Annotated in this window: 51 protein-coding genes and 1 other annotated feature (1 of these 52 only partly in view); of the genes, 26 read left to right on the top strand and 25 right to left on the bottom strand. The window is 64.6% G+C overall.

The window, feature by feature from the left end:
- Positions 1-400: 400 nt before the first annotated feature.
- Complete coding sequence (locus C2868_RS11900) at positions 401-691, bottom strand: hypothetical protein (protein WP_232711341.1); 291 nt, start codon at positions 689-691, stop codon at positions 401-403.
- A gap of 126 nt (positions 692-817) precedes the next feature.
- On the opposite strand from C2868_RS11900, the gene C2868_RS17245 reads away from it, so the two are divergent.
- Positions 818-946 (top strand): ParA family protein, encoded by a 129-nt coding sequence (locus C2868_RS17245; protein WP_198517666.1) that lies wholly within the window; start codon positions 818-820, stop codon positions 944-946.
- A 137-nt stretch (positions 947-1,083) separates the two neighbouring features.
- On the opposite strand, the gene panB is transcribed toward C2868_RS17245, so the two are convergent.
- The 8 genes from panB to C2868_RS11860 all read right to left on the bottom strand — a co-directional run bounded on the left by panB (position 1,084) and on the right by C2868_RS11860 (position 7,214).
- Positions 1,084-1,989 (bottom strand): 3-methyl-2-oxobutanoate hydroxymethyltransferase, encoded by a 906-nt coding sequence (panB, locus tag C2868_RS11895; RefSeq protein ID WP_036297745.1) that lies wholly within the window; start codon positions 1,987-1,989, stop codon positions 1,084-1,086.
- The gene (gene panD, locus C2868_RS11890) at positions 1,986-2,369 is read right to left on the bottom strand and encodes an aspartate 1-decarboxylase (RefSeq protein WP_306342095.1); all 384 of its coding nucleotides are present in this window, start codon (positions 2,367-2,369) and stop codon (positions 1,986-1,988) included. Before panD ends, panB begins: the two co-directional genes overlap by 4 nt.
- 11 nt (positions 2,370-2,380) lie before the next feature.
- On the bottom strand, positions 2,381-3,232 hold the full coding sequence (panC, locus tag C2868_RS11885; RefSeq protein WP_036297741.1) for a pantoate--beta-alanine ligase: 852 nt from the start codon (positions 3,230-3,232) through the stop codon (positions 2,381-2,383).
- A complete protein-coding gene (locus C2868_RS11880) occupies positions 3,229-3,957 on the bottom strand; it encodes a DUF2520 domain-containing protein (protein ID WP_232711340.1) in 729 nt (242 codons plus the stop codon). Before C2868_RS11880 ends, panC begins: the two co-directional genes overlap by 4 nt.
- A 109-nt stretch (positions 3,958-4,066) precedes the next feature.
- Positions 4,067-5,017 (bottom strand): type I pantothenate kinase, encoded by a 951-nt coding sequence (coaA, locus tag C2868_RS11875; protein ID WP_051513293.1) that lies wholly within the window; start codon positions 5,015-5,017, stop codon positions 4,067-4,069.
- Between the two features lie 40 nt (positions 5,018-5,057).
- Positions 5,058-6,302, bottom strand: coding sequence for a bifunctional phosphopantothenoylcysteine decarboxylase/phosphopantothenate--cysteine ligase CoaBC (gene coaBC, locus C2868_RS11870; RefSeq protein ID WP_036297740.1), 1,245 nt, complete (start codon positions 6,300-6,302; stop codon positions 5,058-5,060).
- A 110-nt stretch (positions 6,303-6,412) separates the two neighbouring features.
- Positions 6,413-6,631: a hypothetical protein gene (locus C2868_RS11865; RefSeq protein ID WP_146048055.1), complete on the bottom strand. Its 219-nt coding sequence runs from the start codon at positions 6,629-6,631 to the stop codon at positions 6,413-6,415.
- Positions 6,624-7,214 (bottom strand): hypothetical protein, encoded by a 591-nt coding sequence (locus C2868_RS11860; protein WP_232711339.1) that lies wholly within the window; start codon positions 7,212-7,214, stop codon positions 6,624-6,626. Before C2868_RS11860 ends, C2868_RS11865 begins: the two co-directional genes overlap by 8 nt.
- A gap of 114 nt (positions 7,215-7,328) precedes the next feature.
- Between C2868_RS11860 and C2868_RS11855 the strand changes: the two genes are divergently transcribed.
- The 5 genes from C2868_RS11855 to C2868_RS11835 all read left to right on the top strand — a co-directional run bounded on the left by C2868_RS11855 (position 7,329) and on the right by C2868_RS11835 (position 10,263).
- Entirely contained in the window at positions 7,329-7,988 is a 660-nt protein-coding gene (locus tag C2868_RS11855; RefSeq protein WP_081766232.1) for a ParA family protein, read from the top strand.
- 2 nt (positions 7,989-7,990) lie between these two features.
- On the top strand, positions 7,991-8,521 hold the full coding sequence (locus C2868_RS17465; RefSeq protein WP_181003461.1) for a hypothetical protein: 531 nt from the start codon (positions 7,991-7,993) through the stop codon (positions 8,519-8,521).
- A 4-nt stretch (positions 8,522-8,525) separates the two neighbouring features.
- A complete protein-coding gene (locus tag C2868_RS11845; RefSeq protein WP_144238006.1) occupies positions 8,526-9,422 on the top strand; it encodes a hypothetical protein in 897 nt (298 codons plus the stop codon).
- Positions 9,419-9,706 carry a hypothetical protein gene (locus C2868_RS11840; protein WP_036297733.1) on the top strand — a complete coding sequence of 96 codons (288 nt, stop codon included), beginning with the start codon at positions 9,419-9,421 and terminating at the stop codon, positions 9,704-9,706. The genes C2868_RS11845 and C2868_RS11840 overlap by 4 nt, the downstream gene beginning before the upstream one ends.
- Before the next feature lie 236 nt (positions 9,707-9,942).
- A complete protein-coding gene (locus C2868_RS11835; RefSeq protein WP_036297731.1) occupies positions 9,943-10,263 on the top strand; it encodes a hypothetical protein in 321 nt (106 codons plus the stop codon).
- On the opposite strand, the gene C2868_RS11830 is transcribed toward C2868_RS11835, so the two are convergent.
- From C2868_RS11830 to C2868_RS11815, 3 genes are all read right to left on the bottom strand, one after another.
- The gene (locus tag C2868_RS11830; RefSeq protein ID WP_100813238.1) at positions 10,260-10,814 is read right to left on the bottom strand and encodes a recombinase family protein; all 555 of its coding nucleotides are present in this window, start codon (positions 10,812-10,814) and stop codon (positions 10,260-10,262) included. The genes C2868_RS11835 and C2868_RS11830 overlap by 4 nt on opposite strands.
- A 17-nt stretch (positions 10,815-10,831) precedes the next feature.
- On the bottom strand, positions 10,832-11,845 hold the full coding sequence (locus C2868_RS11825; RefSeq protein ID WP_036297729.1) for a zeta toxin family protein: 1,014 nt from the start codon (positions 11,843-11,845) through the stop codon (positions 10,832-10,834).
- Between the two features lie 371 nt (positions 11,846-12,216).
- Entirely contained in the window at positions 12,217-13,395 is a 1,179-nt protein-coding gene (locus C2868_RS11815; protein ID WP_157811203.1) for a DNA adenine methylase, read from the bottom strand.
- Between the two features lie 91 nt (positions 13,396-13,486).
- Here C2868_RS11815 and C2868_RS11810 point away from each other — a divergent pair, with 91 nt between their 5' ends.
- From C2868_RS11810 to C2868_RS11785, 5 genes are all read left to right on the top strand, one after another.
- A complete protein-coding gene (locus tag C2868_RS11810; RefSeq protein WP_181003460.1) occupies positions 13,487-14,281 on the top strand; it encodes a metallophosphoesterase in 795 nt (264 codons plus the stop codon).
- 60 nt (positions 14,282-14,341) lie between these two features.
- Positions 14,342-15,606, top strand: a protein-coding gene (locus C2868_RS11805) for an IS3 family transposase (RefSeq protein ID WP_100813234.1) whose coding sequence is annotated in 2 segments (ribosomal slippage) — positions 14,342-14,693 and positions 14,693-15,606 — 1,266 coding nt in all. Because the reading frame shifts where the segments join, the coding sequence is not laid out codon by codon here.
- A 538-nt stretch (positions 15,607-16,144) separates the two neighbouring features.
- The gene (locus C2868_RS11795) at positions 16,145-18,001 is read left to right on the top strand and encodes a hypothetical protein (RefSeq protein WP_144238005.1); all 1,857 of its coding nucleotides are present in this window, start codon (positions 16,145-16,147) and stop codon (positions 17,999-18,001) included.
- 6 nt (positions 18,002-18,007) lie between these two features.
- Positions 18,008-19,003, top strand: coding sequence for a hypothetical protein (locus C2868_RS11790; protein ID WP_100812328.1), 996 nt, complete (start codon positions 18,008-18,010; stop codon positions 19,001-19,003).
- 536 nt (positions 19,004-19,539) lie between these two features.
- Positions 19,540-22,524: an AAA family ATPase gene (locus tag C2868_RS11785; protein ID WP_103663406.1), complete on the top strand. Its 2,985-nt coding sequence runs from the start codon at positions 19,540-19,542 to the stop codon at positions 22,522-22,524.
- On the opposite strand, the gene C2868_RS11780 is transcribed toward C2868_RS11785, so the two are convergent.
- Both C2868_RS11780 and C2868_RS11775 read right to left on the bottom strand, forming a co-directional pair.
- Positions 22,488-23,773 (bottom strand): IS3 family transposase gene (locus C2868_RS11780; protein WP_103663393.1). Its coding sequence is split into 2 segments (ribosomal slippage): positions 22,488-23,500 and positions 23,500-23,773, totalling 1,287 coding nucleotides; the frame shifts between segments, so codons are not numbered across the junction. The two genes, C2868_RS11785 and C2868_RS11780, sit on opposite strands and share 37 nt — an antisense overlap.
- 552 nt (positions 23,774-24,325) lie before the next feature.
- Positions 24,326-24,886 (bottom strand): YceI family protein, encoded by a 561-nt coding sequence (locus tag C2868_RS11775; protein WP_036299422.1) that lies wholly within the window; start codon positions 24,884-24,886, stop codon positions 24,326-24,328.
- 924 nt (positions 24,887-25,810) lie between these two features.
- On the opposite strand from C2868_RS11775, the gene C2868_RS11770 reads away from it, so the two are divergent.
- On the top strand, positions 25,811-27,082 hold the full coding sequence (locus C2868_RS11770) for a sulfonamide monooxygenase SulX (protein ID WP_103663397.1): 1,272 nt from the start codon (positions 25,811-25,813) through the stop codon (positions 27,080-27,082).
- A gap of 728 nt (positions 27,083-27,810) precedes the next feature.
- On the top strand, positions 27,811-29,010 hold the full coding sequence (locus C2868_RS11765) for an acyl-CoA dehydrogenase family protein (protein WP_103663396.1): 1,200 nt from the start codon (positions 27,811-27,813) through the stop codon (positions 29,008-29,010).
- 323 nt (positions 29,011-29,333) lie between these two features.
- Here C2868_RS11765 and C2868_RS17830 read toward each other — a convergent pair whose 3' ends face one another.
- Positions 29,334-29,660 (bottom strand): hypothetical protein, encoded by a 327-nt coding sequence (locus C2868_RS17830; RefSeq protein ID WP_036299416.1) that lies wholly within the window; start codon positions 29,658-29,660, stop codon positions 29,334-29,336.
- Positions 29,661-29,841: 181 nt separating this feature from the next.
- On the opposite strand from C2868_RS17830, the gene C2868_RS17460 reads away from it, so the two are divergent.
- Together C2868_RS17460 and C2868_RS11750 are read left to right on the top strand one after the other, a co-directional pair.
- Positions 29,842-30,048: a hypothetical protein gene (locus C2868_RS17460; protein ID WP_036299415.1), complete on the top strand. Its 207-nt coding sequence runs from the start codon at positions 29,842-29,844 to the stop codon at positions 30,046-30,048.
- Between the two features lie 718 nt (positions 30,049-30,766).
- Complete coding sequence (locus C2868_RS11750; RefSeq protein WP_373457229.1) at positions 30,767-31,363, top strand: flavin reductase family protein; 597 nt, start codon at positions 30,767-30,769, stop codon at positions 31,361-31,363.
- Positions 31,364-31,436: 73 nt separating this feature from the next.
- Here the strand turns inward: C2868_RS11750 and C2868_RS11745 are convergent, their stop codons facing one another.
- Complete coding sequence (locus tag C2868_RS11745) at positions 31,437-32,120, bottom strand: enoyl-CoA hydratase/isomerase family protein (protein WP_069696851.1); 684 nt, start codon at positions 32,118-32,120, stop codon at positions 31,437-31,439.
- 181 nt (positions 32,121-32,301) lie between these two features.
- Here C2868_RS11745 and C2868_RS11740 point away from each other — a divergent pair, with 181 nt between their 5' ends.
- From C2868_RS11740 to lpdA, 10 genes are all read left to right on the top strand, one after another.
- The gene (locus C2868_RS11740) at positions 32,302-32,637 is read left to right on the top strand and encodes a transposase (protein ID WP_081766483.1); all 336 of its coding nucleotides are present in this window, start codon (positions 32,302-32,304) and stop codon (positions 32,635-32,637) included.
- Positions 32,596-32,723: a sequence feature (AL1L pseudoknot), on the top strand. It overlaps the preceding gene by 42 nt.
- Positions 32,631-33,371, top strand: coding sequence for an IS3 family transposase (locus tag C2868_RS11735; RefSeq protein WP_100813226.1), 741 nt, complete (start codon positions 32,631-32,633; stop codon positions 33,369-33,371). It overlaps the preceding feature by 93 nt. The genes C2868_RS11740 and C2868_RS11735 overlap by 7 nt, the downstream gene beginning before the upstream one ends.
- A gap of 198 nt (positions 33,372-33,569) precedes the next feature.
- On the top strand, positions 33,570-34,712 hold the full coding sequence (locus tag C2868_RS11730) for a transposase (RefSeq protein ID WP_219811478.1): 1,143 nt from the start codon (positions 33,570-33,572) through the stop codon (positions 34,710-34,712).
- Positions 34,709-34,900: an integrase core domain-containing protein gene (locus tag C2868_RS11725; RefSeq protein ID WP_157811269.1), complete on the top strand. Its 192-nt coding sequence runs from the start codon at positions 34,709-34,711 to the stop codon at positions 34,898-34,900. Before C2868_RS11730 ends, C2868_RS11725 begins: the two co-directional genes overlap by 4 nt.
- Positions 34,901-35,024: 124 nt before the next feature.
- Positions 35,025-35,717 carry a helix-turn-helix domain-containing protein gene (locus tag C2868_RS11720; protein WP_051513791.1) on the top strand — a complete coding sequence of 231 codons (693 nt, stop codon included), beginning with the start codon at positions 35,025-35,027 and terminating at the stop codon, positions 35,715-35,717.
- 125 nt (positions 35,718-35,842) lie between these two features.
- Positions 35,843-36,229 (top strand): RidA family protein, encoded by a 387-nt coding sequence (locus C2868_RS11715; RefSeq protein ID WP_051513789.1) that lies wholly within the window; start codon positions 35,843-35,845, stop codon positions 36,227-36,229.
- On the top strand, positions 36,229-37,611 hold the full coding sequence (locus C2868_RS11710) for a Xaa-Pro peptidase family protein (protein ID WP_036300216.1): 1,383 nt from the start codon (positions 36,229-36,231) through the stop codon (positions 37,609-37,611). The genes C2868_RS11715 and C2868_RS11710 overlap by 1 nt, the downstream gene beginning before the upstream one ends.
- Positions 37,608-38,471 (top strand): NAD(P)-dependent oxidoreductase, encoded by an 864-nt coding sequence (locus C2868_RS11705; RefSeq protein WP_036300214.1) that lies wholly within the window; start codon positions 37,608-37,610, stop codon positions 38,469-38,471. Before C2868_RS11710 ends, C2868_RS11705 begins: the two co-directional genes overlap by 4 nt.
- Positions 38,472-38,540: 69 nt before the next feature.
- Entirely contained in the window at positions 38,541-39,245 is a 705-nt protein-coding gene (locus C2868_RS11700) for an SDR family NAD(P)-dependent oxidoreductase (protein ID WP_036300211.1), read from the top strand.
- A gap of 64 nt (positions 39,246-39,309) precedes the next feature.
- Positions 39,310-40,707: a dihydrolipoyl dehydrogenase gene (gene lpdA / locus C2868_RS11695; RefSeq protein WP_056216905.1), complete on the top strand. Its 1,398-nt coding sequence runs from the start codon at positions 39,310-39,312 to the stop codon at positions 40,705-40,707.
- A 299-nt stretch (positions 40,708-41,006) separates the two neighbouring features.
- Here lpdA and C2868_RS11690 read toward each other — a convergent pair whose 3' ends face one another.
- The 6 genes from C2868_RS11690 to C2868_RS11665 are packed head-to-tail and all read right to left on the bottom strand — an operon-like array spanning position 41,007 to position 45,770.
- A complete protein-coding gene (locus tag C2868_RS11690; RefSeq protein WP_069696852.1) occupies positions 41,007-41,453 on the bottom strand; it encodes a single-stranded DNA-binding protein in 447 nt (148 codons plus the stop codon).
- Between the two features lie 39 nt (positions 41,454-41,492).
- Positions 41,493-41,969, bottom strand: a complete 477-nt coding sequence (locus C2868_RS11685) for a hypothetical protein (RefSeq protein WP_051513879.1) — start codon at positions 41,967-41,969, stop codon at positions 41,493-41,495.
- A complete protein-coding gene (locus tag C2868_RS11680) occupies positions 41,966-42,361 on the bottom strand; it encodes an HNH endonuclease signature motif containing protein (RefSeq protein WP_036300578.1) in 396 nt (131 codons plus the stop codon). Before C2868_RS11680 ends, C2868_RS11685 begins: the two co-directional genes overlap by 4 nt.
- Complete coding sequence (locus C2868_RS11675; RefSeq protein WP_103663395.1) at positions 42,358-44,172, bottom strand: type IV secretory system conjugative DNA transfer family protein; 1,815 nt, start codon at positions 44,170-44,172, stop codon at positions 42,358-42,360. Before C2868_RS11675 ends, C2868_RS11680 begins: the two co-directional genes overlap by 4 nt.
- Positions 44,173-44,187: 15 nt before the next feature.
- Positions 44,188-45,477 (bottom strand): ParA family protein, encoded by a 1,290-nt coding sequence (locus tag C2868_RS11670; protein ID WP_036300576.1) that lies wholly within the window; start codon positions 45,475-45,477, stop codon positions 44,188-44,190.
- A 2-nt stretch (positions 45,478-45,479) separates the two neighbouring features.
- Positions 45,480-45,770: a hypothetical protein gene (locus tag C2868_RS11665; RefSeq protein WP_103663394.1), complete on the bottom strand. Its 291-nt coding sequence runs from the start codon at positions 45,768-45,770 to the stop codon at positions 45,480-45,482.
- Between C2868_RS11665 and C2868_RS11660 the strand changes: the two genes are divergently transcribed.
- Positions 45,711-46,996, top strand: a protein-coding gene (locus C2868_RS11660; protein WP_103663393.1) for an IS3 family transposase whose coding sequence is annotated in 2 segments (ribosomal slippage) — positions 45,711-45,984 and positions 45,984-46,996 — 1,287 coding nt in all. Because the reading frame shifts where the segments join, the coding sequence is not laid out codon by codon here. The genes C2868_RS11665 and C2868_RS11660 overlap by 60 nt on opposite strands.
- On the opposite strand, the gene C2868_RS11655 is transcribed toward C2868_RS11660, so the two are convergent.
- The 3 genes in view from C2868_RS11655 to C2868_RS11645 are tightly spaced (each overlapping or abutting the next) and all read right to left on the bottom strand, a layout consistent with a single transcriptional unit that may run on beyond the window.
- The gene (locus tag C2868_RS11655; RefSeq protein WP_146048053.1) at positions 46,960-48,459 is read right to left on the bottom strand and encodes a hypothetical protein; all 1,500 of its coding nucleotides are present in this window, start codon (positions 48,457-48,459) and stop codon (positions 46,960-46,962) included. The two genes, C2868_RS11660 and C2868_RS11655, sit on opposite strands and share 37 nt — an antisense overlap.
- Positions 48,459-49,952: an SCO6880 family protein gene (locus C2868_RS11650; RefSeq protein ID WP_036300538.1), complete on the bottom strand. Its 1,494-nt coding sequence runs from the start codon at positions 49,950-49,952 to the stop codon at positions 48,459-48,461. Before C2868_RS11650 ends, C2868_RS11655 begins: the two co-directional genes overlap by 1 nt.
- Positions 49,949-50,211 carry the 3' portion of a hypothetical protein gene (locus C2868_RS11645; RefSeq protein ID WP_036300537.1) on the bottom strand. Its footprint extends 1,189 nt past the window's final position, so only the last 263 of its 1,452 coding nucleotides appear in the window; its start codon lies beyond the right edge, outside the window; the stop codon is at positions 49,949-49,951. Before C2868_RS11645 ends, C2868_RS11650 begins: the two co-directional genes overlap by 4 nt.

The raw sequence follows: 50,211 nt of genomic DNA, 5'->3' as shown, positions 1-50,211 counted from the left end.
ATAGCAGCTGGCTGATGAACGTGCCGAGCATCTCCCGCAGCCGATCTGGATACGCCTGCGCGAGGTGGTCTTCGAGGAAGCGGGCAGGGTCGATATCGTGGGGTGAGACGGTCATCGTCGGGGTCCTTTCGAGATGGATGTGAAGAGTTCTCTCGAAGGATCACGCGGTGACCGTCGCTACGTCCGCAGCGACACGGTCACCCGATCCGTACACCACCTTGCCGGACGCCACCTCCAGCGTCATTGCAGCCTCCTTTGGTCCTCGGTGGAACGCGAGACGGTTTTCCACGACGAGTGGTGCGATCGTCCTGCGAATGCAGGCCCGGTGAAGGCCGCGCAAAGCCCCAGCGCAATCCAGCGGAAGACACGCGAAACACCCACGTCTGGTTGAGGCTTTACATCAGCCACCGGCGGGTCGGCCGACGTTGGACGTCATGCCGATCAGCCAGCCCGCGGCGCGTGCTTTCTGGATCCAGTCTGAGGCGGTGCGCTCCGGGACGTCGAGCTGAAGTGCGATGGTGGTGATGACGTAGCGGCCGCGTTCGGCGAGGTAGTGCGGTTCGAGTGTGGTCTCCACGCCCGCCGTGTCGTCGACGGCTGTTGCGATAGGACCGGGCGCAATGCGCAGTGCGGACCCGACCGGCTGCGTCGCGCGCTGCGCGGACATTGTCTTGCCGTCGAGTGTCTTCACGTCGACCTTCACCCCCTTAGTTCGCCTTACCGCACATGCATTCCGCAGATTGCTTCTGACTGACTATACGACTTAGGAGTGTACTATTGTCAAGGCCCTAACAAGTTCCGCAACAACGAGATGGTCGTGCGAGCGATCGCTGTGGCAAACCAGAAGGACGGCGTCGGCAAGACGACCGTCACGATGCAGTTGGGTGCGGCGCTCTCGCGTCGGACAACTCGGCGATCCCGCAGCCTCGAAGTTGCCCAGGTGTAGAGCCTTGGTCATCGGCGTACGCGCCCCGTGCTCGAGTACTCGCCCCCGCGGCGCCAGCCGCGGCCGGGGGAACCAGCTCAGCTCAAGGCTCTCTGCCAGGCCACGTATGTGGGGCGCGATGCTCCGCATCCCTCGGGCTAGTCGGGATGAATGTGGCTCCGGTCGGTCAGCAGTCGATCCAATCGGGTGGTCTCCGACGCGGTGAGGTTGTACCCGTGCTCGGGCTGCGGGTATGCGAGGCTGCGCACGTCGTCAGCGTATGCGGTCACCGCGGCGATCATCGGGCCGCGCAGTTCGGCGTAGCGCTTTACGAAGCGGGCTGCGTGGCCGTCATAGATGCCAAGAATGTCATGGAAGACGAGCACTTGCCCGTCCGTGTTCGGCCCTGCGCCAATCCCGATGACGGGTATGTCGAGACGTGGCGTGATCGCGTTCGTTACCGCAGTGGGGATCGCTTCGAACACGATTGCGAAGCACCCCGCGTCCTGGAGTTCTCGGGCACTGTCGTGGATGGCGAGGCCTTCCTCGGCGGTGCGCCCCTGCGATCGGTACCCGTCGATCGTGGCGGCGGTCTGGGGGGTGAGTCCGACGTGGCCCATGACGGGGATGCCCGCTCCGATGATGGCGCGGGCGCGGTCGACGGAGGATCCTCCGCGTTCGATCTTGACGGCGTCGCACCCGGTCGATTTGATGAACCGTTGCGCGGTCGCGATGGCCTGCTCGTCGGAACCCTCGTAGGAACCGAAGGGGAGGTCGGCGACCAGGAGTGGGGTCGAGAGGCCACGGCGCACCGCGGCGGTGAGCATGAGCATCTCTTCGACCGTTACCGGCACCGTGCTGTCGTATCCGAGTACGGTCATCGCGGCCGAGTCGCCGACGAGCACGACGTCGGCCCCGGCGGCTTCGGCGATCTGTGCGCTCGGGTAGTCGTAGGCGGTGACCATCACGATCGGCTCACCGGCGGTCTTCTGCGCCGCGAGGCTGGCGATAGTCCGCCGTGCGCGGGCGTTCGACGAACTCACGGGGACCGACTGAGCGCTCATGAGCGCACGGCCGGCGTTCGCAGGACGGCGACCGCGTCGTCGACGTCGATGATGCCGTTGCGGTGATCGACGTGCACCACGATCGGGTCGTGCGAGTCGACCTCGTCCTCGTCGTAGTCGGCGTAGGTCAGTACGATCACGAGGTCGCCGTGGTGGACGAGGCGCGCTGCCGCGCCGTTGATCTGGATCTCACCGCTCCCGGGCGTGCCGGGGAGCGCGTAGGTCTCGAAGCGGGCGCCGTTGTCGATGTCGAGCACCTGCACCTGCTCGTGGACGCGGATGTCGGCCGCATCGAGGAGAAGGGGGTCGATCGTGATCGAACCGACGTAGTTGAGATCGCTGTCCGTGATGGTCGCACGGTGGATCTTCGATTTCAGCATCGTGCGTCGCATTAGCGGGTCGCCTCCAGGATTCGGTTGTCGATCAGGCGTGCTCGTCCGACCTGCGCAGCGACCGCGAGCAGCGCCGAGTCGCCGACGCTGTCGAGGATGCGGAGATCGTCGGGTGAGCGCAGTTCGAGGTATTCCGGGTCGATGTCCGCGGCAGCCAGGACGGAGCGCGCTGCCTGGAGCACCGTATCCGCTCGCGTTTCTCCTTGAGCGACGAGTCTGGCCGCGGCATCCAACGCCCGATTAAGTGCTGTGGCGCGCTCACGCGCGGCGGGATCGAGATAGACGTTGCGTGAGCTCATCGCGAGGCCGTCGCGCTCGCGCACGATCGGGCAGGCCACGATGCGCACGGGAATGTTGAGGTCCCGGACCACCCGGCGGATCACGAGCACCTGCTGCGCGTCCTTCTGCCCGAAGTAGGCCGAGTCGGGTGCGACGATGTGCAGCAGCTTGGTTACGACGGTGGCGACGCCGTCGAAGTGCTCTGGCCCCCGAGCCGCCCCGCATAGCACCTCGGTGATCCCGGAGACGTGCACGGTCGTCGCATATCCGCCCGGGTAGATCTGGTCTGCTGGGGGAGCGAACAGGATGTCGGCGCCTGCCCCGTCGGCGAGTTCCGCGTCGCGGGCTTCATCGCGCGGGTACGCGCCGAGGTCTTCGTTCGCGGCGAATTGGGTCGGGTTGACGAAGAGCGACACGACGACGAGATCAGTCTCGGCGCGAGCCTGACGCACGAGCGACAGATGGCCTTCGTGGAGGGCTCCCATGGTGGGAACCAGTCCAACGTTGCTCCCGCCGTCGCGAGCGTTGCGGAGCGCGTCGCGCACCTCGGCGATGTCGCGGATGATTCTCATGCGGTGGCCCTGCCCTTCTTAGCGAGCCCCCGCGTGCTTTCGCACAAGACGTCGAACAGCGGGAGCACCTCGGGAGATCGTCCGGCGATCGCGTCGCGCTGCCGGGTTACCGTGCGTTCGTCGCCCCGCGACACCGGACCGGTGAGCGCCGCCTCCGGGCCCCGCACTGCCCAGTTTTCGATCGTGCGGCGCACCAATGGGGCGAGGAGCGCACGCGCCTCCGCCGGGGTGAGCCCTGCGCCCGCGGCGACATTTTCGGCCGCAGCCAGGAGGGTGACGGTGAAGTTCGACGCGATCGACGCGGCGGCGTGATACGCGGCCCGCTGGTCGTCGGCGACCGGGAACGCGTGGGCGCCGAGCAGGTCCGCCAGCTGCTGGGCGACCGCGAGGGCATCGACGGACTTCCCGGCGATGGCGCAGCCGATCCCGCGGAACGCGTCAGGTCCTTCGTCGCCGACGAAGGTTTGCAGCGGGTGCCACCCGAAGTCCACGTCAAGCTCGGCAAGGGGGTTCGCTCCAGACACGGAGCCGATGAGAGCCGCCGAGCCGTGAAGCATGTCGGCCGCGCCAGCGATCTCTCCATCGGTCACGCACAGCAGGACGACGTCCGCCGAAGGGACGGTCTCGCCCCTCATCATCGGCCCGTGCACGACCGCTCCCGCAGCACGGAGTGCGCGCGCGAGCGGACGCCCGAGTCGCCCACCGCCGACGACGGTGACAGTCATGGGGGCGGTGCGTGGGTGTGAGGGAAGGGGGATCATGTGTGGATGGCCGAGCGACACAGCTGACCTGTGCTCAGTATCGATGGTTTATGCACCAAGTGCAAAAGCAGGGTCACAGCTTCCTGAGCAGTACTCTCTCCACCGCGTGGTCTGACCCCTTGCGGAGGATGAGTCGTGCCCGCTGTCTCGTCGGCAGTACATTCGCCTGGAGGTTCGGCAGGTTGATGCCGTTCCAAAACCCCTTCGCGGTCTGAATCGCCGCTTCGTCGGTGAGGTCGGCGTACACGGTGAAGTAAGAGTCCGGGTTGCTGAAGGCGCCCTGTCTGAGGGTCATGAATCGGTCGATGTACCAACGGCCGATGTCGTCGGTGTCGGCATCCACGTAGATCGAGAAGTCGAAGAGTTCGCTGATCGATACGCCGTCGGTGTCCCGGGGAGGTTGCAGCACGTTCAGGCCTTCGACGATGACGACATCCGGCCTGCTCACCGTCACCCGTGCGCCATCCACGATGTCGTAGTGAAGGTGGGAGTAGACCGGGGCCTCGACTTCGGGTGCACCGCTCTTGACCTGTCGGAGGAACTGAACGAGCGCGCGGCGGTCATAGGACTCGGGGAATCCCTTCCGCCTCATGAGCCCCCGGCGCGCGAGCTCGGCATTCGGGTAGAGGAAGCCGTCTGTAGTGACGAGTTCGACGCGTGGCGTGTCGGCCCAGCGACTGAGCAGATCCCGCAGCAGCCTGGCGATGGTGGACTTGCCGACCGCCACTGAACCGGCGACGCCGATCACGAACGGAGTGGCGGTGGGAGGTTCCCCCACGAAGGCGCTCGTCCGGGAGTCCAGAGCTCTGGTGGACCGTGCGTAAAGGCTGAGTAGCTTGCTGAGCGGGAGGTAGACGTCGCGCACCTCGTCGATGTCGAGGTGGTCGCCGAGTCCGCGCAGTTGCGAGATCTCCCGCTCGGTCAGGGGCTGCTCCATCCCCGGTGCCAGATCTGCCCACTGGGATCGTTCGATCTTGCGGTACAGCGTCCGTGCGGGCGCGGCAGGATCGACGGAGCTGATCATGGCACCATGGTCTCGAGCGGACCGGTGCTCGGGTTTCAACTCACTCGCGGTCGAGCAGCTCGACCACGCGGTCGAGGATGGCGTCGGCCACGACGCGCTTGCTGCCGGAGACCTCGGCCACGACCGCCCCGGATGCTGCGAAGATGAGTGCCTCGTTGTCATCCGTGCCGAACCCCTTGTCATGCCCGACGGGGTTGGCCACCAGGAGGTCGGCGGGTTTGCGGGAGAGCTTCTCGCGGGCGAGCGTCACGAGCTCGTCGCGATCCGCCGCCGTTTCGGCCGCGAATCCGACCACGACCCGCCCCGGCACCGGATGCGAGACCAGCTCGCCGAGTACGTCCTTTGTGCGGACGAGCGCCAGCTCGAGCGTCTCCCCGTGCGCGTTCTTCTTGATTTTGCGGTCAGAGACCTGCGCTGGGGTGAAGTCGGCGACGGCTGCGGCCATGACCACGACCGATGCGGTGCCCGCCGCGGTGCCGACCTCGCGGGCCAGATCAGCGGCGGTGTGCACGTCGACTGTGTGGAGACCGGAGTTCTTGAGAGCTGCGGCGGGTTCCGCATCCATGTGCGCGGCAATGACTGTCACCTCGGCCCCACGCGCGGCTGCGGCGAGGGCGATCGCGACGCCTTGTTTGCCGCTCGAGCGATTCGCGAGGTACCGCACCGGATCGATCGGCTCGCGGGTGCCGCCCGCGGTCACGAGGACCCGTCGCCCGGTGAGATCGTCGGATGCCGCGCGCGTCACGACAGTCGATGCGGCAGCGATTGTCGCGGACACGATGGCGTCGGGCTCGCTCATTCGCCCCGGCCCGATGTCGTTGCCGGTGAGTCGTCCCGAGTTCGGTCCGACCAGAATCACCCCGCGAGCTCGTAGAGTGGCGATGTTCGCGGCGGTCGCCGGGTGTGTCCACATCTCGGTGTGCATTGCTGGGGCCACCACCAAGGGTGCGTTGCTGGCCAGCACCGTCGTTCCCAGAAGGTTGTCGGCAATGCCGGCGGCGAGCTTTGCGAGGGTGTTGGCCGTCGCCGGAGCGATCACGATGACGTGCGCTTGTTGCCCCAGACTGACGTGACGCACCGCGGCCACATCGTCGAAGATCGACGTGGAGAGCGGGTTCCGGCTGATCGCCTCCCACGTCGGCGCGCCGACAAACCGCAACGCGGACTCGGTCGCGATCACCCGTACGGAATGCCCGGCCAAGACGAGGTCCCGCACCACCTGCACGGTCTTGTAAGCGGCGATGCCACCTGTCACACCTACGACGATGTTTAATGATTGGCTCATGGTTCCTCTATGGCAAGGGTGGACACGCGTCGTCTCATGCGCATCGGTCTGCGATCAATCGCAGACTACTCGACCGCCGAATGCCACAAGCGCGCAGCCCGACGACTGAGCTACACCGTGGGTAGATGTTCGGGATGGGTCGGCAGATGCTCCACGAAGCGTTCCAGTTCGGAGATCAGATACAACGGCTTGGTGCCAGAGAAATGGGGAGCGACGTTGCCGAGGCGCACGTGATGGCGTAGTCGCGAGGGACTCAGCCCGAGGATCGCGGCGGCCGTCGCGTCGTCGACTGCGACGAGGGTCGTGGGGAGTGTGAGGGAATCAACCACCGGCAGGTCGGCCGACATTGGACGTCATGCCGACCAGCCAGCCCGCGGCGCGTGCTTTCTGGATCCAGTCTGAGGCGGTGCGCTCCGGGACATCGAGCTCAAGCGCGATGAGCTTGACGGGCGGCAGATCTGCGAGTGCGGCGATGCCGTACAGGATCTCAATGACCTGCCAGCGCTCGTCCTTCATCCCACGCTTGACGACCGCCTGGGCCATCCACAGCGGGACGATCCGCCGATCGGTGGTCGTGAGGTCCGCGACCGTCGTCCACTTCGCCTGCGCACTGTCATCGAGCAGCAATGCGACACAGTGCGGGATGGCCGCGCGCAGGATCGCCTGTGGGGCGGTGTGCTTCAACCGGTCTTCGCTGAAGTCGGTGGCGATTGCACGGTTGGTGATGGTGGTGATGACGTAGCGGCCTCGTTCGGCGAGGTAGTGCGCCTCGAGTGTCGTCTCTACGCCGGCCGTGTCATCGACAGTGGTTGCGACAAACCCTGGCGCGATACGCAGTGCGGACCCGACCGGCTCTGTCGCGCGCTGCGCGGACATGCTCTTGCCGTCGAGTGTCTTCACGTCGACCTTCACCCCCTTAGTTTGCCGTACCGCACATGCATTCCGCAGATTGCTCTTGACTGACTATACGACTTAGGAGTGTACTGCTGTCAAGACCGTAACGAGTTCCGCAAATAGGAGGTCGCCGTGCGAGTGATCGCTGTTGCAAACCAGAAGGGCGGCGTCGGCAAGACGACTGTCACGATGCAGTTGGGCGCGGCGCTGTCGCGTCGACATCGAGTGTTGGTGGTGGACGTTGACCGGCAGCAGTCGACGGTGTGGTGGTCGGAGAACATCAGGGATCGGTTGCCGTTTGACTTCGCCGGCAACCAGAACCCGAAGGTGCTCACCCGGATGCGTGAGTTGCACGCGGAGTATGACTTCCTCCTGGTCGACACCCCCGGCAGCCTCGAAGACACTCCGGTGTTGGAGACCGTGCTGGACGCGGCCGACTACGCGATCGTGTCGCTGACGCCGGAAGCCCTCGCGGTTGAGCCCACGATGCGGACCATCGCGCGCCTGATCGAGCCGCGCCAGATGCGCCATGCGGTGCTGCTGAACCGTATCGACCCCCGCATCCCTGCGCAGCTGAAGGCGTGGCGAGACCTGCTCGACACGACGTGGGGGATTCCGCGCCTGGACGCCTACCTACGTCAATACAAGACACAGGCTGACGCGCCCGTGCTCGGGCACCTGGTGACCACGGTCCGCGACAACCGCCACACGGCGGGCGCCATCGCCGACATCACGCGGGTCGGGCTCGAGGTGTCCGAACAAGTCGCCCTCACGGGCATCGGGCGGTGGTGACCATGGGCAAGATCGAACTCGGCCAACGCCTGAGTGACGTGCGCGCCCGGATGCAGACAGAGCTGCCGGTCGAGGAACGCGGACTGGCGAAGTTTGCGCGACTGGTGCGTAAGGACGCGCGCCTGCGGGCCGACCAGGATGCCGCACTCTCCACTCTCACCAAAACGGTGATGCGGCGCCGACGCGTCAAAACGGAACGCATCACAGAGAACACGCTGATCCGCGTCGCGATCGATCTACTCCTGGCTCACGCGGACACATTGCGCGGGTCTACGGAAGACGAGCTCCGCCGCTCCGTGATCACCGCACTTCCGAACTCCCGCACTCCGGCAGTCCCGGACTCCGGCAGTGCCCATGTCCGGGACTCGCAAACCTCCGCGGTGACCGACCACGGAGCATCCCGACAGCCAAGGTCTGCCACATCCGAACGCCCCGCCTTCGATAGCTCCCTGGGTCAGCATGATCATGATTCCCGCGCACACGAGACGTGGATGCCCGTCACCTCCGGTCAGCCCGGCACGGTTGCGCGGTGAGGCCATGTCGGACGACTACTGGAACGACGAAGAACCGATCTCCCCGGACGCCGAGGACCTTCGGTTGCAGATCGCCCAGGCCCGCCGGCGGCTGTATGACCGGGAGAAGGAACGCCGCGACGCCCGCCGCGCGTGGTCCCGTGAGTACTACGCGCAGCACCGCGAGGAGTACCTCGAGTATCAGCGGCAACACCGGGCCGCGATACGGCAGAAGGATCCAGAGGCGTACCGCCAGGCAAAGCGGCAACGCGACCAACGGTGGCGCGACAAGCACAAAGACGAGGTCAACGCGAAGCTGCGCGAGAAATACCGGACGGATCCCGAAAAGCACCGGCAGCGACGCCGTGAGCACTACGCCGCCAATGCCGAGGAACAACGGGCGCGGCGCCGCGAGTACTACGCAAGGAACAAGGAAAGGCAGCTCGCGACCCAGCGGGCATGGCGGGACCGGGAGAAACGGCGCCGCGACGCCGGCCTGCCCCCGCGCCGGCTCCACCGGGTGTCCCGAGACGACCGGATAGCTCACAGGGCGGATGCGGACGCGTTCTTCACCCGCGAATGGACCACGGCGGAGCTATCCGAGGCGCTCCGGTCGGTCGCGACCCCACCCGAGCTTGTGGCGGCGTTCAAACGCGACAGTCTTCGAGCCCGCGCCGCCTATCACCTCGCCGAGCAGAAGGAAGAGCTCGCCCGACTGCACAAGGAACTGGACCGCGCCCGGCCCGGCCCCAAGCCGACCCGCACCCTCCAAGCCGTGGAAGAAGCGCGACTGGACGCAATCGGACGTGAAGTCAACGAACGGCTCCGGCATCGCGAACCCGCCCGGCACCCGCACCACCTGGACCCCGCCGCACCGCACCCCATGCTGCAACCGAATCATCCGATGGGAATGAACCGATGACCCTCACCCCGCACATGAATGAAACAACCCTGGTCGATCAACGCGACACGGAAGTGACCCTGTTCCGCGTCGCGATCTCCGCCTTCCTGTACTACCCCGGCAAGCTCAGCGACGAGCCGGGGTACACGATCGACGAGGACCTCGCCTGGTGCATTGCACCGCTCCGATCCCTCCCCGCACGCCAACTCGCCCACACGACGGACACGATCCGAGCCCTCATCATCGACCCGAGTGCCGACCGCCGTGAGTTCATCGCAACCCTCGCAACGCTCGCCGGGGACTAACAGGGAAGGGGCGATGGGAGCGCCGTGCCGTCGAACGATTCGGCGCGGCCCGCGAGCCCTTCCCGGCGGCCGATCGTAGCTCGCTCCGGCCTGCTCCGTTCCGGCCCTGCGGCATATCCTCCCTCGCTGACGCTCAGTCCGGTAATCCTCGGGCCCGGCACTGCGCGCCCCTCCGCTCGCTCTTAAAGCCACTTGCCGGACAGGCGCTACGAATAGTCAAGAAGCGAGGAACGGCCATGAACACGACAACACCGGGCAACCCCGACTCCATCGTCGCCAGGGATCACCTGGAAGACGTCGTCGACCGCCTTGCCGACGTCGTCGACGGGCTCCTCAAGGGCCACGAAGAAGTCAGCTGCATGCTCGAGTTCGACCAGGCCGAAGCCCTCGCTGAGGTCCTCTACGCCGGCCACCACGCCGACGCCGCCGCTCGGCTCATGCATCGTTGGGTGCTCACCGAACCCGACTGGAACGACGACCCTGAGCAGGCAGCGACCGCCCGAAGCTGGCTCGCGATTTCGGTCGCACCCAGCGAGCTCGATGACCTCGACGGCTAGGGCTGAGATTTAGTTGTGCGCGGGATCGGGGCGAGCGCACGCTGCACCGCGTTCGCACTCACCCCGAGCACGCGCGCGATATGCGTGATCGGCCGGTCGAGATTCCGCAACTCCACCGCCATCGCGATCCGCTCCGGCGTCATCACGGTCGGACGCCCCGGCCGCCGCCCCTCCTCTGCAGCCGTCGCCATCCCCGCGCGCGTCTGCAAGCTCGCCAACCGCCGCCGCAACACCTCCAACGCCAACAGCACTTCGCCCGGATCCACCGACGCACCTACCCCTGCGCACAGCGCCGGCTCGCTCAACGACCGAAACCCCACGCCCCGTCTCCTCAAGCCCGCCACCGTCGCAACGAAGTGCGGAACTGCGGATGACAGGTGCGCCGCGCTCGTCACTACCAGAGTGTCCCCGGGATCGAGGCTGTGAAGACACTCCTCCAAGCCTGGACGGGTGCGAGATTCCGCGGGGCCGTCGTCCGTGAAGATCTGCTCTGCGCCCGCGCGGGTCAGCTCGTCGGTATCCGGGGTGGTGCCGGGCAGTAGCTCACGCATGTAACCGATGGCACGTGTCACCGAGACGGGCCCCCACGCTCGGGACCGCCGGGCACGATCACTGGCGCCGCGGCGTCCGTCTGCTGTGCAGGCTGCATCGAGCGCCGCAGCGCCACTAGGTTCGCCACCGTCTTCTGCTCCATCGCCGTAGCGAACTTCCCGTCTGCGGGAATCCGCAACTCCGGAATCACCTCCCGCAGCGACGTCTCATGTAGGTCCACCAGCAACTCCGTCACCCCTCGCGGTAGATCACGACGCGACCGGGCGAACTGCGTCACATGATGCAGCTCACTCAGCCATTGCGTCGCCGCGAATCGACTCATCGGCGCCGACTGCGCAGCTGCGAGAGCAATGCTTGCGCCTCGGAACGGATCATCCCGATCTGAGCCGCGCGCGTCGAAGACCATATCGCCGTCGCGATCGAGGATCGTCAGGCGATTCACCAACGCTCCATCCTCGACAGCTGCGACAAGTGTTCGTGTCGCGTCGAATCCGCGGTCGTGTGCCTCGCGGCTCGTATATCGCGCCGGACTATCGGCCTGTACTTCCCGCAGGTAGCGTGACACCACGGTCAAGAGGCTCTCCGCGCGACGCGAGGCGACAACCACCAAGCGGGTCTCAAAACCCGCCGCGGCGAAGCGATCGGCTATCGCAGTGGCAACGGCGGAATCATGGAATGTACCCTCAAGCAGCAGCGAACGATGGTTCTCTCGTGCGTAGCGAATACAGTCGCGCACCCAGCCCGCCGACGCCCGGGCAAGGACTCGTGCGCCATCGGCCGAACGCGCAGTAGAGAGCTCGCGGAAGGCTGGATGGAATGCGGGTAGCTCATCGCCGCTAACGGCCGCGAGGGCACCGCCATGCTCAGCGAGGAGGGGCGCAATCGCGCGAGACCGGCCTGCCCCTGGCTGGCCGCTGAGGAGAACGAAAGCCCTGGCCCCGCCTATGGTGTCTTGCGGGAACAACAGCGGGAGTATGTCACGCCGCAGGATTTCGCGGTGCTGGTCCTCGGTGATGTCCCCGTCGGTCATCTGGATGCTCCCGAGAGTTCCCTGACTCGAGCATCGATCTGTGCCGCGAGGGCGTTCACCCGTGCGCGATCGTACCCGTCGATTGTCAGGAGATCGCGGCGGAGCTGTGTGAGTTCCAGTCGCGCGCCGTCTGGCGCTGACACATCGGAAGACGCGGCATAGGTTAGGAGCGCAGTGAGCGTTGACGCCGACTCTCGCAAGAGTTCGTACGCCACGACATCGTTCGCCCGCCACGACGAGATCTCAGTCACCATTGCCTCCGCGCCTATGCTAAGCCCGGCGCGGTAAAGGGTAGGACGGGAGTTTCGGAATGTTCCCGCAGAGTAGAAGTTGCGCGAACCCGCGTGCGTAACCGACTCGGCACCGACTCTTCAGAGGCAGATGACAAGTTGCTCCGTCGCGGCCTTGCTACGTGATCCAGACGAGCCCCCGAGAGTGGAGTGATTGGTAGAGATGGATTCGACCGTGACGGACTCGAAGTAGTCGCGAGCCAGGACGTGGAGATCGCGACCCGCCTGGTTCAGAAGCCCATTCTTGGGGTAGCTGAGAACAATGGGTTTGCTTGAGGCAGCCGAGATTCTGAGTAATTCGCGGATGCTCGTCTCTACTTCGGTCTTCCGTGAAAACCCAGACACAAACGTGTCTGCTCGGACCCGTCCTGATCCGCGCGAAGTCGGAAAATCATACTTGTAGAGGGTTTCGTACAGGTGATAAAACCGACCATATTGATCGCGCGTGTACGGCGGGTCTGCGTAGATGACTGACGCATCGGTGGCTCCGCCGGATCTGAGAAGGGTGAGCGCGTCAACCGTCGTTACTCGCGTCGTCGCTCGCCAACTGGCGAGGCTGTGAGGTTGATTGACGGTGCCGACCTGCCAGAACTTTTCGGTAACGCTCTTGCTCCAGGCTCGCACGACTCGGCCATAGCCGCCGGAAGGGGTTGGTTTAAGAAATTGCGCGGAATGTCCTGGGGAGTTCAAGACGGCCGATATCGACGTTAGCCATTGCGACATGAGGGCGTCGCGCACAGACTGATCCGGGTAGGAATCGATCGCAAAGCGGAGCGCATCGACTTCAATCGCCTGATGCAGACTCAGGTATCCCGCGGAAAAATAGAGCGAAGCCAACTTGTATCTAGCGACGCCAGCGCAGGTTGATGCGTCGACGGCGGCCCGGCGAGCGGTGGCTGAGGTACCCACGTGTTTCGCGCGTCGAACATAGCTTTGCAGCTTGGCGACGTCGCCGTTCAACGCAGCCGTCTCGATCTCGAGTTGAGCAGAGAACTCTTGGGTCAGTCGATCTCGGGACTCTTGCATCGTTGCATCGAAGACTCCGCGATCGAGGGCAGGGGGGGAACTCGTCGGTCCGAAGCGTGCTCGGAGCATTGCACCGACGAACTCGGAAGCATCATTCAGGTAGACGGGGCGCTTTCCAACGAACTCATCTGCCACACTCCCCATCCCAGCAAAGAGATCAAGGATCGGCCCGTCCTCACTGATGCTCTCCACGGCTTCTCGCACGGCGCCGGAAATATGGCGCTTGGTGCCCATATAGCGGATCATCGATGCGATTCCGATTCTGCGACACACTCCCGAGCGGCGCCTTGTCAGCCTTGTGCTCTCAGCACTATACGATGAGCCCGTGCCGGAGAACGACGGCGGGCCGGAAGGCTTGACAGTCCCTGGGGATAGCGAGCCGCTCATCTCGATACTTGTCGTGTCCGACCTTCACGCGAGCAGTAGCGCCCCCGGCGACAAGGCTGGATCGTGGATCACGACAACTACGACGCGGGATGAACGCAATCACCCGATCGTTGGCTTGCGACATGTGCTTGAACGCGAAAAGTTGTTCCCTACGTTGCTTCTCTGCGCTGGTGATATCACCGACAAGGCCGACTCAGCCGCGCTCGTCGACGCGTGGCGAGACGTCAATGACCTTGCCGGGAGTCGTGGGTCGACGCTGATCGCGACAGCAGGAAATCACGACGTGGATTCCCGCGGTGGCACCGAGATAGATCCTCGAGGAGTCTTGTTCGATCTCGCGCCGCTCTTCCCTCACGACGCCGATGCGTCACGAGCGGACTATTGGTCCAGAAATTACTGCATCATTGACGCGGCAGCCCCTGCCGATGACGGGCCGATCCCGTGGCGTGTGGTCGCCGTCAACTCAAGCGCATTCCACGGTCTCAGCTCCAAGCAGGGGGAAGAGCTGGACCACGGACGGGTTTCGAAGCGAACGACCAACAGGCTGGAGAGCGATCTGCAGGGTCGCGCGCCAGCACAGATTCAAATCCTTCTCTTGCACCACCACGTCGAACAGCTGCCTGACGTCGACACTGACGAGCATGGCCAAGTTCGAGAGGCGGAGCACCTTCTGGCCATGTTGGAACGAACGGGGCCATGGCTGGTGGTACACGGACACAAACACGGGCCCTGACCCCAGTTCTTGGACACGCTGAATCCAGCATTTTGCTGGGGAAGCGAGATGATCAGAATCATGGTTAGGAAGAACTACTCCGACGGGTTCCGGCGGCAGGCCGTGGACTTGTACGAGTCCACTCCCGGGGCGACGGTGCGTGGCATCGCCGCTGATCTCGGGATCGAGCGCGGCACGTTGCGGCTGTGGCTGGAGCGGCACGGGACGGGCCGGAAGACGGCTGCGGACGGCACCGCCGCGCGCAGCCCGTTCAAGGCGTCGGCGACCTCGCCGACGGCGGATGCGGGGGCGGATGAGACGCCCGCGCAGCGCATCGCACGCCTGGAGGGGCGGGTCGCGCAGCTGGAGGTCGAGCAGGTCAAGCTCGTCACCGAGCGTGAGATCCTGCGGCAGGCGGCCAAGTATTTCGCGGGGGAGACGAACTGGTGAACCGCTTCCAGTTCGTTGAGGACCTCTCAGCCACCTACCCGGTGAAGCGGTTGTGTCAGCTCGTCGAGATCACGAGGTCCTCGTTCTACGCATGGCGGGCCGGCGCCGCCGCCCGGCGGGCGCGCGCCGCGGAGGACGACGTTCTGGCGGGGCGGATCCGCGCCGTCCACGAAGGCGACAACACGATGGGCGCGCCACGGATCACCGCCGAGCTCAATGACGGCGCCGCGCCGTCCGAGCGGGTCAACCGCAAGCGGGTCGCCCGCGTGATGCGAGACAACGAGATCCACGGGTACCAGCGCAAGCGGCGGGTGCGCACCACCGTCCCCGAGCCGTCGGGACAGGTCGTCCCCGACCTGCTGAAACGGGACTTCACCGCCGAGGCGCCGAACCAGCGGTATGTCGGCGACATCACCTATCTGCCGCTGGCTGACGGGCAGAACCTGTATCTGGCGACCGTGATCGACTGCTGCTCGAGACGGCTGGCCGGGTGGGCGGTCGCGGACCACATGCGCAACGAGCTCGTCGAAGATGCGCTGCGTTCGGCGAGGCTGACCCGCGGCAGGCTGACCGGGTCCGTGTTCCACTCGGACCACGGATCGGTCTACACCTCCAAGGCCTACGCGGGACTGTGCAAGCGGCTCGGCGTGACACAGTCCATGGGCGCGGTGGGCACGAGCGCTGACAATGCCCTCGCGGAGGCGTTCAACGCGACGCTCAAGCGCGAGGTCCTGCAAGACCGGGCCGTGTTCGCCGACGAGGCCTCCTGCCGTCGCGAGGTGTTCCGGTGGCTCGTGCGCTACAACAACACCCGCCGCCACTCCTACCTCGGCTACATCGCGCCCGTCGCATTCGAAGCCGAACTCACCGCCGCTACGCTACCGATAGCGGCATAATCCCACCCCGTGTCCAAGAACCGGGGGCAAGGCCCCACCGCCCATATTTTCAGTACGCCCGCGGCGGAGCCGGCAGCGCGGCTGTGTTCTCGGCCGCGAGTATGGCTGCTTTCGCCTGGGGCCAGACATCCTCCATCGCTAGCAATCAGGTCCATCTGATCACGCTGTGGGATCCCTCCGATCAGGGCGTCCCAACGCTGGGTCTGGCTGCACAGTTCCGTTCGTGGTCATGGCGGCCAAGTATCGGGTGGGCAGAAGCGGAGGGCGCGGCAGGCTGGCCCGGGCGAGGTGGATTCGGATGGCGGATCGATCCCGCCGCTCTCGCCAGGATGATCAAAGCAGCCGGACTCGGACCTGGATTGGCGCTTACGGCTGCGGACCTGAAGATGCGGCACCCAGAGCTCCCATTCCTCGCCCCCAGCGACATCGAGAACCTTGCGCGTCAGCTGGATAATCTCGGGATCGCCGTCGCTCGGGACTCAAGTGGCGAGATAGTGGAACTGAGGGCCAAGATCCCTGATGTGAGCGGAGTGATCGCGTGAGCGTGCGAGGGTTTGTTGGCGCAGACCGATCACTCACGTCATTTAATGCGCGAACGTACTCGGCGCAGCAGGTCGCCGCTTCGTTCGTGCCACCCGAGTCATTCTTTACGCTGGTTAATCCGGTGCACTCGGTGCTCTCGGGTCCGCGAGGTTCAGGCAAGACCACGTTGCTGAAGATGCTCCAGCCGGAGGCGCTCGAGCGATGGCACCATACGCAGGCGGAGTCGATGGTTGGCGCGATCGACTACACCGGTGTGTTCGTTGCAACTGATCGGATCTGGAAACAGCAGCTCGAGCCGGACACGGACGAACTTGATCGGCTCATTCGCGACGTGATCGCGGAGTCTGCGTTCGCGACGCAGGTCGCGCGTGAACTCGTCACGACGATGGCTTGGCGCGCCCATAGCATTCCCGAAAATACGCCGCATCATGCGAGGGCCCGACTCACTCCCGCCGACGAGTTGCTTCTTGTCCGGGAACTATCGTCTCTCTTGAGGCTGCGCGTCGAAGTCCCTCGAATCGAGTCGGTTGTGAGCGCTTTGGTGGCACGGTTCAGGGAACATGGCGAGCTCCTACGTAGCCCTCGTGAGATCGACACTCAGCTGCCCGACTGGCTCATAAGAGACACCCTCAGCACAGCGGAAGCGTGTATTCGGCTCTTCAATACCGCCGCGCAGCAGTCCGATCATCAATGGGCGCTGCTGTTCGACGAGATGGAGCTCGCCCCACCAAGGGTGACTGAATCGGTGCTGGACGCCATGCGGGGGAGTCAGTCTGTGCTCCTGTATAAATTGAGTTTGTCGCCCGTTCAACCGGAGTTCGCTCGGTTGAATATGCCGCTAGCAGGAGTTCACGGGCAGGATTTCGAGCTCATCCGTCTGTCGTCCCAGTACTCGGCGGCACCACGGTTCGCGGAAGACATCATCGAAGCCGAACTCAGAAAACGCTACGTCAATGAGTTGGCCCTCACATCTCGTCGGGTCTTCGGTGCGGGGCGATTCGCGTCGGTTGAGGAGGACGAGGACCCGTACGCAATTGGGTCCTGGCTGTGGAAGCGCTATGACAGCCTGGCGAAGTCGGACGACACCTTTGCTGATTGGCTCGCGAAGAAGGGCGTAGACCTGCACGCACTGCAGGATTTGACGCCCAACGAACGCGCAGCAAAGGTGCGGAAGATCCGAAACATCGTCGTATTGCGCGAGCACTACCGACGCCCCCACCAGACGGGTCGCAAGTCGCACGATCTCTACACGGGAGCGGAGGGGTTGGCGACACTAGTTGATGCGAATCCCCGCCTATTGATGGCGCTGCTCGGGCATGTCTTGCCACGGGACCTACCGCGCACGCTTCCGCTCGACCGCGCGGCCCAAAGCGCGGCCATCGACAGTGTCATTGATCGATTCCTCGCGCTGTTGAGGTCTCAACCAGCAGTACAGGGGGACGACGGACGCCTGTTTCAAGTCGTAGACCTCGTCGAAGCGATTGGAAAGGAACTCGGGCGTCGACTCATTAGCGGACCCTTCGACGACAACCCCGTAACTGCGTTTCGAGTCGATCGACGATCACCTCCGCATGTGATCAGTGCCCTCCAAATCGCGCTTAACGTTGGGGCCATTGTTCACCTTCCGGACGACTCAAATCGGCCGATCCCAGATACGCTCGAAGGGGAGCTCTTCCGCTTGTCTTTCGTGCTCGCGCCTCGCTATCGACTGCCGCTGCGGCTTGGCGAACATCGGGGCCTGCGCTCAATCGTTACAAGGGGTGACGCGCGGGCTTGGTACTTCCCTTCGGGCCGCAGCCGCCGGGATCGAGGAGGTCAGGCATTGTTCGACTTCCCGCCGTCCAGAGAGTAGGCCAACATGACTTCGGCACTGCATGCCCAGGTGGCATCGTTTGCGTCAAGCGAAATTGCGCTGATCGACTATGTGGCGGTCGTCTACTCAGTGGGCTACGAAACGCGGTCAACGTTCATTGCGAGCACGGCTAGCCAGGGCTCGCACCTCGTGGGCTTCACTTTCCCTACTCAGCGTGAGGGGCAATTTCAGAAGAACCGCATCTGGGCGCTCGAGCACGGAGCTGTAGTTGAGGTCGAAGCCGAGGATCAGTTTGCACAGCGGCTTCGGAACACGTTGACTGACGTGATCGCGGCATTTCATGGCGCGACGCCGGATGAAAGACCTCGGTTCTTGGTCGACATCTCGTCCATGACGCGTCAACGAATTGCCGACTCGATCCGGATTCTGCATACCGAGTTGGGCGCGGCGGTGGAAGCGCACTGGGTTTATGCCCCTGCAACCTTCGAAGGTTCCCGTGTGGACGATCAGGTTGTCGTTACCAACGGTGCTGTGAGCGGTTACGAGGGATGGGGAGATCCGAGCCTCCCGGTGACCTGTGTGGTCGGGGCGGGTTTCGAGGGTGACCTCGCACTCGGGGTGATCGATGACATCGAACCCGAGGATGTTTGGGCATTCTTGCCCCGCGGGTATTCCCCCAACCATGACGTCGAACTGGACCAGCTGAATAGCTCACTCTTGCACGTGGTCGAGGCGGGCAAGACACTCGAGTATCGAGTTGATCAACCACTCGAAGCACTGCTGCGACTTGACGCACTATTGGGCGGAGAGATCGCAACCCGCCGGGTCGTCATCATTCCGTTGGGCCCCAAGATCTTCGCCTTGGTCGCTTCACTCGTTGCGCTATCAGCCCCTGAGTCGATCACTCTATGGCGGCTCAGTTCTGAATCGAGGCGACAGGCGATCGATCGTATTCCTGATGGCTCAATTGTTGGCTTGTGTGTGACGTCCCAAGGGCCGGAAGGGGCGGACCCCGCCGGCGGCATTCGAGCCCGTGGGTAGTCAGGGCGCGTAGCTAGTCAGGAACCGCAGGCACGAGTCCGCAGTCCAGGGATCGCACCCGGGATCCGAAACCGTGCATTTGTCAGAGTCATTTCTGCTCTGCTGGCCGCACCCCTCGCTTGGTGACTCTTGTGCTCTGCGTGCCCGTTTGCATCGACCGGAGCGTCCGAGTCGTCGGCAATCGGGAGGTTTGAGTCCATTCGAGAGTTCCTGAATCACCTAGGTCGGCCTGTTGCCATCCCAGCCAGCGATGAAGGCTGCCAGGCTAGCGAGCTGACCGCAGACATCGATGGACCGACCCAACCCGTAGTCAACCCGAACGGCAACCACCACAGTAGTAGTGCGACCCAAGATAGCAATGCACGCAGGCACTTTTTGTGGAACTCGTTTCGAGTTCAGCATAAAAGCGGTACGCTGTTCGGGTGCGAGGAGGTCTCGAGCGCTGGAAGAGAGGTGTCGGATCGCAGGGGGTTCGACAGGCGCTGGGCTATGCGTTGAAGGGCTCGTGTGACTCGCACCTGCGCGCGACCGTTGGTGTGGATGCGCTCGCCGGATACGGGGATGCGGCAGCCGGCGTCCGACGATTCATCGTTACGGCGGGCGTCATTTCGACGGACACGCTTGACGAGATGCAGTTGCGCAGTTGGGTGGATGGGTGCGATCCGGAGTCCGGGGAGCGGCGTGGGCGCGATCTGAGTTCCGCGGATGCGGACCTCATTCTGGATGGCACGATCAACGCACCGAAATCATTCAGCATCGCCGCACTGATCGCCCCGGACCTGGCACGCGAGTTCGAGGCGCTGCAGGATCGGTTGCGGGATCGGATCATCACGACTTGGCAGGCCGAGCTGAACGCGCGCCGCGGCGCGGGTGGCAGGTTCCGTGAGCCCTTGCAGCGGGTCGAGGTTGTCGAGTTGCAGCATCGTCGTTCCAGGGCGTTGGACCCGCACGTTCATCGGCATCTGTGGCTGAGCGTGAAGGTGCAGGGCGAGGACGGGAAGTGGTCCAACGTGGACTCCCGGGTCGCGATGAGGCTGCACACCCTGATCAACGCCGAAGGCGAACTCGCCGCCCGCACCGACCCGCAATGGGTCGCGGCGCTGGCCCGCCACGGATTCACGCTGAACGCCGAGGGCGAGATCGCGGAGCTCGCTCACGCGGTCCGCCCGCTGTCGCGCCGGTCGACGCAGATCGAGGCAAACCGGGCTGTACTGCTGGTTGAGTGGCGAACCGCGCACCCGGGGCAGGAACCAAGCCCAGATCAGATGCACCGGATCGACCGACTGGCGTGGGCGAAAGCCCGACCAAACAAGCCTGGTGATCTCGACGAAGCTGCCTGGGAAGAACTCATCGCAGGCGAACTGGCCGCGATCGACCCGGGGATCCTGCGAGGTCGTGCCCCGGTGCCGGTGCAGGCCGGGACAATCGAGGATCTGGATGTGGCGTTGTTGGCGGCGCGGGCGATTGTGGATGCAGACGCGCGGGCCGCGTCTTGCGGGGGCCGGTTCAGCCTGGTCGACGTGCACGCTGGCGCCACCCGCGCCCTCGCGGCAACCGGGATCGTCGTCCCCCGCGAATCGCTCCAACCCGTGCTCGAGCAGATCATCGAGCGCGCGCTGACGCTGACGGTGGATCTGCTGGCTGCGGAAGAGGAACGGCCCGCGCACGTGAAGCGGCTGATGGCATCGACCACAGCCGCACTCAAGACCGAGCTCGCCGAGCGCTTCGACGCCCTCACTCGGGCGGGCGCCGCGGTTGAGCCCACCCTGATCGTCGCCGCGGCAGAAGCGGTGCTGCGAGAGCACGTCGAACTGGATAGCCGCCAGGTGCAGGCCGCCGCCGCAATCGCCGGGACCGACAGGTTGGTATCGGTGACTGGGCCTGCCGGCGCTGGAAAAACGACCATGCTGCGCGCCGCAAAAGAGGCGCTTTCGCAGCGCGGCGACCGGATGGTGGTGGTCGCACCAACGAAGAAGGCCGCCTCGGTCGCCGGCCGAGAGATCGGCACGTCTGCCTCAAGCCTGCACGCATTGTTGAGCGATCACGGGTTCCGCTGGGGGCGTGACGAGTCGGGTGCCGATGTCTGGACCCGACTCCATCGGGACGAAATCGACCCGACCACCGGGCTTCGCTACGCAGGGCCGCGCCGGTTCCCACTCCGGGCGGGGGATCGAGTCGTGGTCGACGAAGCCGGCATGGTCGACCTACACACCGCGAACGCCCTCGCGATCGTGGCGGCCGAGACCGGGGCCGGGATCGCGATGGTCGGCGACCACCTCCAGGCCCGGCCCGTCGGACACTCCGGTGCGATGGCGACGATGACCCGCCGTGCCACCGCCGTTGTCGAACTCACCGTCGTACATCGATTCCACGACCCGGAGTACGCCGAACTGACCCTGCGCATGCGTGAACCAGGTTCCAAGGATGAGGCGCTCGCGGTCGCGTCCGACCTCGACGCTCGCGGGCTCATCCACTGTGTCGCAGACCAAGCCCAGGCGCGCGAGGTGATGGTGGAGGCGTACTTCCGCGCCTCGGCGGGCCAGCGTCGGATGGCATTGGTGACCAGCACGAACGAGGAAGCGGACGCGATCAATGAAGCCATCCAGCAACGCCGCATCGACCACGGGCAGCTCGCGCTGAGCCGGATCGCGGTGGGACAGGCGGAGCAGCGACTCCTTGAAGGCGACATCGTTCAAACCCGCCGCAACGACCGCCACGCCAACGTCGAGAACAGGGCCCTGTGGGTCATCCGCAAGCTCACCTGCACCGGGATCGAACTGGTCAGCCTCAACGACAGCGCCGACGTCCGCACGGTCACGCGTGAGTACGCAGCCGACCATGTGCATCTCGCGTACGCGTCGACGGTGCACGGCATTCAGGGCGAGACCACGGATGCCGCCGTTGTGGGGCCGGGTGTCGACGCGGCCGGCCTCTACGTTGGAATGACTCGAGGCCGCACTCGCAACGAAGCGCTCGCGATCGCCCCCACCGCTGCCGCGGCCCGCGCGCAGATCGCGGACAGTATGTTCCGCGGCCTCCGTGAAGTCAGCATCAACGACTCCATCCGCGCTGCCCGCATCGAGCTGGGACGCGCCGCCCGCACCCCCCACAACGTTGCCGATACCCCGCCCGACCTGTGGAGCGCTCAACAAAGTCCAAGTCGCGAACTCGAGCGATACCAGTTGGAGCAACTGAATAAGGGGCTCCATGCGACGAAACAGGCGCTGATCGAGCTGGACCGCCGCATTGCGGATGACGACGCCGGCACGCACGGACACCCCGAAGCCGTGTTGACTGCCGCGCCGATAGTCGCGGCGCGGCAGCAGCTTGTGGCACAGTATGTGGCGGGTGTCGGTGAGTATGTCGAGGCCCGTCACGTTCACGAACAGGCGATTCTCGCCGCAAATGACGCGATGAATGGCAGCGGAGCACCCGCCCCGATCGCTCGGCAGAAGGATGAAGCGCTCCAGGTTTTGTGCCGCTCCTATGCGGGTTGCGGCTCTCGGTTGAGGGTCGCGTAATGGGCTTGCTCGAACTCGGCGGGTGGGACGTAGCCGAGGCTCGAGTGAAGCCTACGAGTGTTGTACCAGTTGACCCAGCCGGCGGTCGCGAATTCGACGTCTGCGATGGTCCGATACGGCCCGTCGTGGAACACGGTCGTGCGGATGCACTCGGCCTTGTAGAGCCCGTTGATCGTCTCCATCAGCGCGTTATCGAACGCGTCGCCGACGGACCCGATCGAGGGTGCGATGCCATCGAGCGCCAGCTTCTCGGTGTAGGCCAGCGAGACGTATTGAGACCCGGCGTCCGAATGTGCCCGCAGCTGCTCGGGCTGGACCGGGTGCCCATCACGCGCTCGTTCCCAGAGGGCCATGCGCAGCGGGATCATCACCAGCTCGACGTGCTTGGTGGTCTGTGCGTGCCAGGCCACGATGCGTTGCGAGTAGACATCGACGATGAAGGCGACGTAGACCCAGCCCGCCCAGGTGCGGCAATAGGTGAAGTCCATCACCCAGGTGTGATCCGGCCGGGGCGCGGTGAAGTCGCGGTTCAGCAGGTCGCCGGCACGGACCCCGTCCTTGGCGGGGATCGTAGTGCGGGTGCCCTTGTCGCGACGGATTCCCGACAGCCCGAGCGAGCGCATGGCCCGGTCGACCGCGCCTCGCGACGCGCCGGGGATCGACGTGCGGCGGATCAGCGCGGTCATCTTCCGCCGCCCGTAGAGGCCCTCGGGAGTCAGCACGCGACGCATCGTCCCGTTGCGTTCGACAATGGTCCATGCCGCGGCGCGGACAGCGTCCTGGACCTGCGCGTCCGTGATCGTCCGCACTGCGACGATGCCTTGCCGGTGGGCTCGGTAGGTGCGCGCGGCGATCTTCACGCCCTGCGCTTGCAGGACCCGGATGATCGACTCGACCGCGTGACCTTCGGCTCTCATCGTGTCAATGAAGCCCAGCATCAACGGTTGCGGGGGTCGAGTTCCCCCGCGAAGAAAGTCGTCGCAGCTCTCAGGATCGCGACATCCTCCCGCAGACGACTGTTCTCGGCCTTGAGCCGCTTGATCTCGGCATGCTCGACGCTGGTGATCCCGTCGCGGGTGCCGTCGTCGATATCGGCTTGCAGCACCCACCGGCGCACCGACTCGTGGCCCACGCCGACCTGGCGGGCAACGGCCGCTGACGCGGCCGTCAACGAGGGATACTCCGAACGATGCTCACGCACCAGCCGGACAGCGCGCTCACGCAGGGCAGGATCGATCTTCTTCGGCATGACATACATCCTTCCAACTCAAAAGGATGCGGCATCAAACCTGGGGCGCTTCAGGACACCGAACGACGCCGCGGCGACGCAGACGCGCGTGTCGTGGTTCGGTCAGCATTTGACGGGTCGGACCTCTCGCGCTGACATGGTCGTGGCATCCCCCGCGGTCACTTCTTGGATCGGCCGGATTCGTGACTGAGCGTGCTCAGCCGCATGAAATGGATGTCGATGACCCAACTGAGCTCGTTGGCGCGCATTCGTTTCAGCGGGCTGGACCTTGATGATGAATTGAACCGAGCGGTTCTCCGCGCGTCTCGATCTCGACCCGCTCGACTGGATCATGTCTGGGACCTCAGCCCAGCTGGGCACCGAGTGCCCAACGAGCACCAGGCGTACTGGCTCGACGGAGGCCGCAAGATCATCACACCTGATCGTTGTGTTGGGGGACACCGAAACCACTCGAGCGAATGAATCGAGGTCGTAGCTGGGCACGTCGTCGTAACCCTGGAAGCCAACCTGGCCGGAATGAAATCCGCAGGGTGCGAGCACATCCCACTCAAGTCACTCTTCGGTGAGAAAACCTTCCAACTCCAGGAGAATCGTCACTTCTTTCCCAACCACAAGCCCACCTGTCTCGAGCGTCGCGCTCCAGGTCAGGCCAAAATCCTCTCGATCGATGGTTGTCTTCGCAGAAGCGCCTGCTCGATACACCTTGTCCGTGTCATAGCCAAATCCGCCCAGCTCGACCTGAAATGTAATAGACCGAGTCACATCGCGGATCGTCAATTCGCCATCGACGAGAAACTCATCACCGCTCACTCGAGCGCCGCTTGATACAAATTCCATCGTCGGGAATCGTGCGACGTCGAGAAAGTCGACCGATCGAAGATGGTCGTCGCGGATCTGCAAGTTCGTATTTACGGATGCTGCGTCGACCGTAGCGTGGAGGACGAAATCCAAGGGATTGTCAGACGCAATCAGAGTGGCTGATTTTACACCAAAAGCGCCCCGAACCTTCGAGACCATCATGTGACGAACGTGGAAGCCTACTTCGCTGTGAGTTGGGTCGAGAACCCACTTACCTGCGCGAAAGCCAGGAACCTCGGTGTTGGTCAGCGTCATTGATCTTCCTCTCCATGAAGGGACGGCGGCGCTCACATGAGCCGCTCGGGCAGGCGAGGCAACTACTTCGACTGGGACGAAGCACGTCAGCGTCCAAATTTTGTTTATGTTCGCAGAACACTCTGTTGGTTGTCAAGAACCACTGAACGGTGCGGCTTGCAAGCTATTCCGCATCGAGACACGTCTCCTAACCGCTTCAGCCAGAAAGCGATGGGGCCCGAGAAGAGCGCCCGCAGCGGCAAGTGGGGGCGAGCTTGTCGTAACCGGCCGCGGGTTCGCGCCATCGCCTATCGTCTTCGTTCATCCTCGTTCGACGGTGTTTCGGGCCATGTAGTTGTCGACGTCGTCGTTCACTGGCCGGCCACCCTTCAGTCCGCGGCGTGTGCGGTGTCCGTGCTGAGGAGAGGGTTCGAGGTGTCGGCGATGATGCTGCGCCCATATAGATGCCTACGGATCACGCTCGACGAGTGTGCCTTGTCGCGGCAGACGCGATCCGGCTGTTTGTACGGCCGATCCGGCCGGCGCCTGGCCGCACGGAACTGATCGCTCAGGAGCGAGCAGCGTCGGGAATCGCCGGCTTGAGCAGTGCTGACGCGCACAACAAACGGCAGTCTTGCACAGGTCGGCGATGGACTCTTCGCGCTCAAACCACCGCATGATCGGCCAATCGGGTCATCCGAGGGATCGATACGCAGATCCTCGCAATTCGATTCGGTCGCCCTCCGCGCGTGGTGGATTCGTCGCGCAATTGTGGGGCGGTCGATGGTTAAATTCACACGGACGGCCCACGAGGTCTCGCCGGCGGAGTCCGCGTCGGAAGGAATCCTTCTCGCATCTGGCGCACGTGAAGATGTTCATTTGTCGCCGACATCATTTATAGTGAACGAGATCAATGAGGACTGATGTCGGCGAGGGTGCCGACACATGGTCGTCTATCAAAGGAGAGGGATCCAAATGAAATCTGTCCAATCGGCTACTGCGGCGTCAGATGGTGCGCATTCGTTCGTTCCAGAAATCTCACAGCCGAACCTTGACCTCCTCGGCCGCGCCCAATCGCTCTACTCACTTATCCATGAACATGCCCCAGACAGCGATCGTGACCGCCGTGTCTCCGAAGTGGTGATCGATGGGCTGGAAGAACTTGACCTCTTCCAGGTCTGCACTCCTCGTCGCTATGGCGGATTCCAGAGCAATTTTCGAACGCTGTTCGAGCTCACCGCCGAAATCGCACGGGGAGATGGGGGTACAGCTTGGGCGTTTGCGTTGCTCAACTCAAACGCCTGGGGCGTCGGCACCTACTCACGCGAGGCCCAGGACGACATTTGGGGCGCGAATCCGCGTGCACGCATCACCTGGGTAACGAATCCTGCTGCCGGCCCTACCGCATCGGCGCGCAAGGTTGACGGTGGCTATGTAATCAGCGGCCGTTGGCCGTACGCGTCAGGGTCCCTCCACGCACAATGGGTGAATCTCGGGTTCGACGTCGAGATTGATGGCGCACCGGTACGGATGGCGACTCTCGTTCCGATGGACGAGGTCACGCTTGAAGACACGTGGTATGTCGCAGGAATGCGTGGCTCTGGGAGCAACACAGTCGTCGGCACAGAGGTTTTCGCGCCGGACTACCGCACTCAAAGCTATGACAATCTAGTCGAAGGAAACTACGCGTCCGAGTTCACCGATGAGCTCGAATATCTCACGCCTTTGGGCCCCAACTTCAATCTAGTGCTCGTTGGGGCTCAAATCGGACTTGCTCAGGCAGCTCTGGATTATGCTCTCGAAAAGCTTCCGACGCGCGGCGTCACATACACAAAGTATGCAAAGGGGAGCGACGCGCCGACGAACCAGATTGCGGTCGCCGAGGCTGCGAACGCGATTGACACTGCACGCATGCTTGGGCGGCGAGCTTGTTATGACATCGATGCCGCCGCGGTAACCAATCGTGGTCAAATCGATCGGGCAACGCGCGCACGTATTCGGATGGATTCGGCGACCATAGCGGTGCTATGTCGAGAGTCCATCGATAAAATGCTCACTGCTATCGGTTCGGCCGCCTTTGCCTCGGTGAACCCACTTCAGCAGGTATGGAGGGACTCGGAAACGGCAAGCCGTCATGCGGCGGTGAACGTGGGCGTTTCGAAGGAAACGTACGGGAAGTCGCTGCTCGGCATCGACGAGTTCGTCATGCCGATTTAGCGAAGGCTCAACCGCTGAGGGCATGGACGCCGCTTCGGTCGTCGACGCGGTGGTCGTGCCCTCAGCCATTGAGTTTCTCAGCGGTAGGCCACGCGTCAGACCGAGGGTCCGGTATTGCAGGGGCCAGCAATTGGTCATCACTCCATCTCGATGCATAGCACACATCCTGTTCGAATGGTCACGACAGTCACTTGTGCCGATTGAACAGCAGGGCTTCGCGGTCGAAGCTCCTGTACAGGTTCAGAGAGCGACCCGCGTGACTCCACAGGGGTGTCAGTCGAGGCGATCCGGCCTGGTGAACTGCTGCCGAAATCGCGCCAGACTAACGGCCACTATGCGATGTTGATCGGCGCGAGGACCACCAGGCCGCTCGCTTCGGGAAGCTCGGAGATGAGCTGCCTTGAACCGGCGGCGACTGACCCATGAACGGGGCGGGCTGTAAAGCCGAGTGTTGCTTTCGGAACTTGCACTCGTTTATTGTGACTACACAGGCTGTGAAAACGTCAGGTAGGACTAAAGTGCATCCGTGCGCTGAACCTGACCTCAGGGTTGAGGAAGGAGGCGTCGATGCGCCGACAACGCTGCCCCGATCCTCCTCGGATATCCAGTAGATCGCGGGAGGGCGAACCGAGACCCTGTCCGAACCCGGTGCGAGCTGAACGGTGTTCCACTGCAGTGAGCTACAGAAGACTTCACTAACCATTTCAGAGCGAAAGGAAGACCGTTCCATGGTCGATAGCAGTTTGCCCCCTGACATCTCCGCCCTCCTGGAGAGGATCGATGAGATCCGCCCGCTGATTGAGAAGAACGCAGCGCAAGGCGAAGCAGAACGACGCGTGTCGCAGGAGTCGATCGATGCCCTCGAGGCAATCGGAGCCTTCCGGGTGACGCAGCCAGCCAAGTATGGAGGATATGAAGGTGATTCTCGTGCGCAGGTCGACGCGGGCGCAGCCGTCGGCAAGGGCGACGGCGGGACTGCCTGGGTCGTCGCGCTCACCAACATCGCGAACTGGCTGACCGCGCTTTATCCCGAGAAGGCGCAGGATGATGTGTGGGGTGAGGATCGCAACGCAAAGGTCTCCGTGGTCCTAGCCACAAACGGTAAGACCCAGCGCGTTGATGGTGGGTACCTCGTCAGCGGGGAGTGGAGCTACAACTCGGCATCGTGGCACACGCAGTGGGCGATTCTCGGGGCCGAGCTCGTCGACGAGAATGGTGACTTCGTTGACACCGCGCAACTGCTGATCCCGCGCTCGGATCTCGGCTTCAAGGACATCTGGCATGTGGCCGGCATGCGTTCGAGCGGAAGCAACGCGCTCAGCGCGACTGACGTTTTCGTTCCCGATCACCGTGTGATGCGTGGGGAACCTGCCTTGCGAGGCACCTACCCTGGCACGACCGAGGACACTCCCGCGGTCTACCGGGCGGGGTGGATTCCCGTGCTGAACATCATTCTCGTCGGCCCGCAGCTCGGCATGGGCCGTGCCGTGCTAGAGAGGGTGATCTCGAAGGCAGACTCGAAAGCCATCGCATACACAAGCTTCGAGCGACAGAGTGACTCGATCGCATTCCAACTCGACATCGCCAAGGCCGCGCTGCTGCTGGAAGCTGCGGAAGGGTTCGCCCACCGCGCCACTGACGAGATCGACATCCCCGCTGCTCAGGGCGTCTATCCGGACTACTTGACCCGAGCTCGAAATCGTGCGTACGTGGGCTGGATCGTCGAGCACACCGCTCGCGCCATTGAGATGTTGCTCACCGCGCACGGGTCGGGAGCTTTCGCGGAAGTGAACCCGTTGCAGCGCCTTTGGCGTGACCAGGCAGTCGCGTCACGGCACGCGTTCGTTCTTCCGGCGCTCGGTTACGAGCTTTACGGGAAGGCCCTTCTCGGCCGCGAAGATGGGGATTCCGTTACGCCTCTGGTTTGAGCCCCCGGCTGGTTCGGGATGGGAGCCACTTCGATCCCGAACCAGCCCCTCCCCCAACAATCGGCATTTGGATCCATATGGCCGAACGAGAAGGGAGACGTCCAAAGCAGTAATCGCTTCTCCTCGCCGGACTGGGGTCTCTTCGCCCGCACACTCACCGCATAGCGATCCAGCGAACTCGCATCGCTGGTGAAGGCGGGCCAAACTGCGTGCGCACTGGGTACCGCACGGCATTTTGTCAGGGGCATCCTTCACATCGTGGTGGTACAGCGAACCGAGGTGCATCATCTCGAGTGCTGTCGCGTCCTCGATGACATCGATACTCAACATCGTCCAGCTGCGGTGATGAGCGCCAACGCCGGCCGCACCCGCTTGCCGACGGCTTCATAGAGGTAGCGGCTCGCGGCGTCGGCAATTCGGTCGGTGACGCCCACCTCTTTGACGAGGCGGTCGACGCGCGCGAGGGCCAACAACGTCGCGATCCTCACCGGCGACTCGCTGTTCTCTCGCGCGAACCAGATCATCGCTCGGCAGGGCGAGCGATGAATTCGCGTCCACGACCATGTTTTCGAGCCGTCGAGCAGCTGGAACGCGACCCCGTCCTTCTCCCCAAACACGACGACCGGCCGTTCGAGCTCTGCCGGGCCCATCGCGAAAATCAGACCCGATTGCGCAGCCGCGGCGATGAGCGAACCAGTCTTGTCGGTGAGTACCTTGAGGTAGATGCCATTGACCTCTCGTCCGACCCGGACGAGCCTGGCAAGATGCCGGGCACCGGATAGCGAACTGGTGCGATGACGATGTCCTACCTCCTGCTCGGATAGCGGACGGATGCAGCACCCGTCTCCCTGCTCGCGCGGATCGACGAGGGATCGAGCGCGTCGCCGGGGTGAAGATCCCTCGATTCTCGACGCTGAACTCCTCGAACTGCGCGAGCACGAAGCGACCGGCGCCACGCTCGACCTTGCCGGCTCCTGGTCGTACGAGGCCGTCGCGGCGCTCGAGGCACTTCCCACTGTGTGGTGGGAGTGGCGCTAACGCGCTTCGCGCAAGCGGTCGGCGATCGTTCCAGCTGATCCAGCCTTGCGGGCGCGCGGGGACGGCCTGGCGCAGAAACGGCTTCCGACTCTCCTGGCTTCGGGTGCTTTCCATGCGGCGGCGAACGCAATTGCTTCGCGTGTGGGGTTGACTGCCTCGAGGCGGTCGGGCGCAGCCAAGACGACATCGAGTGTGTCCTGTTCGCGGGAGCGGCCCCGGCTGGTAGGTCTTCGTGGTGTCTATGACGCATCGTCACCCGCAGGGCAGAGGCGCTCGCTATCGGGCGGAGAGTCATGGGGCGCCCCGTTTCACGTCGTCGCCCGACGCTAAGGGACACCCAGGTTCTCCCGTGTGGACGCCGATGATCTGGGCACCGCGGTTCGTGACGGGACCGCCCCTGCGTAGACAGCCGGCCCCAACCGGACTCGCGTCGACAAGCCCCGAGTAATCGTCGCCGACACCATCCTGATCGGTCAGATCAACAGTCCGGCGACTAGCGGGAGGGACGGCCCTCACAGCGACCTGACTCGGTGATTCGTCAAACTCAACCCCGCGCACAAGGCTGGACTTCCGATAAAAAGTAAGTCAGAATAAACACAGGTCGCTGCGACGAGCCGGTCTTGAAATGCTGGCTGGACACAAGGCCCGGATGTGAGAAGTCACAATAAAGTGTTCGCTGCGATGGCACATACGAGAACCGGCTGGACACACACCAAGGATGGTAGAAGTCATGACGTCAGAAAGCCCTACCCCGAAGCACGCGCAGGAGTCGAGCAGTGGGGGTGGCGCTCTGGTCCTGGACACGCTCTCCGCAGACGATTTCCGGGCGATCTTCCGTCGGCATCCTGCTGGCGTGACCGTCGTAACGGCAGACGCAGGAACCGGCCCAGTCGCCCTCACGGCCACATCGGTCGCCTCTATGAGCGCCGATCCGCCGCTGCTAATCTTCTCCGTGTCATCGTCGTCCTCGAGTGCGCGCATCCTGAAAGATGCCAATACTGTCGTCGTCCACTTCATCGGCCCAGACAGCATCGAGATCGCCAAACTTGGCGCGACGAGCGGAATCGACCGATTCGCGGACTCGACCATCTGGTCCCGCCTCCCAACCGGGGAAGTGGTGTTTGATGCGGTTCGCACGTGGATCCGCGCGCGGGTGGTGAATCGGCTGGAGGCGAGCGGATCGACCATCGTGATCGCACAGGCGATCGAGTCGAACTACACGGCGGCAGAACTCGATCAGCAACCGGAGCGCGAAGGACTCGTCTTCATGAACCGAAGCTGGCACCAGGTCGGAGAGCGCTCAGCAATTATCTGAAATCAGGATTGACCGGTAGCACCCACGTTTCAGGCGGTGGACGAAAGCTCGTCCACCGCCTGAAACGTGTGTGCTACTTGGCGTAGGCCGCAGTGATGCTGTGCAGCGCCGCGTCCAGTGCATCGCCATAGGCCATCTCTTCGACCTGATAGACAGACGGGCGCCCGCCGGCAACCGTGGCACCGCCGCGGGCGACCAATCGAAGCCAGTCCTCGGTTGCCTGGATGACCCTGTCAGCAGGTGCGAGCGCATTGACCAACCCGACCTCCCGCGCGCGTTCCGCCGTGAACGGCTCGCCGCTGGCGATGTTCTCGATCGCAGCACGGGCCCCAAGCCTCTTGATGAGGGCGACTTGAGCGACGATCGGCCATACTCCGACGCTGACTTCGTAAGAGCCGATCTTCGCGTCCGGGACGGAGACGACATAGTCAACGGCAGCAACGAATCCTGCGCCGCCCGCCAGAGCGTCTCCGTTCACGGCTGCGGCAACGGGCTTCGGCAAGGTCGGCAGCAGCTTGAGCACGCGGATCAAGCCCTGGTAAAAGGGAACGGGATCAGCGCCGGCCTTGATCGCCGGCACATCAAGGCCGCCGCAGAACGCATCGTCGCCGGCTCCGGTCAGTATGATGCCGGCCACCGCCGCGTCATTTGCCGCAGCGATTAGTTGGTCCTCGATGCTCTGGAGCACCTCGGGATTGAGAAGATTCCGCCCGGGGCCCGCGATTTCCACGGTCGCAATGCGAACATCGTCAGTCATTAGTCTCTCCTTCGATGAGATTCCTCCGGGCCACGCAACGCGCCCAGTAGCCCGTCCAGCCTCGCAGAAGGCGTTCGGTGCGTCAAGGAACACTGAACGCCTGGACAGTTCTACGACAGCAGGACGCTATTCTCGGAGTGAATCGCCCCGGGTGTCGTGGAGGGTCTGAAATCCCGAGAGGATGAGGACTATGCCAGCTTTGAGGAAGTATCCGCCGGAGTTGCGGGAGCGAGCGATGAGGCTCGTGCAGGAGGCGCGTAAGGAGGATCCGGAGTTGTCTGTGAATCAGGCAGTGATCCGGATCGGGCAGCGCGTCGGGGTCAACCCGGACACACTGCGCGGATGGGTCAAGCAGGCTCAAATCGACGCGGGTGATCGCCCGGGGACGACGTCGGATGACGGCCAGCGCATCAAGGCGTTGGAGGCGGAGAACCGTGAGCTGAAGCGGGCGAACGAGATCCTGTTGGCGGCGTCGAGTTTCTTCGCGCGGGAGCTCGACCCGCGACTGCCGTGGTAGTTCAGTTCATCGATGATCATCGTGACCGGTTCGGGGTCGAGCCGATCTGCCGCGTGCTCACTGAGCACGGGGTCAAGATCGCCCCGTCGGGTTACTACGCATTCAAGAAGAGGTCAGTCTCGGCAAGAGCGGTCTCCGACGCCGAGCTGGTGGTGCAGATCGAGCGGGTGTTCTGGGACCGCAAGCTCGGCCGCGGAATCAGCGGCGCCCGCAAGATCTGGCGGCTGCTGCGCCGAGAAGGCATCGTCGTCGCCCGCTGCACTGTCGAGCGTCTCATGCGCCGGCAGGGCCTGCGCGGCATCCGCCGGGGTAAGCAGTTCATCACCACCCGCCCCGATACCTCGGCGCCGCGGGCGGAAGATCACGTGAGGCGCGAGTTTCACGCGGCCCGGCCCAACGAGCTCTGGGTGGTCGACTTCACATATGTTCCGACGTGGTCGGGTATGGCGTTCACCGCGTTCGTCACCGACGTGTTCTCCCGCCGCATCGTGGGCTGGAGGACGATGTCGAAGATGCCCACCGACCTGCCCCTGGACGCCCTGGAGATGGCGTTGTGGATCCGAGACCGCGCTGGCGAGGACGTCACCGGCGTCATTCAACACTCGGACGCCGGGACTCAATACACCGCGTTGCGCTACACGGAGCGGCTCGCGGAAGTCGGCGCGATCGCGTCGATCGGGACCGTCGGTGACAGCTACGACTGTGAGAGTGTCGAGTACCTCCTGGCGGCCTGACTCTTGCTGACGACTGACCTCGAAGTCTGGGTGTCCTTGCTGTTGATCTGTCGTCCGTCAGGAGGCGCATCACCCTCGTGGTGCTGGCCGGGCGGGCGTGACCTCATAGGAGCCTGATCGCAACAGTCCCATCACAGTCCCGTCCACCCGACCGGCCAGTGTCACTCACCCTGTCCTGATCTGGTTGGAGCGAGCACTATGAGCATGCAGCAAGTCCCCTCTCACCGTCGAGTCGTTGTCGGCGTCGACACTCACAAACACGTCCACGTCGCCGTCGCGATCGATGAGCTCGGCGCGGTCCTGGATCGCCGATCTTTCGCGGCGGATTCCGGTGGCTACGGCCAGCTGATCGACTGGGGCGAATCGTTCGGCGGGAAACTCACCTTCGGGATCGAAGGCACCGGTTCCTATGGTGCAGGCCTGGCCGGCGCAGTGCGCCGTCGTGGAATCGGGACGCTGGAGGTGATGAGAACGGACCGTCGCGACAGGCGACTACGAGGCAAGTCCGACACCATCGATGCCGAGAACGCAGCCAGGGCAGTCCTCGCGGGCCTGGCGACGGCCATCCCGAAGTCAGCCGATGGAACAGTGGAGATGATCCGTCAGATCAAGGTCGCCAAGGACGTCGCCGTCAAGGCGAGAACATCCGCGATGATCAGCCTCAAGCAGGTCATCGTGAACGCCCCCGACGATCTGCGTCAGGAGCTGCAACCGCTATCGAAGATGGCGCTCATCCATCGCTGCGCGGCGCTTCGTCCGGGCCAGGTGACCACAATCATCGCGTCGACCAAGCACACGTTACGATCGATCGCCCGTCGCTGGGAAGTACTGGATGCCGAGATCTCCGGGCATGAGAAGCTCCTGGCAGAGCTGACCGCGCAGATCGCTCCCGACCTCGCGAAAGCCTTTGCGGTCGGTCCTGACACCGCGGCCGAGATGCTGATCGTTGCCGGCGACAATCCGGAACGGATCCGTTCGGAGGCCGCGTTCGCCCGGCTCTGCGGTGTCGCCCCGATCCCTGCATCGTCAGGGATGACCACCCGACACCGGCTCAATCGGGGCGGTCACCGGCAAGCAAACGCCGCACTCTACCGTGTCGTCATCGTTCGCATGCAGCACCACGAACCCACTAAGGCCTACGTCGCCCGCCGGATCACCGGAAGGAAAGACGAAGTCCGAGATCATCCGGTGTCTGAAACGTCTTCTCGCCCGCGAACTCTGGGCCGCGATGCGCCCCATCCGCGAAGCCCGACCACCCCTCCAAATCGCGGCTTGACAGATATAGGAGCATCAACGCCCTCGCCGAGAGCGTCGTCGGCCTCTACAAGACCGAGTGCGTGAAGATCGACGGCCCGTTCCGCAGCGCCGACGACCTGGAACTGGCCACGCTGTCCTGGGTGCACTGGTTCAACGAGAACCGACTGCACTCCTCGATCGGATACCTCACACCCATCGAGAAAGAGAACGAGTACTACCGTGAGATCAACTCCCAGCACCAGCCGGCGCTGGGAGAACTCGCCCTCCACTAAACCCGGGGCGATTCAGAGTGTGGACACCGCCAACCAGCCCGAACCGCCGAAGTCCGGAAGCGACACTCAATACCTTCCGTCTTCCGCACCTGTGATCGAACCGACCAGAGATGGAGGAGGAGACATGAAGGAGCAACTGGGCCGACGACTCCGCGCAACACGTGAAGAGCAGAAGCTGAGTCTGCGTGCGGTTGCCTCAGCGATAGGGGTCTCCCCGAGCATGCTCTCGCAAGTAGAAACTGGGAAGATCCATCCTTCCGTCACGACGCTGTACGCACTTGTGTCGCACCTCAACGTATCCCTGGACGAGCTGCTGGGGATCGTCCCGTCGGATGCCGCGCCGACCGCTGCGCTGCGGGAGATTCAGCGCCTCGGAGTACAACGCGCAGAGGCGAATCCCACCATCGAGATGGAAAACGGTGTCACCTGGGAGCGACTCGCGAATGCCGGGCACCGTGGGGTCGATCCGCTGATTATGACGTATGAGCCGGGTGCATCCAGTTCAGCCGAAGGCAAGCTCATGCGACATTCTGGGACCGAGTACGGGTATCTGATAGAGGGTGAGTTGACGCTCCTCCTCGATTTCGACTCGTTCACATTGCATGTGGGTGACTCAATATGCTTCGACTCGCACCGTCCGCACCTGTACCGCAACGACACGGACCGGGCGGCTCGTGGGATCTGGTTCGTGACAGGGCCGCTGGGCGAGAGTCCTCTACAGTTCGACGGGCAGCCGGCACCCGCGCACATCAATCGACTGCAATCCGTGCGTCAGGTTCTGCGCCAGGACGACACGATAATCCCACCGCGGGCCTGAGGGGGATTTGAGTACCACTTCACAATTGGATCCATGTATGATCGTTCTGACTGAACAGATCTAGGGAGCTCTCGAGTACGTCGACGCGGCGGACGGTCCTCCCTCTCACCTTCTGAGGAGTGGACATGGCCAACGGACGAATCACTCACAATCCAGCGCCCGTCATCCCGGGTATCGCCGACAGTGTCAAGGTCAGCGCCGGGGACTTGCTATTCGTATCGGGCGCGGTGGGCTTCGAAGAGGACGGCTCGGTGCCCGCGGACTTCGCGCGCGCGATCGAACTCACCTACCTTGAGCTCGAACGCGCTCTCAAGGCGGGCGGTGCGTCATTCGATGACCTCGTCCGCGTCAATGTCTACATCACCGAACTGGATCAGGAGAAGCTGGGGATCTGGCGGGACACGCGCGACCGGGTTGTCAGAGTCGACGAGCCGTCTGCGAGCACCGTGATCGGGGTGTACTCGCTCTTCAAGGGCGCCTCCATCGAGATTGACGCGATCGCTGCAATCTGATGAAGAACACCGGAACAACAGGAACCAATGCGGTCGACTGGGAAGCGCGTGTTGACTTCGAGCGACTACGGGATGCGCGCTTAAGAAGGCTGAAGGAGCAACTCAATCGATCCGATTTGGGCGCAGTCTTGGCCTTCGACTTCTCGAACATCCGCTATATGAGCGCGACGCATATCGGCACGTGGGCGATGGACAAGTTGATCCGGTTCGCCCTACTCACCCGTAACACCGATCCGATCGTGTGGGACTTCGGTTCGGCGGCCAAGCACCACGCACTGTACAACCCCTGGTTGGACGTAACGACATCCGAAATGGACGCGGACCCACACGCGCCCCACGAGGGCGCCAAGCGGCCACGACTGGAGTCAGGCGCACGAGCGGGTCTTTCGACGCTGCGAGGCGCCTTCCCGCCGGACGCCGAGATGGCGACCGATCTGGCAAAGAAGATCAAGCGCGAACTCGAGAAGTTCGGACTCGCCCACGCGCCCCTCGGGGTCGACGTGATCGAGCTTCCTGTGCTGATCGCCCTGCAGAAGGAGGGCATCGAGGTCGTCGACGGCCAGCAGGTGTTCATGGAGGCGCGGCGCATCAAAACACCCGACGAGATTCGCTTGCTCACCCAGGCTGCATCGATGGTCGATGCCGCATACGAGGAGCTACACCGGTTCCTACGTCCTGGCGTGAGGGAGAACGAGGCCGTCGGGGTGGTCGCAAAGACGCTTTATGACCTTGGCTCGGAGTACGTCGAGGGAGTCAACGCAATCTCGGGTGAGCGCTGCTCGCCGCATCCGCACGTCTTCTCGGACAGGCTCATCAGGCCCGGCGACCCGGCGTTCTTCGACATCCTGCACAGTTGGAACGGCTACCGCACGTGTTACTACCGCACATTCGCTGTGGGCTCCGCCTCAAGCAAGCAGCGCGACGCCTACACACGTGCTCGGGAGTATATGGACCGCGCGATCGCCCTCGTGAAGCCAGGGGCGACGACGGCCGACATCGTGGCAGTGTGGCCCGAGGCACAGGAGTTCGGCTTCGCCAACGAGATGGAAGCCTTCGCCTTGCAGTACGGGCATGGCGTAGGGCTGTCGATCTGGGAGAAGCCAATCTTCTCACGGTTGACCTCGTTCGATCATCCAGAGACGATCGAGGAGGGCATGGTGTTTGCGCTGGAGACCTACTGGCCTTCAGCGGATGGGTGGGGAGCCGCGCGGATCGAGGAGGAGCTTGTCGTCACCGCCGATGGATGCGAAGTCATCACCAAGTTCCCTGCGGAGGAGCTCATCGTCGCCGGCCGTCAGTACTACACGATCGATGGTCCACTCAACACCAATCGTGATAGTCAGTCGCACCTGAACACGACATGGGGACGCGGTCAGTCGTGACGACTCTCGGTTTTCTCGGAGTCGGCGCGATGGGGTCAAAGATCGCGGCTCGACTCATCGCCGCAGGAAACAGTGTGTTGGTCTGGAACAGATCCCCCGGCCCCCTCGCAGATCTCGTGGCCATCGGTGCTGTGCCGGTGGCGACGCCGTCTGAGGCGCTCGCTGCAGATATATCCTTCAGCATGCTCGCCAACGATCAGGCTGCAGAAGAGGTTCTGAACGATGGAACGACAAGAACGGGCCGCATCCATGTGAATCTGGCCTCGATCAGCCCGACAGCGGCTGACCAACTCACGGGAAGATTCGCCGCGGCCGGCGCGGGATATGTGTCCAGCCCCGTTCTCGGTCGCCCGTCCGCGGCAGCCGCAGGGCAGCTGCACCTGCTCGCCGCGGGTGCCAGCGACCACATCGACGCGGTGTTGCCTCATCTGAATCAGATAGGCAAACGAGTCTGGCGGATCGGGCAAGTCCCCTCCGACGCGAATGCGGTCAAGGTCGCGGTCAATTACAACCTCATCCACGTGTTGCAGGCTCTAGGCGAATCGGTCACGATGGTCGAAAGGCGCGGCGTCGATCCCTCAGTGTTCGTCGAGTTGCTCACTAGCAGCCTCTTCGCCGGCGTGGCCTACACAGAGTACGGGCGAGAGATCGCCGCGCACAGACACACGCCGCCGGCCTTTTCGATGGCGCTCGGGTACAAAGACCTCGGCCTGGCTCGAGACCTCGCCGAGGCCGGCGGCGTGAAGCCCGCCACGATGCCCGCCCTGTTCTCGGTCTTCGAACGAGCCCTAGCCGATCCTGAGCTCGCGACATCCGACTGGGGCGCTATCGCAGAAGTCACGAGACGAAACCTACTGTGATGCGTTACCCGAATTGCAGAGGGATGCTCCCGGATGTCAGGGAGCAGTCGTCCAATCAAAGGAGAGATCGTGACTGATCGTACGGTGCTCATTGCTGGGAGTTCGAGCGGGATTGGGCTGGAACTAGCAAAGGACCTCGTGGCCAGCGGTGACCGTGTCATCGTGACCAGCCGAAGTAGACAGACAGCTGAATCTGTCGCGGCCGAGCTCGGCCCCTTGGCGCACGGAATCGCCCTGGACCTGTCCGAGCCGGAAGGCATCGCTGCGCAACTGGACGGCATCGGCCGCCTTAATGGAATCGTGCTCAGCGCGATCGAGCGCGATGCGAATACCATCCGTGACTACAACCTCGCTCGTGCGAGGAGACTCATCACCCTTAAACTGATTGGCTACGCCGAAACCGTCCACACACTCGTTGACCGCATCGAGCCGTCAGTGGACTCCGGTATCGTCCTGTTTGGGGGCCGCGCCAAGGACGCACCGTACCCGGGATCCACCACAGTGTCCACGGTCAATGGCGGCATCGATGGGCTAATGAACACCTTGGCGCATGAGCTTGCACCCATCCGGGTCAACGCTCTCCATCCGGGGATAATCGGCGACAGCCCCTTCTGGGCTTCGCGACCTGAAGCGGTTGCAGCATACGAAAGCCGGACCCCCGGTGGGAAGCTCGCAGAACTTCACGACGTCATCGACGCCGTGAAGTTCCTCCTGTTCAACCGGGGTGTCTCCGCGCACAGCCTTAACGTCGACCGTGGCTGGCGCATCGGCTAACATGCCCCCGTTGTTCAGGGCAGGACGAACCTATTCGAGAGTCGAAAGAAGCAAATCACGGGTCATGCCTCATTACGATGTCGTCATTCTCGGCGCGGGCCCCGGCGGGTACGTCGCAGCCGTCCGCAGCGCTCAGCTCGGCCTCTCGGTCGCCATCATCGAGGAGAAGTACTGGGGCGGTGTGTGCCTGAACGTCGGGTGCATCCCCTCCAAGGCGCTCCTGCGCAACGCCGACCTGGCCCACGTCTTCCACCACCAGGCCGAGCTGTTCGGCATCTCCGGTGACGTGACGTTCGACTTCGGCACCGCGTGGGACCGCAGCCGCACGGTGGCCGAGACGCATGTCAAGGGCATCCACTTCCTCATGAAGAAGAACAAGGTGACCGAGTACGAGGGTCGCGGTTCGTTCGTGGACGCGCACACGATCACCGTCGCGAAGGCCGACGGCTCCACCGAGCAGCTCACCTTCGACAACGCGATCATCTCGACCGGCTCCAAGGTGCGCCTGCTTCCCGGCGTCACGCTGAGCGACAACGTCGTGACGTACGAGGAGCAGATCCTCACGCGCGAGCTGCCGCGCTCGATCGTCATCGTCGGTGCCGGCGCGATCGGCATGGAGTTCGCCTTCGTCATGGTCAACTACGGCGTCAAGGTCACGATCATCGAGTTCCTCGACCGGGCGCTCCCGAACGAGGACGTCGACGTCTCCAAGGAGATCGCGCGCCAGTACAAGAAGTACGGCGTCGACATCCTCACCTCCACCAAGGTCGAGACCGTCGTGGACTCGGGCGACAAGGTCACCGTCACCTACACGCCCAAGGACGGCGCGCCCGCGTCGATCGAGGCCGACAAGGTGCTCATGTCGATCGGCTTCGCCGCGAACGTCGAGGGCTTCGGCCTGGAGAACACCGGCGTGAAGCTCACCGACCGCGGTGCGATCGACATCGACGACTACATGCGCACCAATGTCCCCGGCATCTACGCCATCGGCGACGTCACGGCCAAGCTGCAGCTCGCCCACGTGGCCGAGGCGCAGGGCGTCGTGGCCGCCGAGACCATCGGCAAGGCCGAGACCCAGACGCTGGGCGACTACCGGATGATGCCCCGCGCGACGTTCTGCTCGCCGCAGGTCGCCTCGTTCGGACTCACCGAGCAGCAGGCGCGCGACGCCGGCTACGACGTCAAGGTCGCGAAGTTCCCGTTCAGCGCGAACGGCAAGGCGAACGGCCTCGGCGAGCCCATCGGCTTCGTCAAGCTCATCGCCGACGGCGAGCACCTCGAGCTGCTCGGTGGCCACCTGATCGGCCCCGACGTCTCCGAGCTGCTCCCCGAGCTCACGCTCGCGCAGAAGTGGGACCTCACGGCCCTCGAAGCGGCCCGCAACGTGCACACGCACCCGACGCTGTCCGAAGCCGTGCAGGAAGCCTTCCACGGCCTCGCCGGCCACATGATCAACATGTGACCGAAGAGTGGCAGCCATCGCCAAAGCATGACATCCCTGAGCGCACGTTCTATGCGGGCGCGGGGGGTGGACACTCCGATGCGCTTGCGGGAGTCAATCTGGTCCGCCGCTTGAGGCACGGCAACGGGCTGTGTGGGTGGCCCCCCAGGCAGCCGACTGCGTCGGGGAGGTCTTGTCTTTGACGTCTTCAAGACCGAGTCGGGGTGGCATCTACATCACGCGTACGGCTGGGAGCGTTGGATATGCAGCGGAGCGGGGCGAGAGTACAGTGACTCTCACCCCGCTCCTGTTGGTTCAGGTCAGCGGATCACTCCGGTGCCGGCGTACGAGGCCGGTACTGCTGTCGGGCCCGTAGCGTCTGCTGCGGGCCTTTCAGCTTTTGGGGTGCGGTCCACCTCGACGCTGGAGAACTTGAGGGACGCGCCGACGTTGTCCGCGACGATGTCGCGGGTTTCGCGGGTCTGCCCGGTTTCCTTGTCGGTGTAGGTCCCGAACCGCAGGTCCCCGGCGACGATCACGCTGTCGCCTTTGCGGAGCGAGTCGGCGATATGCCGGGACTGTTGGTTGAACGCGACGACCCGATGGAACACGGTGCCGGCGTCTTCCCACCGGTTCGTGGTCTCGTTGAGGCGCCGGTCGTTGACCGCGACGGTGAAGCGGGCATACTCGTTGCCTGATTCGCCGGTGCCGTGTTCGGGGTCGCCGGTGAGGTTCCCCTCGATGGTGACCGGGATCTTGGTGGTCATCTCTGCTTCCTTTCATTGGTGAGACGCCCGGGTGGGGTCTCAGTGGGCGTGGGCCTGGCAGGTCCACGCGTCCCATTCCTGCTCGTTCGTGTTCCAGGAGCGGGGTTTTGCGGGGTCGTGTCCGCGTGCGCATCCTCCGAAGTACGCGCGGGATAGTCGGGGGATGGCGAGGCTGAGGCGTTCGTGGAACCCGATCGGCCCGAACCCGGTATCGGACCGGTCGAACGCGGCCGTGTGCGCGGCGTGCAGGGCGGAGAGTTCCTCGACGAGATGCCCGTGCTGGTACCAGCACGGCGGAACCACGGACTCGGAGATCCGATACCGAACCGTGAACCATTCCACCCACGCCCGCAACGCCTGCCATTCAGTGCGGGCATCCCGATCGGTCAGGGTGCGCCAGTCCACGACGTGCCCGCCGATCGGGGCGGAGCCGGCGTAACGGATGTCGGGTTCGAGCTCGGTTAGGTCCGCGGCGATCGCATCGTCCAGATCGATGGGGTCTTCGTAGTCATTCATGACGGGCTCCCGTCAGGGGATTGCAGAGCGGGGCGGAGGCGTTCCAGGGCGAGGCGGGTGGCGTCTCGGCGGGTGCGGTTGCGGGAGAGGACCACGTCGCGGTCGATGAGGCGGTGCAGCAGGTCATGGCAGTACGCGTGCAACGGGATGAGGTCCTCATGCGCCTCGAGCGCCTTGTACCGCCCCTGGATGATCGTCACCCCGGTGTAGTCAAGGTGGTGCAACTGCAGCTGCCTTTTCGACGCGGGACGACCGCAGGCCGCGCAGACCAGTGGCCACCCGAGCGCTGCCTGTTGGGTGAACCAGCGGTCCCGGCGGGCGAACCAGGCCGGGGAGCGGAGGAACCCGGACCGGTACAGGTTCATGATCGGGGGTTTGCGGTGGTTGCTCATTCGTCGATCACCGCCTCCGTTGCATCCGCCCGGGAGGGGGCGGACGGGCGTCGTGTCTCGAACACGTCGCGTTGCTCTTGCTCGGTCTGGTGTTTGCCGGTTTGGATGGTGGCGGCGTCGCGGCGTTCGTCCCACCCGGTGAGTTCCAGCAGCACGCTGCGCCGGTTGCGGTAGGCGAGCAGCCCGGTGCTGGGCGGGAGACGCCGGATCTCATCCACCGACATCAGGGGGCGGCGTTCGTGGTGCTCGTTGGTGGAATGCCCGGCATCCCGTGTCGTCCAGGACCGTAGCGTGCGCTGGGTGTCGCGGGTGCCGAGCAGGGATTCGATGTCGCGGAGGTGGTTCACGTGGCTGGCCCCGCCGAGGAGCACTTTCGCGGTCGCGGCGGCCCAGATCGTGTCGGCCTCCGCCCGGGACCAGGATGTCTCGGCTTGGGAGAGAGCCTGCAGGACGATGAAGGTGCAGATTCCGCGGCCGCCGCCGTCGGCCATGATGCGGGGCAGGTTCCCCCATCGGAACATGTTCGCGATCTCGTCGAGGATGAGTCCGAGCGGGTGGGTCAGGCGGGAGCCGGGGGAGGCGAGCGCCGTGGTGCGGGCGACTTCGACGATGTCATCCAGGAGAGCGCTGAGCCATCCGCCCATCGCCGATGCCCCCGACGAGGACCCGATCAAGTACAGGGTGTTCGCGGCGTTGAGGAATTCGCGCGGGTCGAACGTCGGGTCGCCGGGGTGTGGGAGCAGGGTGTCGCGGATCTGCGGGACGGCGAGCGGGGCGACGGCGCCGTGCACGCCGAACCAGATGGAGGAGACGAGTTTTTCGTCCCCGCTGATGGTGGCGTCGAGGCTGTCTCCCCACCCGGGTGTGCCGTCGGCTTTGAGGATGTCGACCGCGTCTCGCGTTTGGGCGGGGCTGGTGCCCCAGTCGTAGAGTTCCGCGATCGACTTCCCGCCGACGGCGGCGGCGTGCAGCAGCCGGCCTAGGACGACACCGGAGGCTTGGGCCCATTCCCCGTTTGTGGTCGAGGCGCCCAGGGCGGTGCCGGTGATGATCGCGGTCCCGCGTTGCATCGCTACCAGGGGGTTCTCGCAGCCGACGATCGGGGAGACCCGGAGCGGGTGACGGATGCCGGAGAGCCCTTGCGGGTCGAACACGTGCACGTTTCCGCGCGCCTGCCGCATCCGCATCGTCGCGGTGAGGTTGTCGTTTGTGGTCGATGTGGTGATCAGTGGTCCTGACCAGTCCACGATCGCCGAGATCAACACCCGATACCCCTTCCCGGACCGGGGCGGCCCCTCGAGGGCGACGGAGTCTTCGATGGAGACGTATACGTCTTGGCCGCGGGCGCGCCCGACCCGCCACCCGACGTCGGTGGGCGTGGGTCGGGCCAGGTCGGGGCGGAGTTGCTGGGCGCGGCGCAGCACGGCGCGGGCGGAGAGGTGGTCGCGGATTTCGGAGGTGCTGGCGAATCCGGTCCGGGTGCGGAGGTCCGCGATGAATGCCCGGTCCGATTCCCGGTACCGGCGCACCGCCCTCACCAGCCACACGGCGAGCCCGGCGACGAGGAGGACGGCGGCCACGTCGGCGACTCGAATCCACTCAACCGGCAGGACGCACCCGGCGGGGATTGCGTACCCGGCCGGGTTGCCGGTGATCGCCAGCCCGAGGCCGGCAAACAGGTTGCCCGGTGTGGGGCGGGTGCCGCAGACACGCCCCGTGATCGCCTCGGCGAGGAACCCGAACGCGACGGCCAGGATCACCCCGCCTGCGATGGTGATCGCGACCGTCTTCCCCAGCACACCCTGCGACATGGCCAACCCTCGCTTTCAGAGTGCCTCGGCGGCCGCGGCGGCCGCGCCCAGCCAGGCGTCTCGGGTGCGCCGGTGCAAGGCGTCGAAGCGGAGTTGCCCGGCTTTGAGGGCGGGATCGAACGGGACGATCTGGACGGCGCGGACGTGCGGGGCGAACCCGTCCGCGATCCGACGGGCCACGGTCAGAGCAGGTTCGGATTGGGTGACGATGACGACGGCATTCGCGGCCAGTGCCGCGGAACGCTCGTCACGCCCATGGAGCGCGTCCAGGAGGAGGGCGGCGGATTCGGCGGACTCGGGGGTTGCGAGGGTGGGGATCACGAGTTGGTAGGAGGAGTCGATCATCCGCAGCCACCGTTCGGCGGACTCATCGTTGCCGGAGTCGAAGATCACGAGCCGGTAGTAGCGGGCGGCGACCTGCATCAGCAAGTCGAACTCGGCCGCTTGGATGCGTTGATCGGTGGCGAGCAGTTCTGGGTTGGAGCGGAGGACGTCGTACCGGTCGGTGGCCTGGTGGTGCACGAACCGGGTGATGTCGGACACTCCTGCGGACGGGCTGAGGAGGGTGGGGGCGGCGGGGAGTAGGTCGCGGAGGGTGGTGTCGTAGAGGCCTTGTTCGGTGCGCCAGCCGAGGGTGCCGCGGGTGTCGTTGTTGTCCCAGGCGAGGACCTGCCCGCTGCCTTCCCTTGCGTAGACGGCGGCGAGCATCGCGCACGTCATCGTCTTACCGACGCCGCCTTTGCCGTTCGCGACGGCGATCGTGCGGCATCCCGCCCACTGCCGCGATACGGTCGCCGTCCACGCGGCCCGCTCGCGCTGTGCCGCCGAGGGGCGCACGGTGATTCCGAGGCGGGCGAGCGCGCCCCGCCACCAGGCAGAAGCGGCGGGAGTGTCGATGGTGGAGGTGAGGAAGGTGGGGCGTGTGGGGGACTCCACAGCCGGCAGCGGTCCTGCGCGGAGGCCATCCGGCCGTGGAGTCTGTTCCCTCACCTCCTTTCCCTGCCCCCTGTTGTGGGCGTCGTCGGAACTGCTCGTGGAGTCGGATGCGGTGGTGACAGGGGTGACCGGGGTGAGGGCCCCATCGGTGCCGATGAGGAGGTGGTGGTCGCCGCGGTCGCCGGAGGTGACCAGTTCGACCGGGGTTCCGGTGCGGCGGGCCTCGTCGGTGGCGCGGCGCAGGATCGTGTGCCGGATGTCTTCGCCCCCGGTGGCGGTGATCGGTTCGGTGTGCCCGTCGAGCGTGACGAAGGTGGCGTGGGGGCCGGTCACGGTCGCATAGGTGCGGGGGTGGGTGACGGTGCTCATGATCAGAGCTCCTCTGTGAGGTCGCGGGTATCGGGGAGGAGCCACCCGTCCAGGCTGGTTTCCGGGGTGGGGTCGGGACCGGGCCAGTAGGTGTCGAGCGTGGTGGGGTCGATCAGCCGGAGCTCGGCGTCGTTGTGGTCGGCGGGGGTGACGGCGTCGTCGGTGGCGAACAGGTCGTACTGAAGCGCCCCAGGTTTGATGCCGCATCCTTTTGAGTTGGAAGGATGTATGTCATGCCGAAGAAGATCGATCCTGCCCTGCGTGAGCGCGCTGTCCGGCTGGTGCGTGAGCATCGTTCGGAGTATCCCTCGTTGACGGCCGCGTCAGCGGCCGTTGCCCGCCAGGTCGGCGTGGGCCACGAGTCGGTGCGCCGGTGGGTGCTGCAAGCCGATATCGACGACGGCACCCGCGACGGGATCACCAGCGTCGAGCATGCCGAGATCAAGCGGCTCAAGGCCGAGAACAGTCGTCTGCGGGAGGATGTCGCGATCCTGAGAGCTGCGACGACTTTCTTCGCGGGGGAACTCGACCCCCGCAACCGTTGATGCTGGGCTTCATTGACACGATGAGAGCCGAAGGTCACGCGGTCGAGTCGATCATCCGGGTCCTGCAAGCGCAGGGCGTGAAGATCGCCGCGCGCACCTACCGAGCCCACCGGCAAGGCATCGTCGCAGTGCGGACGATCACGGACGCGCAGGTCCAGGACGCTGTCCGCGCCGCGGCATGGACCATTGTCGAACGCAACGGGACGATGCGTCGCGTGCTGACTCCCGAGGGCCTCTACGGGCGGCGGAAGATGACCGCGCTGATCCGCCGCACGTCGATCCCCGGCGCGTCGCGAGGCGCGGTCGACCGGGCCATGCGCTCGCTCGGGCTGTCGGGAATCCGTCGCGACAAGGGCACCCGCACTACGATCCCCGCCAAGGACGGGGTCCGTGCCGGCGACCTGCTGAACCGCGACTTCACCGCGCCCCGGCCGGATCACACCTGGGTGATGGACTTCACCTATTGCCGCACCTGGGCGGGCTGGGTCTACGTCGCCTTCATCGTCGATGTCTACTCGCAACGCATCGTGGCCTGGCACGCACAGACCACCAAGCACGTCGAGCTGGTGATGATCCCGCTGCGCATGGCCCTCTGGGAACGAGCGCGTGATGGGCACCCGGTCCAGCCCGAGCAGCTGCGGGCACATTCGGACGCCGGGTCTCAATACGTCTCGCTGGCCTACACCGAGAAGCTGGCGCTCGATGGCATCGCACCCTCGATCGGGTCCGTCGGCGACGCGTTCGATAACGCGCTGATGGAGACGATCAACGGGCTCTACAAGGCCGAGTGCATCCGCACGACCGTGTTCCACGACGGGCCGTATCGGACCATCGCAGACGTCGAATTCGCGACCGCCGGCTGGGTCAACTGGTACAACACTCGTAGGCTTCACTCGAGCCTCGGCTACGTCCCACCCGCCGAGTTCGAGCAAGCCCATTACGCGACCCTCAACCGAGAGCCGCAACCCGCATAGGAGCGGCACAAAACCTGGAGCGCTTCATACTCCCACGGGGTGGAGGTGGCGAAGCAGTCCACCAGGTAGGAGTACTGGCCGACGTAGGCGAGGAACTCGCCTTTACGCAGCAGCCGGGCCATCTCCACGTGCGGGGCGGGCAGGTTCAGCCGAGTGCGGAGGGCGGTTTGTTCTTGGTGGTTGACGCGGAAGATGAACTTGTTTTCGATGTCCCCGACGATCGAGTAGGCGAGGGATCGTTGTAGGGAGTCGGCGTCGCCGACCGCGTCCAGGTCGCCCATCTTGTGCAGGATCACGATGTTGCTGATCCCGTAATGCCTGCTGAGTTTGAGCCACTGTTGGAACATCTGCAGGGATGCCAGCGAGGTCATGTCCCGCCATCCTTCTTCACGCACCACGTAGCGGGTGCGGTGGGCGGCTCGGTCGCTGATGACGGCTTGGATCCACGCGGTGGAGCACACCTGGGTCAGTTGCGCGGCCAGGTCGCCGCGGGCGAACAGTTCGCTGGTGTCGGTGACCACGATGGGGGCGTCCTGGTCGAATGTGACGGTAGAGGCGTCTTCGAACAGGCCGGATAGATCGCCCTCGACGAACCTGCGCAGCACGAACCGGGGTTGGATGGCGCCGTCCGCGGCGTGGAAGGCGGCATCCGTGTCCGCGGCGAGATGCCCGAGTTGCTCGTAGACGCCGCGCAGCGTCGGCTGGTCGCCGGTGTGTTCGATACACCGGTCGAGGGCGTCGAGGATTGCGGCATGCTCGACCGCGGTCAGCCGAGACCCGAGGGTCATTTCGATGAGGGCGATCAGGGTGCCGATGCGGCGCTGCTTGACCATCTGCTCGTGCTGCTCATCGGTCGTGTCCGTCCGGCGGGGTCCGCGGTCGAGCGGGTTGAGGCGGGTACCGGTGCCGCCGCCGAGGCGGATCACCCGCCCACCGGGGATGGCTTCGGCCACGGCCACCCATTCGCCTTTCGGATCGGAGGGGACTACGACCTGGTGCCCGAACGCGATCGACCGGGTCACGAGGGTTTTCACGGTGGCGGATTTCCCACCCCGGTACGCACCGAGCACGAGGATGTTGGTGGAGAAGGTGCCGCGTTCGGTGGAGTCGACATACGCCTCCCACGGGGAGAAATGCCACAGCGCGTCCGCGTTCAAATCCACCCCCAGGATCGGGCCCCGGTGACCGAGCCCGGAGTCGGCTACGAACGGGTAGATCCCGGCGATGTGCTGCGAGGTGGCCTGATGGGCCGGGATGACCGCTTTCGCGAGATTCCAGTACCCGCCCTGCACCAGCCCCGGCCCGAACGGACCGGGCACCGCCGCCTCCGGGAGAGAACGGTCTTTCCTCGACGACCGTGCTGGCCTCTCGGGCGGTGCCCCTTGGGCGATCTGGCGGCGCAGTTCCTTCTTTTGCCGGCGGGTGAGGTCGGCGGGGGTGAAGGTGGCGGTGTGGCGGGCCATCACTTCATCCCCAACCCGATCGGCAGCGCGTTCACCATCAACGCTTCGGCCTGCTGGCAGTACAAGACCTGCGCCTCCATCCCGGCACGAGACAGCGCGTTGCGCATCCCGGCCAAGGCCTGGTCGAGGCGTTCCTCGTCGGGCGCGGTGATGGTGAGGTAGGCGCCGTAGTGGAACTCGCCGTGCCCGTTCGCGATCTCCTGCTCCTGCTGCTCCAGCGCGCGCCAGTCCGCGGCGTCCGCTGCCGACCCGTCCGCGCCCCGCTTCGCCCGCAGCGACTCGTTGCCCCGCCATACCTTCTTCTCCTCCCGGATCCGCTTCAACGCCTTCGACACCGGCACCGGCGTCAGCACGATGGACAGGATGTGGGTGATCGCCTCCCCGGTGTTCGGGTGCCGGGCGAACACGATCGGGGCGAGGAACCCGACGGGCGAGTCCGATCGCGGCCATTCGTGCACCCACAGGGTGGTGTGCACGCCCGAGTCGGTGACGACAATCCCGTTGCGGTGCGCGGGTTCGTCCAGATACATCGGCCCAATCGCCACCGGGTCCACCCCGGTCAGGGCATCGGGACGGTTCTGCACGACCGCCGCGAACTCCGGGTCGAACGCGAGCCGCCCCAGAGCGGCGACGTCGCGCGGGGTCAGCCAGCGGCGCACGGTGATCTTCGCCGCCGTCAGGGCGTCGGCGAGGTTGCCGGCTTCGATCTGCGCCAGGGCGAGAATCGCGTCCTGGCCACCGCCGAGCGCCTTCAGCTGTGAGCCGAGGACGACCAGGTCGAGGGTGAGGATCAGGTAGTTGCGGTGGGCGACCTCGAACCGTTCGGACCGGTCCATCACATCCTGATAGTTGTGCGCGACCGGGGAGTCCGGGTTGAGGTCTTGGACGCGGCGGACGGTGTCGTAGTGTTCCCGGGCGGCGCGGATCGTGGTCGGCAAGGTGCGTTCCTGCAACGTCACTCGCTTCACCCCCGGGCGTTGCGTGAACGGGCCCAGGACCCGGTCGAACTGCTCGGCCAGGTCGAACCGTTCCGGCAGGTCATGCATCAAAAACCCCTGCACCTCGAGCTCTGCGATCACGGACACGGACCGGTCGTGGGGGTTGTAGACGGCGCCGGCCTGGCCGGTGTCCCACAGCTGGATCGAGGCCCGCGTACCGGGAAGGTTCAGCGTCCCGGCCAGGCGTGGCCGTTCGGGGCGGAACGTGTGCGTGGTGGCGCCGCCGGCGTGCCGGACTTGCTTCATCAGCCACAGCCCGGCCATCCGCGGGGTAGAGACCCCGTGGATGCTGGTGAGCGCGGTCACGCCGAACCCGAGATACAGCGGCGCCCCATACAACAGCCCCAGCGGGCCGAACCTGTTCACGAACACCAGCAGGATCAGCGCCGCCGTGGCGAGGAAGGCGAGTTGCCAGGGGTCCATGCCCATCACGACGCCTTGCCGTGACCGGCGCGGCAACCGGACAGGGCGCGCGTACTCGGGTGTGGCGGTCATAACGATCTCCCATCCGTGGTCGGAGGTTGCGGCGACGTCGCCGGCGGACGTGACGGCGCGGGCTTCCCGGCACTACCGCTCGACCCAGGACCGCTCGACGGGGCGGTGCGGGTCTGGGCGGGAGAGAGCGCACCGCGCGGCGAATCCGCCGACGTCGAGCGTGTCGAGGCGGACCTCGGAGAGGGGCCGGTGGATGCGGACGAGCTGCCGGCCGGGCGCACACCGGAGGGTAGCCCGCCCAGGCGGGTGGGGATCTGTG

The organism is Microbacterium sp. CJ77, assembly GCF_002911615.1.
GTDB lineage: Bacteria > Actinomycetota > Actinomycetes > Actinomycetales > Microbacteriaceae > Microbacterium.
Note: the sequence above shows the minus strand (reverse complement) of the source record. Positions and strands in the feature narration are given on the sequence as shown.

Excerpts from the sequence above, each read along its gene's own strand:
- panB (WP_036297745.1), bottom strand. The coding sequence starts at position 1,989 with ATGAGCGCTCAGTCGGTCCCCGTGAGTTCGTCGAACGCCCGCGCACGG.
- panD (WP_306342095.1), bottom strand. The coding sequence starts at position 2,369 with ATGCTGAAATCGAAGATCCACCGTGCGACCATCACGGACAGCGATCTC.
- panC (WP_036297741.1), bottom strand. The coding sequence starts at position 3,232 with ATGAGAATCATCCGCGACATCGCCGAGGTGCGCGACGCGCTCCGCAAC.
- C2868_RS11880 (WP_232711340.1), bottom strand. The coding sequence starts at position 3,957 with ATGACTGTCACCGTCGTCGGCGGTGGGCGACTCGGGCGTCCGCTCGCG.
- coaA (WP_051513293.1), bottom strand. The coding sequence starts at position 5,017 with ATGATCAGCTCCGTCGATCCTGCCGCGCCCGCACGGACGCTGTACCGC.
- coaBC (WP_036297740.1), bottom strand. The coding sequence starts at position 6,302 with ATGAGCCAATCATTAAACATCGTCGTAGGTGTGACAGGTGGCATCGCC.
- C2868_RS17465 (WP_181003461.1), top strand. The coding sequence starts at position 7,991 with ATGGGCAAGATCGAACTCGGCCAACGCCTGAGTGACGTGCGCGCCCGG.
- C2868_RS11845 (WP_144238006.1), top strand. The coding sequence starts at position 8,526 with ATGTCGGACGACTACTGGAACGACGAAGAACCGATCTCCCCGGACGCC.
- C2868_RS11840 (WP_036297733.1), top strand. The coding sequence starts at position 9,419 with ATGACCCTCACCCCGCACATGAATGAAACAACCCTGGTCGATCAACGC.
- C2868_RS11835 (WP_036297731.1), top strand. The coding sequence starts at position 9,943 with ATGAACACGACAACACCGGGCAACCCCGACTCCATCGTCGCCAGGGAT.
- C2868_RS11830 (WP_100813238.1), bottom strand. The coding sequence starts at position 10,814 with ATGCGTGAGCTACTGCCCGGCACCACCCCGGATACCGACGAGCTGACC.
- C2868_RS11825 (WP_036297729.1), bottom strand. The coding sequence starts at position 11,845 with ATGACCGACGGGGACATCACCGAGGACCAGCACCGCGAAATCCTGCGG.
- C2868_RS11815 (WP_157811203.1), bottom strand. The coding sequence starts at position 13,395 with ATGGGCACCAAGCGCCATATTTCCGGCGCCGTGCGAGAAGCCGTGGAG.
- C2868_RS11790 (WP_100812328.1), top strand. The coding sequence starts at position 18,008 with ATGACTTCGGCACTGCATGCCCAGGTGGCATCGTTTGCGTCAAGCGAA.
- C2868_RS11775 (WP_036299422.1), bottom strand. The coding sequence starts at position 24,886 with ATGACGCTGACCAACACCGAGGTTCCTGGCTTTCGCGCAGGTAAGTGG.
- C2868_RS11770 (WP_103663397.1), top strand. The coding sequence starts at position 25,811 with ATGGTCGTCTATCAAAGGAGAGGGATCCAAATGAAATCTGTCCAATCG.
- C2868_RS11765 (WP_103663396.1), top strand. The coding sequence starts at position 27,811 with ATGGTCGATAGCAGTTTGCCCCCTGACATCTCCGCCCTCCTGGAGAGG.
- C2868_RS17830 (WP_036299416.1), bottom strand. The coding sequence starts at position 29,660 with ATGGGCCCGGCAGAGCTCGAACGGCCGGTCGTCGTGTTTGGGGAGAAG.
- C2868_RS17460 (WP_036299415.1), top strand. The coding sequence starts at position 29,842 with ATGCAGCACCCGTCTCCCTGCTCGCGCGGATCGACGAGGGATCGAGCG.
- C2868_RS11750 (WP_373457229.1), top strand. The coding sequence starts at position 30,767 with ATGGTAGAAGTCATGACGTCAGAAAGCCCTACCCCGAAGCACGCGCAG.
- C2868_RS11745 (WP_069696851.1), bottom strand. The coding sequence starts at position 32,120 with ATGACTGACGATGTTCGCATTGCGACCGTGGAAATCGCGGGCCCCGGG.
- C2868_RS11740 (WP_081766483.1), top strand. The coding sequence starts at position 32,302 with ATGAGGACTATGCCAGCTTTGAGGAAGTATCCGCCGGAGTTGCGGGAG.
- C2868_RS11730 (WP_219811478.1), top strand. The coding sequence starts at position 33,570 with ATGAGCATGCAGCAAGTCCCCTCTCACCGTCGAGTCGTTGTCGGCGTC.
- C2868_RS11720 (WP_051513791.1), top strand. The coding sequence starts at position 35,025 with ATGAAGGAGCAACTGGGCCGACGACTCCGCGCAACACGTGAAGAGCAG.
- C2868_RS11715 (WP_051513789.1), top strand. The coding sequence starts at position 35,843 with ATGGCCAACGGACGAATCACTCACAATCCAGCGCCCGTCATCCCGGGT.
- C2868_RS11710 (WP_036300216.1), top strand. The coding sequence starts at position 36,229 with ATGAAGAACACCGGAACAACAGGAACCAATGCGGTCGACTGGGAAGCG.
- lpdA (WP_056216905.1), top strand. The coding sequence starts at position 39,310 with ATGCCTCATTACGATGTCGTCATTCTCGGCGCGGGCCCCGGCGGGTAC.
- C2868_RS11690 (WP_069696852.1), bottom strand. The coding sequence starts at position 41,453 with ATGACCACCAAGATCCCGGTCACCATCGAGGGGAACCTCACCGGCGAC.
- C2868_RS11685 (WP_051513879.1), bottom strand. The coding sequence starts at position 41,969 with ATGAATGACTACGAAGACCCCATCGATCTGGACGATGCGATCGCCGCG.
- C2868_RS11680 (WP_036300578.1), bottom strand. The coding sequence starts at position 42,361 with ATGAGCAACCACCGCAAACCCCCGATCATGAACCTGTACCGGTCCGGG.
- C2868_RS11675 (WP_103663395.1), bottom strand. The coding sequence starts at position 44,172 with ATGTCGCAGGGTGTGCTGGGGAAGACGGTCGCGATCACCATCGCAGGC.
- C2868_RS11670 (WP_036300576.1), bottom strand. The coding sequence starts at position 45,477 with ATGAGCACCGTCACCCACCCCCGCACCTATGCGACCGTGACCGGCCCC.
- C2868_RS11665 (WP_103663394.1), bottom strand. The coding sequence starts at position 45,770 with ATGCTCACGCACCAGCCGGACAGCGCGCTCACGCAGGGCAGGATCGAT.
- C2868_RS11655 (WP_146048053.1), bottom strand. The coding sequence starts at position 48,459 with ATGGCCCGCCACACCGCCACCTTCACCCCCGCCGACCTCACCCGCCGG.
- C2868_RS11650 (WP_036300538.1), bottom strand. The coding sequence starts at position 49,952 with ATGACCGCCACACCCGAGTACGCGCGCCCTGTCCGGTTGCCGCGCCGG.